Source organism: Paracoccus albus, from assembly GCF_027913035.1.
In the GTDB taxonomy this organism is placed as follows: Bacteria; Pseudomonadota; Alphaproteobacteria; order Rhodobacterales; family Rhodobacteraceae; genus Paracoccus; species Paracoccus albus.
The window spans coordinates 57,070-114,176 of the sequence record NZ_CP115775.1; the positions used below are offsets into that span (position 1 = coordinate 57,070).

At 59.2% G+C, this 57,107-nt stretch carries 51 protein-coding genes, 1 tRNA gene, 5 pseudogenes and 1 riboswitch (2 of these 58 only partly in view); of the genes and pseudogenes, 34 read left to right on the plus strand and 23 right to left on the minus strand.

Going from position 1 to position 57,107, the window contains the following annotated elements:
* From PAF20_RS00270 to PAF20_RS18900, 5 genes are all read left to right on the plus strand, one after another.
* Positions 1–812, plus strand: the 3' portion of a protein-coding gene (locus PAF20_RS00270; RefSeq protein WP_271071773.1) for an ABC transporter permease. It extends 154 nt beyond the left edge of the window; the window shows 812 of its 966 coding nt (coding positions 155–966); its start codon lies beyond the left edge, outside the window; the stop codon is at positions 810–812.
* Positions 796–1,596: a purine-nucleoside phosphorylase gene (locus PAF20_RS00275; RefSeq protein WP_271071774.1), complete on the plus strand. Its 801-nt coding sequence runs from the start codon at positions 796–798 to the stop codon at positions 1,594–1,596. The genes PAF20_RS00270 and PAF20_RS00275 overlap by 17 nt, the downstream gene beginning before the upstream one ends.
* A 251-nt stretch (positions 1,597–1,847) precedes the next feature.
* The gene (petA, locus tag PAF20_RS00280; RefSeq protein WP_271071775.1) at positions 1,848–2,408 is read left to right on the plus strand and encodes a ubiquinol-cytochrome c reductase iron-sulfur subunit; all 561 of its coding nucleotides are present in this window, start codon (positions 1,848–1,850) and stop codon (positions 2,406–2,408) included.
* Between the two features lie 10 nt (positions 2,409–2,418).
* Entirely contained in the window at positions 2,419–3,741 is a 1,323-nt protein-coding gene (gene petB / locus PAF20_RS00285; protein ID WP_271071776.1) for a cytochrome b, read from the plus strand.
* Positions 3,742–3,753: 12 nt separating this feature from the next.
* The gene (locus tag PAF20_RS18900; protein ID WP_434802928.1) at positions 3,754–5,346 is read left to right on the plus strand and encodes a cytochrome c1; all 1,593 of its coding nucleotides are present in this window, start codon (positions 3,754–3,756) and stop codon (positions 5,344–5,346) included.
* A 66-nt stretch (positions 5,347–5,412) separates the two neighbouring features.
* Here the strand turns inward: PAF20_RS18900 and PAF20_RS00295 are convergent, their stop codons facing one another.
* The 4 genes from PAF20_RS00295 to PAF20_RS00310 form a co-directional block, all read right to left on the minus strand.
* Positions 5,413–6,156: a DUF899 domain-containing protein gene (locus PAF20_RS00295; protein WP_271071777.1), complete on the minus strand. Its 744-nt coding sequence runs from the start codon at positions 6,154–6,156 to the stop codon at positions 5,413–5,415.
* A gap of 1 nt (position 6,157) precedes the next feature.
* Positions 6,158–6,610, minus strand: coding sequence for an SRPBCC family protein (locus PAF20_RS00300; RefSeq protein ID WP_271071778.1), 453 nt, complete (start codon positions 6,608–6,610; stop codon positions 6,158–6,160).
* Positions 6,607–6,936: an ArsR/SmtB family transcription factor gene (locus PAF20_RS00305; protein ID WP_271071779.1), complete on the minus strand. Its 330-nt coding sequence runs from the start codon at positions 6,934–6,936 to the stop codon at positions 6,607–6,609. Before PAF20_RS00305 ends, PAF20_RS00300 begins: the two co-directional genes overlap by 4 nt.
* Positions 6,937–7,072: 136 nt before the next feature.
* Positions 7,073–8,500 (minus strand): Glu/Leu/Phe/Val family dehydrogenase, encoded by a 1,428-nt coding sequence (locus PAF20_RS00310; protein WP_271071780.1) that lies wholly within the window; start codon positions 8,498–8,500, stop codon positions 7,073–7,075.
* Between the two features lie 232 nt (positions 8,501–8,732).
* Between PAF20_RS00310 and PAF20_RS00315 the strand changes: the two genes are divergently transcribed.
* From PAF20_RS00315 to PAF20_RS00325, 3 genes are all read left to right on the plus strand, one after another.
* Positions 8,733–9,290, plus strand: coding sequence for a TetR/AcrR family transcriptional regulator (locus tag PAF20_RS00315; RefSeq protein ID WP_434802929.1), 558 nt, complete (start codon positions 8,733–8,735; stop codon positions 9,288–9,290).
* 163 nt (positions 9,291–9,453) lie between these two features.
* Positions 9,454–9,798, plus strand: coding sequence for an I78 family peptidase inhibitor (locus PAF20_RS00320; protein WP_271071782.1), 345 nt, complete (start codon positions 9,454–9,456; stop codon positions 9,796–9,798).
* A gap of 98 nt (positions 9,799–9,896) precedes the next feature.
* A complete protein-coding gene (locus tag PAF20_RS00325; protein ID WP_271071783.1) occupies positions 9,897–10,241 on the plus strand; it encodes a DUF2794 domain-containing protein in 345 nt (114 codons plus the stop codon).
* Here the strand turns inward: PAF20_RS00325 and PAF20_RS00330 are convergent.
* From PAF20_RS00330 to PAF20_RS00340, 3 genes are read right to left on the minus strand one after another with little or no spacing between them, the layout of a single operon-like run.
* The gene (locus PAF20_RS00330) at positions 10,229–10,921 is read right to left on the minus strand and encodes a thiamine ABC transporter ATP-binding protein (protein ID WP_434802930.1); all 693 of its coding nucleotides are present in this window, start codon (positions 10,919–10,921) and stop codon (positions 10,229–10,231) included. The two genes, PAF20_RS00325 and PAF20_RS00330, sit on opposite strands and share 13 nt — an antisense overlap.
* Positions 10,908–12,485 (minus strand): thiamine/thiamine pyrophosphate ABC transporter permease ThiP, encoded by a 1,578-nt coding sequence (locus PAF20_RS00335; protein ID WP_271071784.1) that lies wholly within the window; start codon positions 12,483–12,485, stop codon positions 10,908–10,910. The genes PAF20_RS00330 and PAF20_RS00335 overlap by 14 nt, the downstream gene beginning before the upstream one ends.
* Positions 12,461–13,438: a thiamine ABC transporter substrate-binding protein gene (locus PAF20_RS00340; protein WP_271071785.1), complete on the minus strand. Its 978-nt coding sequence runs from the start codon at positions 13,436–13,438 to the stop codon at positions 12,461–12,463. Before PAF20_RS00340 ends, PAF20_RS00335 begins: the two co-directional genes overlap by 25 nt.
* Before the next feature lie 31 nt (positions 13,439–13,469).
* Positions 13,470–13,567: riboswitch (TPP riboswitch) on the minus strand.
* Between the two features lie 100 nt (positions 13,568–13,667).
* On the opposite strand from PAF20_RS00340, the gene aroC reads away from it, so the two are divergent.
* Entirely contained in the window at positions 13,668–14,768 is a 1,101-nt protein-coding gene (gene aroC / locus PAF20_RS00345) for a chorismate synthase (protein ID WP_271071786.1), read from the plus strand.
* Positions 14,769–15,045: 277 nt separating this feature from the next.
* On the opposite strand, the gene fzlA is transcribed toward aroC, so the two are convergent.
* Positions 15,046–15,765 carry an FtsZ-binding protein FzlA gene (gene fzlA, locus PAF20_RS00350; protein ID WP_271071787.1) on the minus strand — a complete coding sequence of 240 codons (720 nt, stop codon included), beginning with the start codon at positions 15,763–15,765 and terminating at the stop codon, positions 15,046–15,048.
* Between the two features lie 128 nt (positions 15,766–15,893).
* Here fzlA and argC point away from each other — a divergent pair, with 128 nt between their 5' ends.
* The 5 genes from argC to PAF20_RS00375 are packed head-to-tail and all read left to right on the plus strand — an operon-like array spanning position 15,894 to position 21,553.
* Positions 15,894–16,811 (plus strand): N-acetyl-gamma-glutamyl-phosphate reductase, encoded by a 918-nt coding sequence (argC, locus tag PAF20_RS00355; RefSeq protein ID WP_271071788.1) that lies wholly within the window; start codon positions 15,894–15,896, stop codon positions 16,809–16,811.
* Positions 16,808–18,337, plus strand: a complete 1,530-nt coding sequence (gpmI, locus tag PAF20_RS00360) for a 2,3-bisphosphoglycerate-independent phosphoglycerate mutase (protein ID WP_271071789.1) — start codon at positions 16,808–16,810, stop codon at positions 18,335–18,337. The genes argC and gpmI overlap by 4 nt, the downstream gene beginning before the upstream one ends.
* Entirely contained in the window at positions 18,334–19,527 is a 1,194-nt protein-coding gene (locus PAF20_RS00365) for a murein hydrolase activator EnvC family protein (protein ID WP_271071790.1), read from the plus strand. Before gpmI ends, PAF20_RS00365 begins: the two co-directional genes overlap by 4 nt.
* Positions 19,524–21,062 carry a S41 family peptidase gene (locus PAF20_RS00370; RefSeq protein WP_271071791.1) on the plus strand — a complete coding sequence of 513 codons (1,539 nt, stop codon included), beginning with the start codon at positions 19,524–19,526 and terminating at the stop codon, positions 21,060–21,062. Before PAF20_RS00365 ends, PAF20_RS00370 begins: the two co-directional genes overlap by 4 nt.
* Positions 21,059–21,553 (plus strand): RNA pyrophosphohydrolase, encoded by a 495-nt coding sequence (locus PAF20_RS00375; protein ID WP_271071792.1) that lies wholly within the window; start codon positions 21,059–21,061, stop codon positions 21,551–21,553. Before PAF20_RS00370 ends, PAF20_RS00375 begins: the two co-directional genes overlap by 4 nt.
* 33 nt (positions 21,554–21,586) lie before the next feature.
* Here the strand turns inward: PAF20_RS00375 and PAF20_RS00380 are convergent, their stop codons facing one another.
* Positions 21,587–22,417 carry an LOG family protein gene (locus PAF20_RS00380; RefSeq protein WP_271071793.1) on the minus strand — a complete coding sequence of 277 codons (831 nt, stop codon included), beginning with the start codon at positions 22,415–22,417 and terminating at the stop codon, positions 21,587–21,589.
* Positions 22,418–22,510: 93 nt separating this feature from the next.
* Between PAF20_RS00380 and dapD the strand changes: the two genes are divergently transcribed.
* Complete coding sequence (gene dapD / locus PAF20_RS00385) at positions 22,511–23,335, plus strand: 2,3,4,5-tetrahydropyridine-2,6-dicarboxylate N-succinyltransferase (RefSeq protein ID WP_271071794.1); 825 nt, start codon at positions 22,511–22,513, stop codon at positions 23,333–23,335.
* A gap of 69 nt (positions 23,336–23,404) precedes the next feature.
* On the opposite strand, the gene rsmD is transcribed toward dapD, so the two are convergent.
* Together rsmD and PAF20_RS00395 are read right to left on the minus strand one after the other, a co-directional pair.
* Entirely contained in the window at positions 23,405–23,965 is a 561-nt protein-coding gene (gene rsmD, locus PAF20_RS00390; protein WP_271071795.1) for a 16S rRNA (guanine(966)-N(2))-methyltransferase RsmD, read from the minus strand.
* Positions 23,962–25,164, minus strand: a complete 1,203-nt coding sequence (locus PAF20_RS00395; RefSeq protein WP_271071796.1) for an NAD(P)/FAD-dependent oxidoreductase — start codon at positions 25,162–25,164, stop codon at positions 23,962–23,964. Before PAF20_RS00395 ends, rsmD begins: the two co-directional genes overlap by 4 nt.
* Before the next feature lie 105 nt (positions 25,165–25,269).
* Here PAF20_RS00395 and PAF20_RS00400 point away from each other — a divergent pair.
* Positions 25,270–25,345: transfer RNA gene (locus PAF20_RS00400), tRNA-Ala, on the plus strand.
* 161 nt (positions 25,346–25,506) lie between these two features.
* Here PAF20_RS00400 and PAF20_RS00405 read toward each other — a convergent pair.
* The 4 genes from PAF20_RS00405 to PAF20_RS00420 all read right to left on the minus strand — a co-directional run bounded on the left by PAF20_RS00405 (position 25,507) and on the right by PAF20_RS00420 (position 30,572).
* Positions 25,507–26,106, minus strand: a complete 600-nt coding sequence (locus tag PAF20_RS00405; RefSeq protein ID WP_271071797.1) for a biliverdin-producing heme oxygenase — start codon at positions 26,104–26,106, stop codon at positions 25,507–25,509.
* A gap of 79 nt (positions 26,107–26,185) precedes the next feature.
* Positions 26,186–28,885, minus strand: coding sequence for a TonB-dependent receptor (locus tag PAF20_RS00410; RefSeq protein WP_271071798.1), 2,700 nt, complete (start codon positions 28,883–28,885; stop codon positions 26,186–26,188).
* A 133-nt stretch (positions 28,886–29,018) separates the two neighbouring features.
* The gene (locus tag PAF20_RS00415) at positions 29,019–29,972 is read right to left on the minus strand and encodes a FecR family protein (protein WP_271071799.1); all 954 of its coding nucleotides are present in this window, start codon (positions 29,970–29,972) and stop codon (positions 29,019–29,021) included.
* A 69-nt stretch (positions 29,973–30,041) separates the two neighbouring features.
* The gene (locus PAF20_RS00420) at positions 30,042–30,572 is read right to left on the minus strand and encodes an RNA polymerase sigma factor (RefSeq protein WP_271071800.1); all 531 of its coding nucleotides are present in this window, start codon (positions 30,570–30,572) and stop codon (positions 30,042–30,044) included.
* Between the two features lie 204 nt (positions 30,573–30,776).
* Between PAF20_RS00420 and PAF20_RS18905 the strand changes: the two are divergent.
* Both PAF20_RS18905 and PAF20_RS18910 read left to right on the plus strand, forming a co-directional pair.
* Positions 30,777–30,923 (plus strand): annotated as a pseudogene (locus tag PAF20_RS18905) (IS5/IS1182 family transposase); the annotation flags it as partial.
* A gap of 30 nt (positions 30,924–30,953) precedes the next feature.
* Positions 30,954–31,153: pseudogene (locus tag PAF20_RS18910) on the plus strand (IS5/IS1182 family transposase); the annotation flags it as partial.
* A gap of 194 nt (positions 31,154–31,347) precedes the next feature.
* On the opposite strand, the gene PAF20_RS00430 reads toward PAF20_RS18910, so the two are convergent.
* From PAF20_RS00430 to PAF20_RS00445, 4 genes and pseudogenes are all read right to left on the minus strand, one after another.
* Positions 31,348–32,232 carry a calcium-binding protein gene (locus PAF20_RS00430; RefSeq protein WP_271071801.1) on the minus strand — a complete coding sequence of 295 codons (885 nt, stop codon included), beginning with the start codon at positions 32,230–32,232 and terminating at the stop codon, positions 31,348–31,350.
* Between the two features lie 487 nt (positions 32,233–32,719).
* Positions 32,720–33,502 (minus strand): annotated as a pseudogene (locus PAF20_RS00435) (transposase).
* A 527-nt stretch (positions 33,503–34,029) separates the two neighbouring features.
* Positions 34,030–34,845: a flagellar hook capping FlgD N-terminal domain-containing protein gene (locus PAF20_RS00440; protein WP_353620614.1), complete on the minus strand. Its 816-nt coding sequence runs from the start codon at positions 34,843–34,845 to the stop codon at positions 34,030–34,032.
* Positions 34,739–36,625, minus strand: a complete 1,887-nt coding sequence (locus PAF20_RS00445; RefSeq protein WP_271071803.1) for a flagellar hook-length control protein FliK — start codon at positions 36,623–36,625, stop codon at positions 34,739–34,741. The genes PAF20_RS00440 and PAF20_RS00445 overlap by 107 nt, the downstream gene beginning before the upstream one ends.
* Positions 36,626–36,712: 87 nt before the next feature.
* On the opposite strand from PAF20_RS00445, the gene PAF20_RS00450 reads away from it, so the two are divergent.
* From PAF20_RS00450 to PAF20_RS00490, 10 genes and pseudogenes are all read left to right on the plus strand, one after another.
* A complete protein-coding gene (locus tag PAF20_RS00450; RefSeq protein WP_271071804.1) occupies positions 36,713–36,937 on the plus strand; it encodes a hypothetical protein in 225 nt (74 codons plus the stop codon).
* A complete protein-coding gene (locus PAF20_RS00455; protein WP_271071805.1) occupies positions 36,921–37,238 on the plus strand; it encodes a hypothetical protein in 318 nt (105 codons plus the stop codon). The genes PAF20_RS00450 and PAF20_RS00455 overlap by 17 nt, the downstream gene beginning before the upstream one ends.
* Before the next feature lie 19 nt (positions 37,239–37,257).
* Positions 37,258–38,640: a flagellin N-terminal helical domain-containing protein gene (locus tag PAF20_RS00460; protein ID WP_353620602.1), complete on the plus strand. Its 1,383-nt coding sequence runs from the start codon at positions 37,258–37,260 to the stop codon at positions 38,638–38,640.
* A 93-nt stretch (positions 38,641–38,733) separates the two neighbouring features.
* Entirely contained in the window at positions 38,734–39,102 is a 369-nt protein-coding gene (gene flaF / locus PAF20_RS00465) for a flagellar biosynthesis regulator FlaF (RefSeq protein ID WP_271071806.1), read from the plus strand.
* The gene (gene flbT / locus PAF20_RS00470; protein WP_271071807.1) at positions 39,102–39,503 is read left to right on the plus strand and encodes a flagellar biosynthesis repressor FlbT; all 402 of its coding nucleotides are present in this window, start codon (positions 39,102–39,104) and stop codon (positions 39,501–39,503) included. Before flaF ends, flbT begins: the two co-directional genes overlap by 1 nt.
* A gap of 179 nt (positions 39,504–39,682) precedes the next feature.
* A pseudogene (locus PAF20_RS18800) lies at positions 39,683–39,964 on the plus strand (DUF1217 domain-containing protein); the annotation flags it as partial.
* Between the two features lie 35 nt (positions 39,965–39,999).
* A complete protein-coding gene (locus PAF20_RS00475) occupies positions 40,000–40,290 on the plus strand; it encodes a DUF1217 domain-containing protein (RefSeq protein ID WP_271073219.1) in 291 nt (96 codons plus the stop codon).
* Between the two features lie 150 nt (positions 40,291–40,440).
* Complete coding sequence (carB, locus tag PAF20_RS00480) at positions 40,441–43,776, plus strand: carbamoyl-phosphate synthase large subunit (protein ID WP_271071808.1); 3,336 nt, start codon at positions 40,441–40,443, stop codon at positions 43,774–43,776.
* A 142-nt stretch (positions 43,777–43,918) separates the two neighbouring features.
* Positions 43,919–44,128 (plus strand): annotated as a pseudogene (gene tnpB / locus PAF20_RS00485) (IS66 family insertion sequence element accessory protein TnpB); the annotation flags it as partial.
* A 223-nt stretch (positions 44,129–44,351) separates the two neighbouring features.
* The gene (locus PAF20_RS00490; protein ID WP_271073220.1) at positions 44,352–44,627 is read left to right on the plus strand and encodes a transposase domain-containing protein; all 276 of its coding nucleotides are present in this window, start codon (positions 44,352–44,354) and stop codon (positions 44,625–44,627) included.
* Between the two features lie 71 nt (positions 44,628–44,698).
* On the opposite strand, the gene PAF20_RS00495 is transcribed toward PAF20_RS00490, so the two are convergent.
* The gene (locus PAF20_RS00495) at positions 44,699–45,184 is read right to left on the minus strand and encodes a hypothetical protein (RefSeq protein ID WP_271071809.1); all 486 of its coding nucleotides are present in this window, start codon (positions 45,182–45,184) and stop codon (positions 44,699–44,701) included.
* Between the two features lie 157 nt (positions 45,185–45,341).
* Here PAF20_RS00495 and metG point away from each other — a divergent pair, with 157 nt between their 5' ends.
* From metG to rocF, 3 genes are all read left to right on the plus strand, one after another.
* Entirely contained in the window at positions 45,342–47,048 is a 1,707-nt protein-coding gene (gene metG / locus PAF20_RS00500; protein WP_271071810.1) for a methionine--tRNA ligase, read from the plus strand.
* Positions 47,049–47,116: 68 nt separating this feature from the next.
* Complete coding sequence (locus PAF20_RS00505) at positions 47,117–47,923, plus strand: sulfite exporter TauE/SafE family protein (RefSeq protein ID WP_271071811.1); 807 nt, start codon at positions 47,117–47,119, stop codon at positions 47,921–47,923.
* Between the two features lie 67 nt (positions 47,924–47,990).
* Positions 47,991–48,911: an arginase gene (gene rocF, locus PAF20_RS00510; protein WP_271071812.1), complete on the plus strand. Its 921-nt coding sequence runs from the start codon at positions 47,991–47,993 to the stop codon at positions 48,909–48,911.
* On the opposite strand, the gene PAF20_RS00515 is transcribed toward rocF, so the two are convergent.
* Positions 48,908–50,074, minus strand: coding sequence for an MFS transporter (locus PAF20_RS00515; RefSeq protein WP_271071813.1), 1,167 nt, complete (start codon positions 50,072–50,074; stop codon positions 48,908–48,910). The two genes, rocF and PAF20_RS00515, sit on opposite strands and share 4 nt — an antisense overlap.
* A gap of 288 nt (positions 50,075–50,362) precedes the next feature.
* Between PAF20_RS00515 and PAF20_RS00520 the strand changes: the two genes are divergently transcribed.
* From PAF20_RS00520 to metH, 3 genes are all read left to right on the plus strand, one after another.
* A complete protein-coding gene (locus tag PAF20_RS00520; RefSeq protein WP_271071814.1) occupies positions 50,363–51,316 on the plus strand; it encodes a 5-bromo-4-chloroindolyl phosphate hydrolysis family protein in 954 nt (317 codons plus the stop codon).
* Positions 51,316–52,098, plus strand: a complete 783-nt coding sequence (gene truA / locus PAF20_RS00525; RefSeq protein ID WP_271071815.1) for a tRNA pseudouridine(38-40) synthase TruA — start codon at positions 51,316–51,318, stop codon at positions 52,096–52,098. Before PAF20_RS00520 ends, truA begins: the two co-directional genes overlap by 1 nt.
* A gap of 593 nt (positions 52,099–52,691) precedes the next feature.
* A complete protein-coding gene (gene metH / locus PAF20_RS00530; protein ID WP_271071816.1) occupies positions 52,692–56,426 on the plus strand; it encodes a methionine synthase in 3,735 nt (1,244 codons plus the stop codon).
* 66 nt (positions 56,427–56,492) lie between these two features.
* Here the strand turns inward: metH and PAF20_RS00535 are convergent, their stop codons facing one another.
* The gene (locus tag PAF20_RS00535; protein WP_271071817.1) at positions 56,493–56,789 is read right to left on the minus strand and encodes a hypothetical protein; all 297 of its coding nucleotides are present in this window, start codon (positions 56,787–56,789) and stop codon (positions 56,493–56,495) included.
* Between the two features lie 121 nt (positions 56,790–56,910).
* Positions 56,911–57,107, minus strand: partial view of a lysophospholipid acyltransferase family protein gene (locus tag PAF20_RS00540; RefSeq protein WP_271071818.1) — the 3' portion only. It continues 619 nt past the right edge of the window; the window shows 197 of its 816 coding nt (coding positions 620–816); the start codon falls outside the window, past its right edge; it ends in the stop codon at positions 56,911–56,913.

A 57,107-nucleotide genomic window follows, 5' to 3' on the forward strand; every position in this document is an offset into this window, starting at 1 on the left:
CGGCTGTGGCAGCGCTGACCGGCTCTGTCTGGCTGGGGCTGATAGCCGGTGTTGCCGGATCGATGGCGCTGTCGTTGATCCATGGCGTGACCTCGATCACGTTCCGGGGCAACCAGCTGATTTCTGGTGTCGCGATCAACTTTCTTGCTTCGGGCATGACGGTCCTGCTGGGGCAGAAGATCTTCGGACTTGGCGGACGAACGCCGAACCTGACCGGGGGCGGGCGCTTTTCCGAAATCAACCTGCCATTCGCTGGTGAGGTCCGCGATGTGCCGGTGATTGGTCCGATCTATTCAGACCTGATCTCTGGTCATACTTTCCTTGTCTATGTCGCCTTTCTATGTGTGCCGTTGACGTGGTGGCTGCTGTTCCGGACGCGTTTCGGGCTGCGCCTGCGTGCTGTTGGTGAAAACCCCGCCTCTGTCGATACGGCGGGCATTTCGGTCAAGCGGCTGCGTTACATCGCGATTATCATTTGCGGTGTGCTTTGCGGCTTGGCAGGTGCTTATCTGGCGACCGGCCTGTCGGCCGGCTTTGTGAAGGAAATGACGGCGGGTCGCGGGTTCATCGCGCTTGCCGCGCTGATCTTCGCAAAATGGCGGCCTTGGGGCGCGTTATTTGCCACCTTCCTGTTCGGCTTGCTGGAGGCGGTCGCGAACCGTTATCCGAATCTTGACCTTGGTCCGATAACAATCCCGTCCATGTTCATGAATGCACTGCCCTATATCCTTACCGTCATCATTCTGGCCGGCTTCGTCGGTCGCGCAATCCCGCCCCGCGCGGGTGGAGAACCCTATGTCAAAGAGCGTTGAGCTTGCCGCGCGTATAAAATCCAGTGCCGGGGATGAGGCGCCGGAATACGGGCTGATCCTTGGTTCCGGCCTTGGCCATCTGTCCGGCACGATCGAAGACGGCGTGGCGATTCCGTATGATGACCTGCCGGGCTTCCCCCACGCCGGCGTGTCCGGGCATGTGCCGAAGCTGGTGGTCGGTGACCTGGAAGGCACGCGGGTCGCGGTGTTCGGCGGTCGGTCGCATTACTACGAATCCGGCAAGGCCGATGCCATGCGCCTGCCGTTGGAGGTTCTGGCGGCACTGGGCACAGAAAAGCTGATCCTGACCAATGCGGCAGGAGCGGTGAACGAAAATCTGGCACCTGGCGGGCTGATGCTGTTGAACGATCACATCGCATTTGCCGGCACAAACCCCCTGATCGGAGAGGCGACGGATGCCCGGTTCGTGCCCATGACCGACGCTCATGACGTGGAAATGCGTGCGGCGCTGAAGGCTGCCGCTAAGGAAGAAGGGGTCGAGCTTCCGGAAGGCGTGTATGGCTGGTTCTCTGGCCCCAGCTTCGAAACTCCTGCGGAAATCAGGGCGGCGCGAGTCCTGGGCATGGACGCCGTTGGGATGTCGACGGTTCCGGAGATCATTCTGGGCCGGTTTCTTGGCCTGCGTTGCGCCGCGATTTCTGTCATCACCAATATGGGCGCTGGCATGTCGGAAGAATCAATCAGCCATGATCACACCAAGCAAATGGCCCCACTTGGCGCTGCAAAGCTGGAAAATGTGCTGCGCCGGTTCCTTCGGACCTAAGGCGAGATGCACCGCGCTGTCACAAATCTTCCGCTCGCTGTGATGCGGGGTTGCGACTGAATGTCGCGGCTTCTTGACTTCGCTCAGGGCGAAAACGCAACACATCCGGCCATTTGGCCGAAACTGTACGCGCTGTCCCGCTGGACTGGCAGGAAATTGATCGGTAGAGATGCCCTTGCCGAGGCTGCGATTCAAGCGGCCCAATAAAACATAGCCGGTCCGCCGTCGCGGGCCCGAACCGGAGAAAAGCCGTGACCCACGTCGATGAACACGAAGGCACGCGGAGGGACTTCCTCTACTACGCCACCGCCGGGGCAGGTGCCGTCGCGACCGGCGCCGCCGCCTGGACCCTTATCAACCAGATGAACCCCTCGGCCGATGTGCAGGCCCTGTCCTCGATCATGGTCGATGTCAGCGGGGTAGAGGTTGGTACGCAGCTTACAGTCAAATGGCTGGGCAAGCCCGTGTTCATCCGCCGCCGCACACCTGAAGAGATCGAAGCCGGTCGTGCCGTGGATCTGGGTGAGCTGATCGATCAGGGCGCGGAAAACGCAAACCGGCCCGGTGAGCCCGCAACGGACGAAAACCGCACCCTTGACGAGGCCGGCGAGTGGCTGGTCCAGATCGGCGTCTGCACCCATCTGGGCTGCGTCCCGATAGGCGATGGTGCCGGCGACTTTGGCGGCTGGTTCTGCCCGTGCCATGGTTCGCATTACGACACCGCCGGACGTATCCGCCGTGGCCCCGCGCCGCGCAACCTTGAAATCCCGCTGGCGTCCTTCGTTGACGACGCAACGCTGCAGCTCGGCTGAGGAGGCGCGCATGTCCGGAATTCCACACGATCACTACGAACCCAAGACCGGGGTAGAGCGCTGGCTCCATCGCCGCCTGCCCGTGATGGGCATCGTCTATGACACGCTCATGATCCCGACCCCTAAAAACCTGAACTGGTGGTGGATCTGGGGTATCGTTCTGGCCTTTTGTCTGGCGCTGCAAATCGTCACCGGTATCGTGCTGGCGATGCATTACACGCCGCATGTCGATCTGGCATTTGCCAGCGTCGAACATATCATGCGCAACGTGAATGGCGGCCATATGCTGCGCTATCTGCACGCAAACGGGGCCTCGCTGTTCTTCTTTGCCGTCTATGTTCACATCTTCCGCGGCCTCTTCTATGGCTCCTACAAGGCCCCGCGCGAGGTGACCTGGATCGTCGGGATGCTGATCTATCTGATGATGATGGGCACGGCGTTCATGGGCTATGTGCTGCCCTGGGGTCAGATGTCCTTCTGGGGCGCGACCGTGATTACCGGCCTGTTCGGCGCAATCCCCGGTATCGGACCCAGCATTCAGGAATGGCTGCTTGGCGGACCGGCGGTTGATAACGCCACACTGAACCGCTTCTTCTCGCTTCATTACCTGCTGCCGTTCATCATTGCAGCCTTGGTCGTGGTTCATATCTGGGCCTTCCACACGACTGGCAACAACAACCCGACCGGTATCGAAGTGCGCCGCACCTCGAAGGAAGAAGCCGAAAAGGACACGCTGCCCTTCTGGCCTTATTTCGTCATCAAAGACCTGTTCGCACTGGCTGTCATTCTGGTGGTGTTCTTCGCGGTTGTCGGCTTCATGCCGAACTACCTTGGCCACCCCGACAACTATATCGAGGCGAACCCGCTGGCGACGCCTGCGCATATCGTGCCGGAATGGTACTTCCTGCCGTTCTACGCGATCCTGCGGGCCTTCGATTCGGAAGTCTGGCTGGTTCAACTGGTCGAATGGCTGTCCTTCGGGATCATCGACGCGAAATTCTTCGGCGTGATCGCGATGTTTGGCGCAATTCTTGTCATGGCGCTTGTGCCGTGGCTGGATACCAGCCGCGTCCGCTCGGGCCGTTTCCGTCCGCTGTTCAAATGGTGGTACTGGCTGCTATGCATCGACTTCGTCGTGCTGATGTGGGCGGGCGCCATGCCGGCCGAGGGGATCTATCCCTATATCGCTCTGGCGGGTGCGGCTTACTGGTTCGCCTATTTCCTGGTCATCCTGCCTCTGCTTGGCCTGATCGAGAAACCTGACCCTATGCCAGCGACGATCGAAGAAGACTTCGCCGCGCATTATGGCCAAACTACCCATCCTGCCGAGTAAGGAGAGGCAAGCATGACCCTGAGAACAAAGACCCTCACGGCCGTTGCCGCGCTGACCCTTGGTGCCGCGGCATGGGCGCAGGACACCACTGTTACGGTCCCGCTGCCGGATGACATCACGCCTGCTCAGGCAGCTGATGCGGTGGCCGATGCTGCAGCGGAAGCAGCGGAAACCGTTAGCGAAACAGCGGGCGACGCGTCTGCCGATGCCGCCGATGCGGCTGCGGACGCGGCGGCTGACGCTGCAGAGGCGGTAACACCCGCGACGGAAGCACCCGCTGCGGAGGCGGCACCGGCTGCGGTAGTCGTCACTGAGGACGATGCAGCAGATGAACCTGCTGCTGAAGTGGTACCTGCGGAAGAGGTAGCCGCAGACGAAGCCCCGGCTGCTGCGGAAGAAACAGCGGATCAGCCGGAGGCGGCTGCCGAGGAAGAGCCAGCTGCCGAATCTGTGGACTCAGATCAGGCTGCGGAAGCCGAAGCGCCCGCCGAAGCCGCGGAACCTGCAGAAGCTGAGACAGAAGCGGCTGAAGCCGAGCCCGTCGCAGAACCCGCCGAATCCGAAGCGACGGAGCCTGCTGCAGAAGAAAGCGCGGAACCGGTGGCGGCAGCTGAGGGAACTGAACCAGCCGCCGAAAGCGAAGCAGAAACTGCCGACGAAACCAGCGTCGACGCTGAAACGACCGAAGAATCTGCGGCGGACGCGGAAGCAACGGAACAGCCTGCAGCCGAAGAGGCTGAAGAGCCTGCCGAAGCAGAGGCAGAGGCGGCAGAGGGCGAAGCAGCAACTGAAGAGGCCGCGACTGAGGAAGCCGCCGGTTCGGAAGAAGAGGCCGCTGCTGAGACCGAAGAGCACGCAGAGGAAGGCGAAGAAGAAGCCAGCCATGATGCGGTTCACATCGAAGACATTAACTTCAGCTTCGAAGGTCCGTTCGGCAAGTTCGACCAGTTCCAGCTTCAGCGCGGCCTTCAGGTCTATACCGAAGTCTGCTCTGCCTGCCACGGCCTGAAGCAGGTTCCCATCCGCACCCTTCACGACGAAGACGGTCCCGGACTTCCGGAAGATCAGGTCCGTGCATATGCCGCAAATTTGTTCATCATCGACGAAGAAACGGGCGAGGAACGCCCGCGTCTGCCGACCGATCACTTCCCCGAGGTTGAGCAAGTCACCGGGATGGGTCCCGATCTGTCCTTGATGGCCAAGGCACGCGCGGGCTTCCACGGTCCTTACGGCACGGGCATCAGCCAGCTGTTCCGGGGCATTGGTGGTCCGGAATATATCCACGCTGTCCTGACCGGCTATAACGGCGAAGAGATGGAGCAGGCCGGGACGATCCTGTACCACAATGAAGCTTTTGCGGGGAACTGGATCTCCATGCCGCAGCCGCTGTTCGAAGACCAGGTGACCTATGAGGACGGGACGCCCGCGACCGTGGACCAGATGGCGCGTGACGTGTCAGCCTTCCTGATGTGGACGGCAGAGCCGAAGATGATGGCGCGTAAGGAAAACGGTTTCGTGGCCGTCATTTTCCTGGTGATCCTCGCGGCGCTTCTGTACCTGACGAACAAGCGCCTGTGGTGGTCGGTCAAACACGGCGACAAGTGACCGAAGAAAAATGATAGAAGCGCGCCCTTGGGCGCGCTTTTTCTTGTCGTACCACTGGATGCGGGATCAGTCCTTGTTCTGACAACACGCGCCTGATGCCAATGCCTTCGGATATTCATCCTGACGGCGCCACCAATATTCGGGCTCGTTCCGTCCAAGCGGTGCGCGATCGAGCCAAGGGTACACGCTCCACATCGCATCCAGCCCTCGGGCATAAGCTGAGTAGCAATGGTAAACCTGCCCATCCTCGATCACGAAGCTGCTCATTCCGGGCATCTCCACCTCGCCCCCGACAGCTTCCGGGTTTTGGGCCCCTTCGGTTTCGAAGTTGTAGGTCATGCCATCGCGTTGTTGCTCCGCAGTAAATGACACGCCGAAATCGAAGTTGAAGTCGCTGCCGAGCGATGAGGCCCAGGGAAATTCCCACCCCATGCGATCACGATACGTCAGAAGCCGGTCAAGCGGCGCGCGTGATACCGCCCAGAACGAAACATCATGGTTCTGAAAATGCGCGACAGTTCCGTCGAACCCGTCCGCGATTGCCGAGCATGATGGGCAGCCTGCCTGATAATCCGGACCGTACATGAAGTGATAGATCAGCAGTTGAGAGCGGCCCTGAAACAGATCGGCAAGTGTTGCGGGCCCGGTTTCAGTCTGAAAGTCATAACTCTTGCCGACGGCCACCCAAGGCAGGGCCACACGCTTTTTCGCCAGCTCGTCCGAGCGGCGGGTGAGTTCCTTCTCCTCTGCCAGCAGGGCGCGCCGCGCTGCCAGCCAATCGTCGCGGGACGCGATTGGATGTGATGGCATCTCAGTTCTCCTTATCGAAGGATTGCAGGTTCTCTGCACATTCGTTCCAGCCTGCTGACATGTTCCGGTAGGCCGTGTCGTTGCGCGGCACTTTGAAGCCGGAATGGCTGATTTTCAGCACGGTGCCTGTGGCGGTGGGCGAAAGCTCAAAAGTGACAACTGTATCCAGCAGTGTGCCATAACCGGTGTTTTCGGCGTGGCCGCCTTTCCAAGAATAAACCAGTTTGCGGTTCAGCACCGATTCCAGCACCTTGCAATGGATCGTCCCGTCCCACTTGCCCGCTGCACCCGTCTGATATGTGAACTCGTTGCCTTCCACGGGTTCGAACCCCTTTGGCTTCAAGCCCATCCAGCGGCTGATAAGCTCACCCGTTGTGAGCACTTTCCACAGTTTTTCCGGGGAATGTGGAAGGTCTTCTGTCAGTTCGATTGATGCGCTCCGGTCGTCGTTCATTCGTCGATCTCCTTCAGCAGGTCTCGCAGGGCTGCAACGCGCGCGGGCCAGAAGGTCTCATACATCGCCAGCCAATCCACCAGCGGGGCAAGCCCTTGTGGGCGGGCGTGGTAAAGCGTGCGGCGGCCCTGCGGCGTGCCCTGTATCAGATCAGCCTCTCGCAGGACCTTCAGATGTTGTGAAACGGCGCCTTGCGTCACACCGCTGCCTTCGGTCAGTTCGGCAACGGTAATGCCATCGGTGCGAACGATCCGGTCAAACAGAACGCGGCGTCGCATGTCCGACATCGCGTGAAAGACGCTGTCGATTTGAGTGTCGTTGGTCATGGCTTATTATTAGCGACAACTAATGTATTAGTCAATACTAATGAATATTGCCAACGTAATTCGCGCTACGCCAAAGGCTTAATTTGAAAATCGGAGGTGAGAGATGGGGCGGCATCAGCGTGCCGCCCGCAGAAACTTACAGCCCCAGCGAACCGTAGACGTTGGTAATGCGTCGGATTGCGACGACATAGGCTGCAGTGCGCAGGTCATCGACGCGATCGTCGCCGAACCACACCTCCTGCATTTTCATATAGCTTTCCCGCATCGTATCATCGAGGCCAGAGCGGACCAGTTCCAGCTCATCCGCGCCGTGCAGATAGGCGGCTTTGAAGCCGTCCGACAGCGTCCATTTAACCTGCGAATCGGCGGAAAGGCGTTCGATCTCTGACACAAGAAGCCGGTTGCGGGCCTCTTCATGCCGCCGCTCCAACCGGCCGAGGCTGATTTGGCTGAGGTTCTTGACCCATTCGAAATAGGACACGGTCACACCGCCGGCGTTGGCATACATATCCGGGATAACGACGACGCCGCGTTCTTTCAGTATCCTGTCGCCTTCAGAGGTGGTCGGACCGTTCGCGGCTTCGATGATAAGCTTTGCCTTGATTTTGCCGGCGTTCTTTTCGGTGATCACACTTTCGACGGCGGCAGGGATCAGAATGTCGCAATCGTCTTCCAGCCCTTCCAGCCCGGCCGGGCGGAATGTCGCGCCGGGGAAGTTTTCGACGCCGCCGGTTTCGCGGATATGGGTCTTGAGGGCTTCTATATCCAAGCCGTCGGGATTGTGGACTGTGCCGTTATATTCGACGACCGTCACGATGGCGCAGCCGTCCTCTTCCTGCAGGAATTTCGCGGCGTGATAGCCCACATTGCCCAGACCCTGCACGACCACGCGCTTGCCCGAAAGTTCGCCCTCGATGCCAGTGCGCTTAAGTGCTTCAGGGTGGCGAAAGAATTCACGGATCGCGTATTGAACGCCGCGCCCTGTCGCCTCGACCCGGCCCAGAATGCCGCCGATGGTGACAGGTTTGCCGGTTACGCAAGCCTTGGCGTTGATGTCATCGGGATGCAGGCGCTTAAAGGCATCGGCCATCCATGCCATTTCACGCTCGCCCGTGCCCATATCCGGGGCAGGAACGTTCTGCGATGGAGAGATCAGTGAGCGTCGTGAAAGCTCATAGGTGAACCGGCGGGTGATCCGTTCCAGCTCATCTTCATCCCAATCACGCGGGTTGATCCGCAGACCACCTTTGGAGCCACCGAAGGGCACCTCGACCAAGGCGCATTTATAGGTCATCAGGGCGGCGAGCGCTTCCACCTCGTCCTGATTGACGGACATGGCATAGCGGATACCGCCCTTCACGGGTTCCATATGTTCTGAATGGACAGAGCGATAGCCGGTGAAGGTATGAATTGCGCCGCGCAGGCGGACACCAAATCGAACTGTATAGGTAGAGTTGCAGACCCGGATCTTCTCCTCCAGCCCCGGCGGTAGTTTCATGAGCGAAGCAGCATGGTTGAACATGCGATCGACTGAGTCGCGGAAGGAGGGATGGGCGTTCGACATGGATGGCCTCCGTTTTGCCTATTTCCAAGGCAGACTTTCGCCGCTGTGGCGGAAAATCGCAACGGAATTCGTCTGAACCGTTCCCGCCTTGTGGCCGGCCTTCACATCAGAATAAGTGAGAAGGTTAGTTCTGCCGCAATTTTTCTGGGCAAGTTTTATGGTTTCTGAAGTTCCTTTGATTACGAAGGGTCGAAAGTTCGACCAGGTGCTGGAAGGCGCCAGGCGCGTTTTCATGCGAGACGGTTATTCCGGCGCGAGTGTCGATGACATTGCCCGCGAGGCGGCGGTTTCAAAGGCCACGCTGTACAACTATTTTCCGGACAAGCGTCTGATGTTCGACGCCGTGTTCCGCGACGAACTGGATCGCTTGCGGATTGACGGGTCGCAGGTGGTCGGAATAGATCTGCCGATCGAACAGGTCCTTCGCTTTATCGGGCATCTGATCGCCAGTCAGTCCGTTTCTGAATTCAGCATTCGTGCGCTGCGTCTGGCCATCGCCGAGGCGTCGCGCTTTCCTGATCTTGCGGCGGAGTACTATCGGGTCGGGCCGGCAAGCCTGCGCAAAACGCTCGCTGCGCGGATCGTGCAATGGCAGGAAGACGGGGTGCTGAGCAAGGATATCGAGGATGTCGACCTCGCCGCAGATAGTTTTATCTGTCTGTGCTGCGCCGGGGTGCAATGCGCCGTTCTTCTGAAAGGCAGAACTGCGGTGGACGACGCGACGATCCGCCGTACCGTGGACAATGCCGTTGCGATGTTCCTGTCGCAGTTCGGCGCAAAGGCTGTGTAACAGTACCGTCGCAGGTGAACAGGAATTGAACGCCGAACCACTCTGGCGGGCTTAACAGCGTCGCCAACCGCGCTTATAGGTTGTGATGAGGCCCGCGCGCCAAGATCCCTCAGAAGGGTCGGGCAGCGGGACAGGTGAAACCTCATCGGGGACAGATGAAAAAATGAATACGACCCACAAAGTTCTTGTGCCGCTTATTCTGACGCTGGCGGTTGCCGGATGTGTACGAACAGCGCCCGCCAATGTAGAGCCGGTTCAGCCGCCGGGAATTGAGCCACTGCCGACGGCTGCCGATGATGGCCTGACCGAGCGTAAGCCGGATCTCTGCAAGGCATCGACCTATGCATCCTATGTCGGCCAGCCCGGCAGCATCATCCCGACGCTTGGCGTCACGCGTGAGTATCGTGTTGTCGAGTATCGCGGGATCGAGGCGCAGGAATATAACCCGAACCGGATTGTGTTCCGTCTGGACGACCTGGGCAATATCTCTGCCGTTGACTGCGGTTGAGGCAGGCTCAGTTGCGCGGCGGGGCCGGCACGGTCCCGTCCGCTTGGCGATATTATTTTTTGCATTGACATGGCCGCCCTTGCTGTCACCATTCCGTCATGCAGAACCCGATGCAGCCGTTCGTTCCGCAAGCAGACCGTGTCGCTTTTAACAGGGCGGAACTCGCTTCTATCCTTTCCGTATATGGCCGTATGGTCGCCGCTGGCGAGTGGCGCGACTATGCGATGGCGTTCCTGAGCGATGTCGCGGTTTTCTCAATCTTCCGGCATGCCGCCGAAACACCGATCTATCGCGTCGAGAAGCGGCCGAAGCTTCGCGGTGCGCAGGGCATGTATTCGGTGATTGCGATGGATGGCCGGATATTGAAACGCGGGCATGACCTTGCACAGGTCCTGCGCGTCTTCGACCGCAAGCTTATCCGCGCCGTCGATCAGCCAAGATAGGCCCGAAGGGCGGGCGGCGGGTTATCCAGCAGAGGGCCCGTTGCCACCGGGGCCTGGGCGAGGCCGTCCATCACCAGAACGGTTTCGGACGCGAACGCACGGGCATCGTCCGGATCGTGGGTGACCATCAGGACCGTTGCCTTTGTCCGGTCGGCGATGCGCCCGAGCAGTGCCAGCATATCTGCCTTCAGTGCCGGACCGAGCGCCGAAAACGCCTCATCAAGCAGCAGGATCGGGCGTGCACGCAAGGCTACACGGGCAAGCGCGACACGGCTTTGCTGACCGCCTGACAGTTGCGCAGGCATGCTGTCCGCTTTGTCTGTGAGTCCGACCTGAGAAAGGGCATCTTCGATTGCCGCTTGCTCATCGGGGGTAAGGCGCAGGTTCGGGCGAAGGCCAAGGCCGACATTCTGTGCGACGCTCAGGTGAGGGAAAAGGTTCTGATCCTGAAACAGGATGGAAACGGGTCTCGCGCCGGGGGTGAGCCGCGACAGATCCTGCTCGCCATATGTGATACGGCCCGCGCTCAGCGGCACAAAGCCCGCGACCATGCCAAGAAGCGTGGACTTGCCGGAACCTGACGGCCCGATCACCGCGATGCGTGCGCCGGGTGCGATTTCGAAATCGGCGGAAAGATGAAAGCTGCCGAGTATGGCCTCTGCCTGATCAAATTGCAGCACGAACGCGTCCCCCTCTGTCGAACAGCCAGAACAGGGCAAAGCTGATCCCCATCAGCAGGACCGCGCATGCGGCGGCATCATCCATGCGATAGCTGTTCATGAACTGGTAAAGTTTCAGCGGCAGCGTCGGGTTCCTGCTATCTGCAAACAGCGTGATCACCCCCAGATCGCCCATCGCCAGAGCAGCCGACAACCCGCCAGCGAAACCGATCGGACGGGCGAGGCGCGGCAGGATCAGCAATCGCAGCCTCGCGAACCCGTGCAATCCCAGCGAATCCGCCAGCCTGCCGTAATCGGCATGCAGGCTGTGTGTGGCCGGGATGAGGATGCGCAGTGCGAAGGGCAAGGCCATGACCGCGTTGATGGTGGTTGTCACCGGCAAAGCCAGTTCTGTCGGTGAGGCCGCGTTGCGCAGCATCAGAAAAAGCCCGGTGCCAAGCACAAGGGGTGAGGCGACGAGGGGCAACATACCCGCAAGCTCTGCCCATTTCTGGCCGCGCGCTATCGCCGTCGCCAAAGCAAGCGCCAGCGTCAATGCAAGCAGGGCCGAAATCAGCGCCATGATGACCGAACGACCGGCGGCCGCCCAAACCGGCGGCGGCAGCGACAACAGACCCGGCACGCCCTTCAGGATAACGGCCGCCATCGGGACCAGCAGGAATGCCGCCGCAGCAGCGATTGATATGTAATCAACGCCTTGCCGCCAACCGATAGGCGCGGGAATCGGGTTCGTGCGATCCAGCCCCGCGCCGAACTCTGCCGGACGAGAGATACGCGATGCAAGTGCTAACGCGACAACGCATAGCCCGACCTGAACAATGGCCAGGGTGGCTGCCTTGCCCATGTCGAAATCAAAGCGGAATGCCTGATAAATGGCCAACTCAACGGTAGTCGCGCCCGGACCGCCGCCAAGCGCAAGCGCGACCGCAAAACTTGTCAGACAGACAAGAAACACTGCCAGCCACGCGCCCGGCAGGACCTCGCGCAGCATCGGACGTTCCAGGTGGCGCGATATGTCGGCGGCACCAAACCCAAGTGAGAGCGCAAGCCGGAATCGCTCTGCCGGGATCGCCTGCCAGCCGTGAAGGATCATGCGTACCGAAAGCGGCAGGTTGAAGAACACATGCGCCAGGATGACACCCTGCCAGCCGTAAATGCTGATCGGGCTCAGGCCGAGCGACGCCAATGCGTCATTTACAAAGCCGCTGCGGCCGAAAACCGAAACCAGCCCCATCACCGCCACGATGACCGGCAGGATAAACGGTGCGCCGAGCAGGGTGATCAGCAGGGCGCGCCCGGTAAACCTGCGTCTTGCGAGCGCGCGGGCAACCGGGACCGCCAATACAGCGGACAGCGTGGCCGATACGACCGACTGCCAAAGCGTGAACCAGATTGCACGCATGTCCCACGGACCAAGCGCGGACAACCCGCCCGCATATGCCGCGACCACCCCCAGCGTCCCGAGGATCAGCACCAGCAGCAAAACCCCGGCGGCAGCGCCGAACGTGTAGGGCGGGATACGCGTGCCGGGTGAGCGTGTCAATTCGCGAAGACGCGCAGCCATTCATCAAGGGCTGGTTGGCGCAACGCCTCGGCCTCGTCTTCCGACAGGAAAATGGTTTTTTCAGGCCGGGGCAGGTCCGCGAAGTAATCCGGCAACTGATCATCCGGCAGCTTCGACGGATAGGACCAGTTGGCCTCGGCAATCATGCCCTGGAAGTCGGGCGACAGGATATAATCCATGAATTGCTGCGCCAGTTCTGGCTGATCCGTGCCCTTCACTTGCGCCGCAAGCTCTGCCAGAAGATAGTGGCCTTCGGGAAAGATCGCGGCATGTTTGGTCGTGTCCTCCTCGGCGCCGATGTGATAGGCGGGCGATGTGGTGAAGCTGAGAACCATATCGGCCTCGCCATCAGTGAACATCCCGTAGGCTTCGGACCACCCTTGCGTTACGGTCAGAACCTTGGGCTTCAACTTCTCCCACGCGGTCATGCTGTCGTCGCCAAAGACCTGTTTGATCCAAAGCAGCAGCGCCAGACCGGAAACGGAACTGCGTGGATCCTGTATGACGATCTTCAGATCGTCTTGGGCATCCAGCAGGGCTTGCAAGCTTTCGGGCGGGTTCTCCAGACGGGTTTCGTCATAGATGAATGCCGTTTCGGACCAGTTAAAGGGCAGGAATACGTCATCCTGCCACTCAATAGGCATGGTCAGCGCAGATGTATCTTCGTTATGCGGGGCAAAAAGGCCGCTTTCGCGTGCGCGCAGCGTCTGATCAATGCTCAGCCCGATCACGGCATCGGCTTCGGTGCCTTCGCCTTCCAGCAGGATGCGGGGCAGAACATCGCCGGTCACGAAAACCAGATCGCAGTTGCAGTTCGCCTCGAACCCCTCTTCGATCTTCGGGCCTGGACCCCATTCCGAGGCGAAGTATTCAGGGGCGTAGACTGTAAATTCCGGACCCGCAGCAAGGGCCGGGGCTGAGCTTGCCATAAGGGCAAGAAGGGCAATGCGCATCGCTATCCTCCATCATTCGAGTTTCGGAAAGAAAGGGCAGCGAAACCTTCCCTCCGCCGGTTTTAACCGGATCAGGTTCTGCGGGTCCGCATCATGCGTCTCAGCCCGAAGGCCCCCCGAGGCTGGCTCAGGATGGGCAATGCCGCGCCGGATCGCAAGCAGGAACTTCTGCAGTTGGCCTTGTCGTGATCGGGCGCGCCCGCTAACGAAGGGCGAAAGGAGATCCGTGATGAGCCTGAACAGCTTCGGCCATGTATTCCGCGTCACCACATGGGGTGAAAGCCACGGCCCGGCGCTTGGTGCCGTGGTGGATGGCTGCCCGCCGGGCGTGGCCCTGGACGAAGCGTGGATTCAGCCCTTCATGGATCGCCGTCGGCCCGGAACGTCCAAGAATACGACCCAGCGGCAAGAGGCTGATCAGGTTCGTATCATGTCGGGTGTGTTCGAGGGGCGCACGACCGGTACGCCGATTATGCTGATGATCGAGAATACCGATCAGCGGTCGAAGGATTACGGCGATATAGCCCGCGCCTTCCGGCCCGGACATGCCGACATAACATACCATCAGAAATATGGGCTGCGGGATTATCGCGGTGGCGGCCGATCCTCGGCCCGTGAAACGGCGGCGCGTGTGGCGGCTGGTGCTGTCGCGCAAGCGGTGTTGAAGCAACTTGCGCCGAAGGTTCAGGTGCTTGGCTATATGGTTCAGATGGGCGAGATGCATCTGGACAGGGCGAATTTCGACGAAAGGGTCATCCGCGAGAACCCGTTTTTCCTGCCGGATGCCACGGCTGCCACTGCGTGGGAGGATTATCTGACAGGTATCCGCAAGGCGCAGAACAGCGTTGGCGCTGCTGTAGAGGTTCTTGTCCGGGGCTGCCCGCCCGGGCTGGGCGCGCCTGTCTATGGTAAGCTTGATACCGATCTGGCGGCTGCGATGATGTCTATCAACGCGGTCAAAGGCGTTGAGATTGGCGAGGGCATGGCCGCCGCTGCCCTGACCGGTGTCGACAATGCCGATGAGATCCGCATGGGGCCTGACGGGCCGGAATTTCTTTCCAATCACGCTGGTGGACTCCTTGGCGGAATATCGACCGGACAGGATATCGTGGTGCGTTTTTCGGTGAAACCCACCTCCTCGATCCTGACACCGCGGCGCACGATCAATCAAAGCGGGGAAGAGATTGAATTGATTACCAAGGGTCGCCACGATCCTTGCGTCGGTATTCGCGCTGTTCCGGTGGCCGAAGCAATGGCGGCATGCATTGTGCTGGACCATCTTCTGCTAGACAGGGCACAGACCGGCGGTGTTCGCGGTCAGATCGGCTGAGCGGGGAAACACTGGGACACGTCCTTGTCGCTAATGAGCAGCACTAATGAACAATTGTGTTAACTTTAGCGCCTTGTTTTTGATCCCACCCTAGCAGATCGATGCCGTCGGGCGCGGTTACAGCATCAAAGCCGTGCTGATACGCGTGTGTCTGAGTCGCGGGGGCTTTGCCCCCGTACCCCCAAGGTATTTGGGCACCAAAGATGATCTGGTCATTGAAATGGCATCTTTGGTGAGAAAATACCTCGGGGTCCGGGGCAGAGCCCCGGCCAACGGATCAGAAATCCAGTTCTGCGTAGTGAGGGGCCGGATGAATGCCCGGGATGTGATCGGCGAGGACGCTGCGGAATGCCGGGCGGGATTTGATCGTCGCATACCATTGGCGGACCAGATCTGAGCGGTCCCAGTCCACATCCGAGATATAATCGAGACAGGAAAAATGCGCTGCTGCGGCGAAATCTGCGATGGTCAGGGTGGGCCCTGCCAGCCAGCGTCGCTCTTCCAGCAGGCCATGCATATAGTCGATATGCGCTTTGATGGCGCCAAGTCCCGCTTTGACGATCCGGCTGTCGGGATATCCGCTTTTCTGAACTTTTTTCCAAACGCGTTCTGTCAGAACAGGCCGTGTCACTTCAGCATTAAACTTGTCGTCGAACCATGAACACAGCCTGCGGGTCTCGTATCTGCCAGCGGGACTGTCCGGCATCAAAGGCGGGTTCGGCACCGTTTCATCAATATACTCACAGATCGCCTGACTTTCCGCCATCAGCATCCCGTCGTGGCGCAGTACGGGAATTTTACCTGCGGGATTTCTCCGGAACAGTTCCGGACCCTGCTCCCAATAGCGTTCTTCGACAAGTTCCGCCTCTATCCGCTTTTCGGCGAGAACCAGCCTGACTTTGCGTGAATAGGGCGACAGCGGCGTGTGATACAGCCGCGCGGGCTGGCCGGGTGCGGTTCTGGGTGCTGCGGGGCTGGGGGCGTAACGGTCGGTCATGTCGCCGGTGATACGCGATCGGGCGGGGACGTTTCAACTATGCGCGATCCTGCTTGGCAATCGCTTGCCTGCATTGCCCCCGGCACGGTGGGGCGTTATGTCATAGGCGCGGGCAAGAAAGGGCAAAGATGGCATACAAGGTCTTCATCGATGGTGAGGCCGGAACAACCGGCCTGCAGATCCGTGATCGGCTGGACGGGCGCGACGATATTGAACTGGTCCGCGTCGAGCACGAGTTGCGCAAGGACGCCGACGCGAGGCGCGCCTGTTTCGCGGACTCTGACATTGCGATCCTCTGTTTGCCTGATGACGCGGCGCGTGAAGCGGTCGCGCTGTCATCTGATCTGCCGGTGCGCCTGATTGATGCGTCGACCGCGCATCGTGTCGATCCTGACTGGGTTTATGGTTTTCCTGAGCTTGTTGCCGGGGCGCGTGAAAAGATTGCCGCCGCGAAATATGTCGCCAACCCCGGATGCTACGCGACGGGCACCATCGCAATGATCCGCCCGCTGATTGAAGCCGGGCTGATCGGACCGGAGGAGGGGCTGTCGATCAACGCCGTTTCCGGCTACACCGGCGGTGGCAATGCGTTGATCGCAGAGTACGATGCCGGGACGGCGGCGCCGCAATTCCTGTATGCGCTGAACCAGAACCACAAGCACATCCCAGAGATCATGGCACTGACCGGACTGGGCGTGCAGCCGGTCTTCGCGCCCTCGGTTGGGAGATTCGCGCAAGGCATGGCCGTTTCGCTGCCACTGCATCTGGGCGGCGCGCGCACGCTGTCATCGGTTCATGCGGCACTGGCGGATCATTATGGCGGGGCAGAATTTGTGCGTGTCCGCGAGGCGGAGGAGGTCGGTGCACGCATTGATGCGACGGCATTGAACGACACCAATATGCTGGAAATCTCTGTCCACGGTGATGATGCGGCGGGATGCGCGGTCGTTGTTGCGGTGCTGGACAATCTTGGCAAGGGCGCATCGGGTGCCGCGGTGCAGAACCTGAACATCATGCTGGGCATTGACGAGGGGGCGGGCCTATGAGCGGTAAGAAACCTGTCGTCCTGTGCATTCTGGATGGCTGGGGTCTCTCTGACCGGCCAGAGCAGAGCGCGCCCGATCAGGCGCAGACCCCGACCTTTGACCGGCTTATGGCGCAATGTCCCCATTCGACATTGGTAACTTTTGGCCCAGATGTCGGTCTGCCGCAGGGTCAGATGGGTAATTCCGAGGTTGGCCACACGAATATCGGCGCGGGTCGGGTTGTGGCGATGGATCTTGGCCAGATCGACCTGGCGATTGAAGATGGCAGTTATTTCGAAAATACCGGCCTGGGTGAGTTCGTTGAAAAGCTGAAGGTAAGCGGCGGGACCGCGCATCTGATGGGTGTTGTGTCTGACGGCGGGGTGCATGGCCATATCCAGCATGTCATTGCGTCGGCCCGTGCTGTGGCTGAAAAAGGTGTGCCTGTGGTGATTCATGCGATCACGGACGGGCGTGATGTGCCACCCAAGTCAGCGATGGGCTTTGTGACGGAATTGCAGGGCAGCCTTCCTGAAGGTGTTCGGATCGGAACGCTGATCGGGCGATATTTTGCGATGGATCGCGACAATCGCTGGGACCGCGTCGGTCGTGCATATGCCGCGATGGTCGCCGGGCAGGCGGAGTTTTCGGCGCCGGATGCTGCGATGGCCGTCGAAGGTGCCTATGAGCGTGACGAAACCGACGAGTTCATTCAGCCCACCGTGATTGCCGATTACGCGGGTGCGCAGGATGGCGACGGCTTCTTCTGCCTTAACTTCCGTGCGGATCGGGCGCGCGAAATCCTGTCGGCAGTCGGCGCGCCGGAGTTCGAGGCGTTCGACACTGGCGTTCGTCCGAAGTGGGCGGCATTGCTGGGCATGGTCGATTACTCTGAAGCTCATGACACGTTCATGACCTCTGCCTATCCCAAGCGTCAGGTCGTCAACACGCTTGGCGCATGGGTCGCGGCGAAAGGATTGCGACAGTTCCGGCTGGCAGAGACAGAGAAATATCCGCATGTCACTTTCTTCCTGAATGGTGGAAAGGAAACGCCGGAACAGGGTGAGGATCGGCATATGCCCTCAAGCCCGAAGGTTGCCACTTATGATCTGCAGCCGGAAATGGCGGCGGACGAAGTGGGTGATTGGTTCGTCAAGGCGATTGAGGATGGGTATGACCTTATCGTGGTCAATTTCGCCAATCCGGATATGGTCGGCCATACGGGCAGCCTGTCCGCCGCCGTGTTGGCCTGCGAAGCGGTAGACCGCAATCTTGGGCGTGGGCTGACAGCGTTGGATAAGGCGGGGGGTGCCGCGGTCATCATCGCGGATCATGGCAATTGTGAGACGATGATCGATCCCGAAACCGGCGGGCCGCATACCGCGCATACGATCAATCCCGTGCCTGTGATCGTCTGTGGCGACGCTTCTGCGAAATCGCTGAGGCAGCATGGCAGGCTTGCTGATGTTGCGCCGACGGTGCTGGACCTGATGGGGCTGGATTTGCCGCCTGAAATGACAGGCCAAAGCCTGATCGAGCGGGCATGAAAGCTTTTGGCGCGATCCTGACGGCGGCGTTTTGCCTGTCCCTTGCTTCCGCAGCAATTGCCGAGAATAACGCCGGTGATGATGCGGCGCGCGCTGCCTTTCAGCTTCGCGAGGCGACAGGCAGGCTGGAAGAGGCGATGACCAAGGACGATCAGGTCAGTGCGTTGACCGATATGATCCATGCCTACGAAAGCGGGCTGTCCTCATTGCGTGCTGGGCTGCGGCAGGCCGGTATTCGGGAACAGGAGATTCGCACCGAGTGGGAAGGCCGGCGTGCGGAACTGTCAGATATCGTCGGTGTAATGATCTCTATGCAGCAATCGCCGGAAACGCTGATGCTGCTGCATCCTTCCGGGGCAGAGGCGACGGCGCGGTCGGGGATGATCCTGTCCAGCGTCACGCCCGGACTTCGTGAAGAGGCTGACAAGCTGAAGCAGGGGCTGGACGAAATCAGCGAGGTCCGCGAGTTGCAGGAAGAGGCGGCGAATACGCTGGCCGAGGGCCTGGGCCGTGTGCAGGAAGCCCGGCGGCTGCTGGCAAGCGCGGTGCAGGACCGCTCTACCATGCCGGTGCGTTTCAGTGACAACCCGGAGGAGTTGCAGGCCCTTGAACGTTCCGCCGCGACGCTTGATGCGTTCGCCGAAGGCATTGCCGGAATGGAATCCGATGTCGGACCGCCCCTTGCTGATTTTGAAGGCGCGCAGGGCTCCCTTCCCATGCCTGTGCTCGGTTCAGTCTTGCGCCGCTATAACGAACCCGACGCCGCCGGGATCGAACGTCCCGGGCTGGTCATCGCGACCGCGCCTGCGTCGCTGGTATCGACCCCATGGCCTGCCACAATCCGCTATCGGGGGCCGTTGCTGGATTACGGGAATGTGACCATTCTTGAGCCATCGAAGGATTATCTTCTGATACTCGCCGGAATGGCGCAGGTCTTTGGCGAGGTCGGCGATGTGCTGGCGGCGGGCGAACCCGTCGGGCTGATGGGGGGCACCGAACCCTCGGCGGAAGAATTCGGAATTGATTTCGTTGTCAATGCAGCCACCGGCAGGGATGCGGATCGCAGTGAAACACTGTATCTGGAACTCAGGCGGGGCAAAGAAACACTGGATCCTGCGGACTGGTTCGTGCTCAACCACATTGTCGAGGGCACCGACGAGCAGGAAGAGGAACAGGCGGAGACCCAATGAAGCACTATCTGATTGCAGGCATCGGCGGAACACTGGCCGGAATCTTATTGACCACCTCGCTGGCGGGCCCACTCTCGGCGCAGAGTGCCGGGGCGAATGACTCGATCTATGAGCAGCTCGATCTGTTCGGCAATGTGTTCGAGCAGGTGCGCGGCCAATATGTCGAAGAGACAGAGCCCAAGCAGCTGATCGAAGCGGCGATCAACGGCATGTTGCAATCGCTTGATCCGCACTCTTCATTCCTGCCTGCCGATGACTATGAAGACATGCAGACGCAGACCCGCGGCAGCTTCGGCGGTTTGGGGATCGAGGTCGGGCAGGAAGATGGTTTGGTCAAGGTCATCGCGCCGATGGATGACACCCCCGCCGATGAGGCAGGCGTTGAGGCCGGCGATTTCATCACCCATGTCGATGGTGAGCCGTTGATGGGCCTGACGCTTGATCAGGCAGTCGATATGATGCGCGGTGAAATCGGGTCAGAAGTCACCATCACCGTCCTGCGAGAGGGTGAGCAGGAGCCTTTCGATATCAAGATCGTGCGCGACACCATCAAGCTGACTGCGGTAAAGGGGCGGACCGAAGGCCATGCCGTCGTGCTGCGCGTGGCGACCTTTAACGATGAAACCATGTCGTCGCTGGAAGCCGATCTGGCAAAGGCGGTCGAGGAGCTTGGCGGAATCGATAATGTGACAGGGTTTGTCATCGACCTGCGCAACAATCCCGGTGGTCTGCTGGATCAGGCGATTTATGTCTCGGATGCGTTCCTCGATAAGGGCGAGATCGTCTCGACACGCGGGCGTAACTCTGAAGACAGCGAGCGTTGGAATGCAACGCAGGGCGATCTTGCCGAGGGCAAGCCGATTGTCGTGCTGATCAATCGCGGCTCTGCCTCGGCATCAGAGATTGTGACGGGCGCGTTGCAGGATCACCGCCGCGCCATCGTCGTGGGCGAGAAATCCTTTGGTAAGGGTTCTGTCCAGACGGTGCTGCCGGTCACTTCGGACAGTGCGATGCGGCTGACGACGGCGCGGTATTACACCCCGTCCGGGCGTTCTATTCAGGCGCTTGGCATCAACCCCGACATCATCGTTGCCCAGCCCGCGCCTAAACCCGAGGAAGAAGGCGAAGAGGACGGACCGCGCACCGAATCCAGCTTCTCGGCATCAGAGGCTGATCTGCGCGGTGCCCTGAACAATGACAGCTATTCCGACGAGGAAAAGCGCCAGCTTGAAGAGGAAGCCGCAGAGGTCGAAGCAACAGCGAAATTGCGGGAAGAGGATTATCAGCTGGCCTATGCGATCGACATCCTGAAGGGGCTCGCCGCTGTCGATTTCGAGGCAGGCGATGTCACTGCTGCGGCGACGCCCGCAGTCACTGGCGAAGATTCCGGCACTGACCACGCGGAGACACCCGAAGCCGAGGAGGGTCAGCCAGCGACCGATGCGCCGGAAATGCAGGATGACGGCGGTGAAGAGGGCGACGGCTCTGCTGCCGCGCCGGCGAATGAGGACGAAACAGAGGCACCCGCAGAATGAGTGCTGACAAAGATCGGCTCGGCCCCGGCGGGCTGCCCTATCGCCCCGGTGCCGGAGTTGTGCTGATTAACGCGGATCGCCTGATCTGGGCAGGAGAGCGGATCGACTGCCCCGGCGCATGGCAAATGCCACAGGGTGGCATCGACAAGGGCGAGGAACCGCTTGAGGCCGCAATCCGTGAGCTTGAAGAAGAAACCGGCCTGCCCAAGGATGCCGCAGAGATTGTCGAGCTGACACCGGACTGGGTTTATTACGACTTGCCGGATCATCTTGTCGGTAAGATGTGGAAGGGGAAGTTCGGTGGGCAGCGCCAGATCTGGGCGCTCGCGCGGTTCACCGGTCAGGATTCGCAGGTGAATATCGCAACAGAGCATCCGGAGTTTTCAAGCTGGGCTTGGATGCAGGCGGATGATCTGATCGAGAAGATCGTGCCCTTCAAGCGCGACCTTTACCGGCAGGTTTTGGGCACATTCCGCGACCATCTTGCGTAAGGGTTTGCCCCGACCGGGCGCCGGGGCAGCCGTTTAATCACAGGCGTTCGGATCGAAATTGTCGATGATCTCGACGGCTTCGTCAGCCGTCTCGACATAACGGAACAGGTTCAGATCCTCGGCGCTGATCGTGCCCGCATCGGCCAGAGCTTCCCAGTTTATCATCTTGTCCCAGAACTCTTGCCCGAACAGCAGGATCGGCACTGGCTTCATCCGGCCGGTCTGGATCAGCGTCAGGGTTTCAAACAGTTCGTCCAATGTGCCGAACCCGCCCGGGAAAACGGTGATCGCCCTTGCGCGAAGCAGGAAATGCATCTTGCGGATGGCGAAATAGTGGAAGTTGAAGGACAGGTCGGGTGTCACGAACTCATTCGGTGCCTGCTCATGCGGCAGCACGATGCCCAAGCCGATAGATTGACCGCCCGCGTCATGTGCGCCTCTGTTGCCTGCCTCCATCACGCCGGGGCCGCCGCCCGTGCAGATCACGAACTCGCGGCCATAGCTTTCAAGGCTGCGTTCGGTCATCAGTTTCGCGAATTGATAGGCTTCCTGATAATACTTCGAAAGGCCCGCCAGCGTCTCTGTCCGTGCCTGATCCACATGTTCGGGCGCGGGAATGCGCGCGCCGCCGAACATCACCACCGTCGATTCGATCCCGCGTTCGTCAAGGATCATCTGAGGTTTCAGCAGTTCCAGTTGCAGGCGCACGGCCCGAAGTTCCTCGCGGAGCAGGAAATCATTATCCGCGAATGCCAGCTTGTAGGCCGGAGCGCGCGTTTGTGGCGTGTCCGGGGTCTTTTCGGCCGATTTGGCGTCCTCGCGGCTGTGTGGAAATGGATGTGCGCGTGCTTCTTCTTCGGTCATATCGGCCTCTGATTGGGTCGGGCGCATTGCGCCAACTCACCCCCCCGCTTATAGCCCTTGGACAAGAGTTTCTACCCTGATGGAGAATAGCCCATGTCGAACGACGCGTTGGAACAAGCCATTGAAGCTGCCTGGGAGGCCCGCGATACCATCACGCCCGCGACGACCGGCGAAACCCGTGAGGCGATCGAGGATACGCTGAACGCGCTCGACAGCGGCAGGCTGCGCGTTGCCGAGAAGCGCGGCGATGACTGGCACGTCAATCAATGGGCGAAAAAGGCTGTGCTGCTGGGTTTCCGTATCAAGGACATGGAAATGCAGGAAGGCGGCCCGCAGAATGGTGGCTGGTGGGACAAGGTCGACAGCAAGTTTGCCGGATGGGGTGACAACCAGTGGCGTGCCGCCGGTTTCCGTGCGGTGCCAAACTGTGTGGTGCGCAAATCTGCGTACATCGCAAAGGGCGTGGTGCTGATGCCCAGCTTTGTGAATCTCGGTGCCTATGTCGATGAGGGCACGATGGTCGATACATGGGCGACAGTCGGTTCCTGCGCCCAGATCGGCAAGAATGTGCACCTGTCTGGCGGCGTCGGTATCGGCGGCGTGCTGGAGCCGATGCAGGCCGGTCCGACCATTATCGAGGACAATTGCTTCATCGGTGCCCGCTCGGAGGTGGTTGAGGGTGTGATCGTCCGTGAAGGCTCGGTCATCGGCATGGGCGTTTTTCTTGGCCAATCGACAAAGATTGTCGACCGTGAGACCGGCAATGTAACCTATGGCGAAATTCCGTCCGGCTCAGTCGTTGTATCTGGTTCTTTGCCGTCCAAGAATGGCGTGAACCTGTATTGCGCGGTGATCGTCAAACGGGTGGACGAAAAGACGCGGTCCAAAACCTCGATCAACGATCTTCTGCGCGATTAATAGTGCCGATCCGGTAGGTTTCCAGCGTGAATCGTTTGCCGGGAATGAGTTGCTTGCGCCGCGCCACTCTCAGGCGCGGTGCTGAAGGATCGTCACCACGGTATCGCCATAGCGCCGCTGATCCAGCAGATCGAAACCGGCGGGCAGGGCAGGGGGCGCGCTTTCTTCCCAGACGACCACCGCCTGTTCCGTCAGCCATCCGCCATCCAATGCCGATTGCAGGGCTGCCTCGCCCAGCGACTTGCCATAGGGCGGGTCCATGAAAATCAGATCATAGCCCGGCCCGCGATTTGGCCCCAGCCGCGTCGCATCCCGGCGCCAGACGTCGGTTGTGCTCATCGCCCGCGCCTTCTCGATATTCGTTCGCAGAAGCGCCCGCGCCGCTGCGCCGTCATCAACAAAGGCCACACGCGCCGCGCCACGCGACAGAGCCTCCAGCCCAAGCGCGCCAGTTCCCGCGAACAGGTCCAGAACCCTTGCGCCGTCTATTCCGATGCCCAGGCTGTTGATCAGCAGGTTGAACATCGTTTCCCGCACGCGGTCGGTCGTTGGCCGAAGATGCGCCGCCGGATCGCCGGCGCCGATATCGGCCAGCTTCAGCCCGCGCAGCTTGCCGCCGATGATCCTCACATCAGTTCCTTTACGGCAATGGCCGGGTCGGCGACCAGCTTCGGATCAGGGGTGCGGCCACTCTCGATCAGCCGTTTGCCGACCATATAGGCGCGTGCATCATTCAATGCGTCGACGGCGATGAGCGCGTCGTTTGCATAGTACCAGACGGAACCCGAATGGCTGCTGTCGCCAGGCCGGAATACGATCTGGTCATAGCCCGCGCTAAGTCCGGCAATCTGCAACTTGGCATCATATTGATCCGACCAGAACCAGGGCTTTGGCGCATATGCCTTCTGCGCGCCCAGCATATTCTCCGCCACCAGTTCCGCCATATCTATTGCGTTACCGACGCTTTCCAGCCGGATACGCTGCCCATGCCAGGGGAAAGACGCGCAATCCCCCGCAGCCCAGATAGCGGGATCCGACGTTTGCCCCTGTTCATCGCAGGCGATCCCATTTTCGATCTGTAGCCCGGCCTCAGCGGCGAGCGACGTTTCCGGTGCGATGCCGATGCCAAGAACCACAAGATCGGCGGGAAGGCTGCGCCCGTCGCTCAGCGCAACGGTTTCAACATGTCCCTGCCCACGCAATGCCTGAAGACCGGTGCCTTCAAGGATGGTGACACCGTTCGCATGGTGCACGTCGCGTATCATTGACGCGGTTTCAGCCGCCGCGACCCGCCCGAGGATGCGCGGCGCGGCCTCCACCACAGTGACATTCAGGCCCAGTTTCCGCGCAACCGCTGCGGCTTCCAGCCCGATATATCCACCCCCGATCACGACGAGATTGCGACCGGACCGAAGCTCACCCTTCAGCGCTTCAATATCCGCAATGCTCCGCACGCAATGAACGCCACCCAGATCCCCGCCGAGCGCATCAGGCAGCCTGCGCGGCGTCGCGCCCAGCGTCAGAGCCAGTCGGTCATAGGTGACCGGACCCTGCGTGGTTTCGATACGTTTCGCGTCCCGGTCAATGCGCAGCGCCTTGCATCCTGTCAGCAGGCGGATGTTCTGCTCCTCCCACCAGGCATCTGCCCGAAGCGTCAGTCGTTCAATCGGCATTTCACCAAGCAGATAGGCTTTGGAAAGCGGCGGGCGCTGATATGGCGGCGCGCTCTCGTCCCCGATCACCGTAATCGAGGCCTCCGCGCTCAACGCCCTCAGCTTTGCCGACAGCGACGCCGCAGCCTGTCCTGCACCCAATATAACGAAATCCATCGACGCCCCCTTTCAGCGACGTCATGACGCGCGCCCGCCGCCGACGCAACCCCACCTGTCGCTGCTTGACATTGCGGAATGGCGATCCCTAATACCAATTCTGATGGGGCCGTAGCTCAGTTGGTAGAGCGCGTCGTTCGCAATGACGAGGCCAGGGGTTCGATTCCCCTCGGCTCCACCAATCAGTATATTGGTCGGCACGTTGCTCCTACTTCCTGATTGTGGAGGCATGGGAAACCACGTTGAGCGAAGGAGATGTTCGGGGCGCAGATGCCAGGCGGACGTTAACGAATTCGCGCATTTGATGACCGCCCGGAGCAGCGCCTGTTTCTGCGGTGGACGCTAGAGGTGGGAACCTATCAGGGCTCTGACATGTGCGAATGCACGACGCGCGCTTTCGATGGTGCGGCGATCCTCATCGGGCGTCTGCTCTACGGCATTGAGCGAAGCTGTAAAGGCACGCCAATGTGCTGCGCGCCCGATAGCAGGTGGAGCAAGATGCGTGGCTCCGGCGTCATCTGTCAGGCCATGTGCCCACACCAGCTTTGCCAGGAAGGCCGCACCAAGGTTGGACCCCTCGCTGACATAAAGCCAGCCAAGTGCCTCGGGGATGCCAATGTCGTATAGATCCGCTCCGCTTCGGCCGATGGGTGGATCAATCCCCAGATACGCTGCGTCACTTTGAACAGCGGCAAGGCGACTTCGCTGAGAGAGGTCGGGAAAAATCTTCTGCAGATCCTCGCGACGATACAGCGGTTCGACGTCGAGGATCAGTTGGTGCTGGAAGTGGACAAAACGATGGTAGTTCTGCGGACTGTCGAGGGCGCCGCTTTTCATGATTGCTTCATCCACGCCCTCATGGGCTGTGCGCGTCGATATGCGTAGCGTAGCGGCACGATCTGCAATGTTTTCGGGCGGCTTTAGGTAGACTATCTGGGTCATCGCGATGGCCTGATTGAAGAGAGTTATTCGCAGGTGAAAGCTCGGGCGGCAGGCCAGTTGGCTGCCGCCCGAGTTAGTTTCAGAACTTCATCGTCAGACCGGCGCGGAATGTCCGGCCAGGCGCAGGCATGTAGCTTTGCGCCAGCGGGTCGAGATAGTAGCGGTCGGTAATGTTGGAAACCGAGGCGTTGAATACCGCGTTGTCGCGGATTTCATAGCTCATGAAGGCGTCGAAGATCGATACGGCCTTGTATTCCAACTGATCCGAGGTGCGACCTTTGTGCCAAGGTTGATCCAGCTTCTCAGTCGGCCCGGAACTATAGCTCATCCGACCACCAAGGGTCAGCCGCTCATCCAGCAGACGGGTGCCGAGCGTCAGATTCACTGCCGTTTTCGGCGGGTTCTGGGTGTTGGCGTAGGAACCCATGAAGCTGCCGGCGGTGCACTCCGGGGTATCCTCGGTCCTGCGCCAAGGTCTTGCCGTGGCACGAAGATGCTGCGCATATTCGGCGTCGCAGGTTTCGATATCCAGATAATGCGTAACCGATACATCTGCGAAGAAGCGACCATTATCGAGTTTCGACTGCAATTCCAGCCCTCGGGTCGAGAAGCTGTCGGCATTCGTCATCAACATTCTGCCGAAGTTGTACCCGTCGTAGTAGCGGGTGATATAGTCTTCGACCTCGGTATCGAAGTATGCCAGCTTGAAGGCGCCGCTGACGCCCTTGCCGAACAGGTCATCATGACTGGTGCTGGCGCCCAACTCGAACGACTTGGCGCGTTCCGCTTTCAGCCCCTTGGTTGGCATGTTTTGCAAGGTGCCCATCGTTGTGTCGAACAGGGCCGGTGTTCGGATCGCCTCTTTGTAGGTCGCATAAACAAAGGTCTCAGGCCCGAAATTGTATTTGACGCCAATCGACGGGGCCAGGCCGCCACTGCGATTGCTCATCTTCTCGCCGGACCAGGTTACGTAGCCGAAACGTTCAAACGCTGTCTCGTTACGATCCTGCGTGCGACCCTTCGTGTATTGCAGCCCACCCCAGACGGACAGCCGGTCATTCGGGCGATATTCCAGCTTGCCGCCGACATTCGCCTCCCACCGATAGGCGTCGCGCATGATGTCCAGCTTCGAGCGGTCATCATCGGTGATGACGACCCAATCCTGGGGTTCCAGGTTCTCGTGCTGGAACCCTGCGCCGAGGTCCAGCGTAAACTCGCCAATAGAGGTGACGAATTCGGAACGGTTTGTGATATCCAGACCGATGCGCGTATTCTGGAAAGGTGCCCAGTCGTATTGACCATCGAAGTCCAGCGACGCAGGCCCCTTGACAAGGCTGATCTGCTCGCTTTTGGTGTCCGTCACCCAGAGCTTGGCCGAAAGATCGATCAGGTCGTTTCCAGCCGGATCATAGTCATAGCGCAGCGTGGCGGAGTTCATCTCGACCGAGCTGAGCGGATATTGCATGACCCCAGCCTTGCCCAAACGGAATATCGTCGAGGGCATGACATCGCCATAATTTCCGTCGAAATAGCGATAGCTCAGTTCGATATTGTGATCGGGCGCCGGCTGATAGCTGCCCTTCAGAAGAACGGATTGCGTCTCTGACGAGCTGTTAAGCACTTCTTCGCCGTCATTGAAAACCATCGCGACAGAGTTTTCCTCATAGGGGTCGCCCTTATAGTCGGTTGTGAAGATGCGATACTTGTCGCGTCCTTTGGTTCCGGTGATATAGTTGCCCTGTGCACGGCGGGCATATGCGCCGACCAGATCCCAGTTGTCGCCAGCAAATGCCAAGGCAATGCTGCCGGATTTGCTATCGGAATTGAAAATATTTCCGCGATCAGTACTTGGTACCGCCCGCAACACAGTGTCACTCTTAATCCGACGATCACCCCGATACGGGGGGGCGACACCGTTGTTCTGTAACTCGCCCCGCAGGCGCACACCCCAATTCTTGCCGGGCAGAAGGATATCATCGGCGCGCAATGTGGTCATATTGACGCTGCCGCCAATCGCCCCGGCAGTGCCCGGATCATTCGCCGCACCCTTGGTGATAGCGACTTCGCTGATCATATCGGGGTCAACATATGTGCGATTTTGCGTGCCGGCGTAGCCGCGGGACACGTTCAGCGACTGCTGTGAACCATCGACTGTAACGGCCACGCGGCTTTGCCCCTGGATTCCGCGGATATTGACATCCAGGCCGCCACCATTTCGTCCGTCACCGACCTGCACGCCAGGCTGCCCGCGCAGCACATCTGCCGCAGAGCTTCGACCCACGCGCTCAAGCTGCTCTTCCGAGATATGGAGGGTTGAACGCGGCGCGGAATAGACCGCCGCTGCGCCCTCGGACTGTGCGCTGAGAACAATTGTGTCCAGCAGGATCGAGTCGTCGGAAACCGGCGAAAACGTTGCCTGAGACGGCAGCCGGTAAACCGTTACGATGCTGTCGACGATTGAATACGCAAGCCCGGTCCCTGCCAGTATCTGCTGAATGGCCGCCTCGACGCTCATTGCTCCGTTCGTGCCGCCCGTTGTCTTGTTCGCGACGATGCCGGGAATATAGCTTATCTGCAGCCCCGTCTGCTGTCCAAGCCGGGCAAGCGCTGCGGAAAGCGGTCCCGCCGGAATGTCGATGGTCACTGACTGGTTCGCCTGAGCATGCGCCGGGCTGGCGGTCACGATTGCGCCGGTCAGGCAGGTCGTGGCCATCATCGAGGCGATTGCGGTTTTCCGTCCCAACATGGAGAAAATACGTATTTGTCCGGTCACGCTCATAGCGTCCTCGGCTCCTTCCTTCGTCTGTTTTCTGGTCTGGCTACAGCTGGGTTGCCGATGGCTACACGTTGTAAGACGAAGTCGGGGGCCGGATTTTCTGCCACCGTTCAGACTTTTTTTACTTTTTTTGTGTTCAGATATCCGAAATGACCAGCATCAGCGGTGAAATGCGCCGAACATTGCTGCCAAAAGGTGCGACTACTGCCCGTAGGGCCGCTTCGGGCTGGCTAAGATTATACACTCCGCTGACCCGCCGGTTGCGCAGCGAAGGATCAGCGATCACCACGCGGGCATCGTGCCAGCGTGCGATTCGTGCGACCACGGTCGCAACGGTTTCATTCTCGACCTGGACCATCCCGTTGCGCCATGATGCAATTGTGCTGGCTTCACGTTTCCCGCGAATGGTCGGGGTCTCGCCTTCCGTGAACGCTATCCAGTCGCCGGCAATCAACCGTTCGGGAACCGGCATGTCGTTTGACATGGTCTCAACAATGCCACGCTCTACCGAAACGGAAACGCTATCCGCGTCTATGCTTAGATCGAACGAGGTGCCAAGCACCTGAACAGAGACCGCGCCGGCCATTACCGTGAACGGCTTTGCGGGATCGGGCGCGACATCGAAATAGGCCATACCTTTCAGCAGGTCGACCTGTCGGGTGGAATCGTCGATCCGCACACGGATTGCGCTGTCCGGGCCAAGGGCAACGGCACTGCCATCTGAAAGTTGCAGATTTCGTATCTCGCCCTTCGTGGTCAGGTGGTCGGCCGTTGCGCGCAGCATGAGCGGCGGCAAGAAAAGGGTTCCGCAGGCCGCCGCAAGCGTCGCCGCTGTACCGCCCAGAAACAGAGATCGACGCGACAGGCGACGCTTTGCAACTGTCGGAGGCTGCCGCGCGCGCACGATCTGGCGCGACATGAAGTCGATGCCTGCAGCGCGGGTCCAGACCTGTTGATACATCGTTCCTCGCCCGCGCCAGCTATCCGCACAGATGTGAAGCGCCGGATTTCCCGGATCATCGCGAAGACGCGTCAGAAGCTCGAACGCCTCCCGATACATCTGATCCACCTGCGCTTTATCGCTGGTCACGAAACTTTTCCCCGACATCCAACCCGGAAATCTGATGCCAACTGTAGGCCACGGACTTCCGATCCCCCCTCATTTCTCCGCCTCGTCAGATGACATGAAAGAATCCTCATCGTCCAGAGCCTCGCGCAACGCCTCATAAGCACGCTGGACCAATGTCCATGTGCGCGATACGGAAAGGCCGATCGCCTCTGCCGTCTGGCTCATGGTCATCCCTTCGAGCTGGTAAAGCTCAAACGCGCGCCGGGTCTTCATCGGCAAATCCAGCAAAGCCTTCTCGACCGTTCTCAGCTTCTGATGGTAAAGCAGATCCGCATCCTGTCCCGGCTGCGGGTCGGCGATCGCTTCTACCACCTCATGCGGGGCCTCGACGATATGACCGTATTGCGCGCTGCGGCCGCTGTCGATGGAAAGATTTCTTGCAATTTGATGCAGGTAGGCGCCTGGATTTACCAGATCAGTTTTGACTTCGGCCTTTATCAGGCGAAGAAAGACATCCTGCGTAAGGTCGGCAGATTCCTCGACACCGTGCCCGCGCCGAATAAACGCGCGCCTGATTTCGCCGGCATAGCGTTGAAACAGGTTGTTGAGTTCCCAGTTCATCATATACCGAGGAAGCGTTATCTTCACGGGTCGGCGGAACAGCCTCTGCCTTTCGCGAAATTTTTCGTAGCCCCTAACGGAACGCTATCTTATTGTCGAGACACGTTTTTTCTTTCGCCATTAACAGCCTGCTGAAATAATCGGCCCTCTACGGCGATGTGAGAACATGATTCACCCTTGGCACGTTAACGGCGGTGGTGATTTATGCGCGGAACGGGCGAGGTGATCTGGTCGCTGTTTAGCGATGTCGATTTGGAAGAGCGCATCGCGCCGCGGCACCCTCTGCGCAAGATCATACAGGTGGTCAATGATGCGATGGCCAGCCTCGATGCGGCGTTCGGGCAGTTATTCGAACCGATGGCATTCCTGCCCTCACTCGGGGGCGAGACGCGTTCGAATACCACCATGCCTCGCCCACAGACCCGGACGCGCGGCTGCACAGGAAATCCCCCGGCACCGGGGCGATGCTGTGTTTCACCGGGCATTCGCTGATAGAAAACCGTTGCGGCCTGATTATACAGGGCGACGGTCAGGCCGGGCGAAAGGCGGCTCTGGACATGATCCACCGTCAGTCCCCGGGATGAGGTCTACGTCCTGTCGGTCAGACACCGAATGCGCCAGCAGGCAGCGCGTTCGCGTGACGCAGCCGTGATGCAGGGACAGCGTTCCGGATCAGGGACTATTTCAGCGGGCTGTTAGATACAGCGCAGCGATTGACATGACGAATGCGCCCGTTTCAGGGCGCATTCTGGCGGAAAAATTACCAATCCGAAATTCAGATAAGGATGTCGTTCTCGTGAAGATCCGAAATCGACATTCCGACAATGGTGATAGATGAGTCATCCGCGGTGTTTATCACCACATTCCCTCCACCATGGGTAATGGTTCCATTGTCAATCAGGTCCGAGAGTTGGCCTTCCAAGCCCAAAGCCGAGATGTCGATGACATCACCTTCTTCAGGGCCAGCATCGAAACCATAAACTTCATCATGTCCATGACCCATGAGGAAGCCGAAGGTATCCTCTTCACTGCCATTCTGACTATACAGGAGATCATCCCCGGCGCCGCCCCAGAGCATGTTCATGCCATTGCCCGCATAAACCTCGTCATTGCCTTCGCCACCGTAGAGCACGTCGTCCCCATCGCCGCCATCAAGGAAGTCGTCTCCATGATAGCCGTAGACGAGGTCATCCCCACCCTGAGCATACAGGCTGTCATTTCCCGTGCCGCCACCCATGAGGTCGTTGTCCACTCCGCCTTCTAGCCAGTCCGACCCGGTGCCACCCCAGAGGGTATCGTTGCCCGCTTCTCCCAGTAGCGAATCGTCATCGGCACCGCCGCCAAGCAGATCGCTGCCCTCTTCGCCTTTGAGCATGTCAACGCCATCGCCACCCCAAAGGGTGTCGTTGCCCTCATCGCCTTCCAGATGATCGTTCCCGTCTCCGCCAGCCAAGGCGTCATCTCCGGATCCGCCCCAGAGGCTGTCATTCCCGGTGTCGCCAAAACCAGCCCAAATCCTGTCATCGCCGGCATTGCCATAAAGCTCATCTGCACCGTTGTAGCCAAAGAGCGTGTCGTTTCCGGTCAATCCGTTTATGATATCAAAAAACTCTGTGCCGAATATTTCGTCAGCACCGGGGGTCCCATTCAGAATAGCCATTTCTTAATACCTCATGTTGACCTTGATCGTTCCATTGAGGATAACACCGGATATCTGGGATTGTTCCCATGAGGCATTGCTCCACATCCATTGACTTCGCGTGTTTGTTATCATCCATACTCCGTAAGCAGACTTGAACGATGACAACTTTCTCTGGCTGAGCGATGAGCGAATAGATCGTCTTGGGCCACACTTCACCAGGACTCATTGCCACCCTGAATCTACGAGCGGCACTTCTGAGGAGAATAGTTTCTATCAATCGCAATGGCTTGCGGTAGCGAAACGCACCTACTGAATAGGTAATCCTCATCGTTATAAAGGGGCGCTTTCGCAGAATTCCATGCGTTCAGTTTCATGGCGGGCGCGACACCGCCGTTGCCTATGCTGAGGCTTTCGTTGTTGTGGTAGCGTCAAGACTCTTTGGCAGATTTGTTCACGCGACGACGGCTCCTTTGGTTTGATCCGCGAATAGCGGGGTCATATTCATTTATTTCCGCGTCGACCATTGGGTGCCGGCAATGTGCATCAGCCTGGCTGCGGCCAGGTTGATGCAGGATTTTCCATCGGGGAAGGCGCCGACAACACGGGTGCGAGGCCGGATTTCCTTCATGATCCGCTCCAGCGGGTTGTTGTTCCGCAGCTTGATCCAGTGGCTGTCTGCAGTTCGCGCCTGTCCGCGCAGCGGCAAAGCTTCTGGGGGACGGTTTGAGGCAAGAACGGGCGGAGCCCGTAAGTGTGATCGCCTTCGAACTTCCGGTTCCGCCAGGCGTCAATCTTGGCATAGATCGTTCGCCTGTTCTCTCGGACCAGTGGCGTTCACAGGCTCACTGTTCAGGTTGCTCACCGTGCCGGGCTAACCCGCGTGCCCCGCAAAGCCTCGGTGATATCCTCGACCCGACGCACCGACACGCCAGCCAGATACATCGCGTTCAGCGCCTCCTCGATCGAGCTTTCGCGGCGCTGATACCGCTCGATGATCATTCGCCATGTCACTCGGACCAATGGCGTGACATGGCTCGGTCTCAAACCTCTGCCGCCGCAGCTTCGGAACCTTCAGGCTGACCTTGCCAGCCTTCGTGTCCAGCAAACGCTGGCAGTTGCCTGCGCGGGTGTCTTTCCGGCCCTCGCTGCGTTCATAACGGCCCGCGCCGCAGAGCAGGTCGGCTTCCGCGTCAAGCATCGCGTTCAGCGCCTCTTCGACCGTCCCGCGCGCCATCTCACCAAGGTGGTCGCGGATCCGCACTTCGTCGATCCGGATCACTTGCCCCATCACTTTGGGCTTCCCGTTCTCGTCAATCCTCAACTCCTCTCAGCAAGTCTGAAAGAAACCGGCATAACCGTCAAATGTGCGAAAGAATTCCTAAGTTACCAAGCAACACCGTGGCGCGCGTTTCTCGAAGCGATAAATATGCCAGCCCATAGGTTCATTTTCGCACTCACCGGATAGAAGCAAGGGACGTGATTGCTGCCAATATATCGATGAGAGGCAGTTCCTTTGCCAACTATACGCTTGGCGTGCTCGTGCAGGTGGGACTGAGCGTGAAAGCCTGAAGATATCTTGCCGATGAAACGGCATTACCTGCGGCGGCAGAGTTAAAGCAATATCTCATTCTAACGGCCAGGCGGGCCGCATATTGGGCGTGTCGATCGAATTCATACGCCTTAAGTGATATCAGCCGGACCTTCTGTTTGCGCAGAGACTGTCGGCAGGTTCTGCGTCTCTTCCTCCATTGATGTCCCAAAACGGAACGCGCACTTTGCCTCTGATCTGTATGTAAAATCGCGGCGACATCATGTTTACATACCACGAATGGCCAATGCTTCGACATCATCCGGTTTGGCCTTCGCGCCGCCTGAGAGAGTCAAATGAACTTCACCGTCTTGGCGCGCGACCTCCACGACGTCGGTATATGTCGGCACTTTCTCCGACGATATCATTTCGCCATGTCGAAAACGTTCGATCATGAAGCTATAAATGCCGACAGGTAAGGCCGCGCCTTTTGCGTCCAACGCTTGCCAATAAACGAGCCCTTGCTGATCCTCAACACGCTCTGACCTCACCCTGTCACCCTCAGCGTTCAGAGCTACCAAGAATACCTGATCGGCATTTGTGCTGTGGGGAATATCCATCATCAATGGATCGGCACCGACATAAACCGGCTGCGTTGTACGCACCTGCTTTCCGATCCAATCGGAATAGGCCGCCAAAGCATTCGCGCCGCCGGATTCCGTTAAATTCTTAAGAAGGTTATTGGTGTGAACCTGCTGCTCCACGCCGGAAAAAGTGGCGAGCTGAACCGCAAAATCTGACCCTTCCATCGGGTTGAGCGGGTCCTGATTTTTGATCTGTGCGGTCAGCATTTTCAGGAATGTCTGAAAATCACCGCCTACAATCAGTGCCTTTCCCGTCGGTTCTTTCAGCGGTTTTGTGGGCGCTGCCGCTTCGGCCTTGAAGGTCGTGGAAACTGCGCTGTTTACCATTGTGTCGTTCCTCTGGAGTTGTGGCTCACAAGCGGATGCTGATATGGCCGTCAGCTCGGGCGCTGGTATTCCCGTCGGGCTGTGGTTCGGCGTCCCCCGCTTCGACGTTGTGATCCGGTACCGCCTGCCCATTGCTGCGTTGGTCTTTCGCAAGCGTTCGCTGTTGATCTGTATTGTTTTCTTTGCTGTCGAAGGCCAATGTCATCTCGCCCGCCTTTAAGTCAGCAAGTTCCGCCGATAAAATATCAGCATTGCGACGCAAGAGGGCTAGCGTATCCGCGCGCTCAGCGGCAATCAAAACCGTCAGATGGCCGTCGGTACTGCGTACGCTGAAGCGGACCTTTCCCAATTCCTCCGGCGACAGAACCATTTCGGTTATCCCCTTCTCAGTCCGATTTAGCACAATCGATCCGGCCAACTGGCGCGCTATGTCGAGAGTTTTCGCAGCTGAGTTTATTTCCGGCGGGCCATGCGCCGGTTTTGGAGGGGGCGTCGAGGCGGATATTGGTGCCGCATCAGATCCAATAACCTTGGTATCCTGACCCTCTCCTTCTCTCTGAAGATGTCCGGTTAAATACTCTGCGTGCGCAAGCGTCCCGATATTTTTACCGGCTTTATTTATCGGCCAGGCAGAAGAATGCTCGATGTCGGGCGCGAGTGAAGCGATGAACTCCAAAGAGCTGCTCGCTTCCGGATGCGATAGGTCAGGAAGTAGAAAGTCGTTATATTCGCGCGTTTGAAGTATGGAACATCGGACGCCGATTGAAGATGAACGCGACTTCGCATCTATTGCAGCATTTTTCTGTTGCGAAACATTGTTCAAAATCCGGCCGGAAACGTATGACGCAGGATGGGGGCCGAAAAACAAGACTTTGAAAGCATTATCTTCTGGCGCATTCGAAGTTACATCGAACAGAGTTATATATTCGTCTGAAACTGCGGGCCCCGCTGGAAACGCCGGCTCCGGCGTCGGTTCTACCGAAGCATGATGCGTTCCGATTCGTGTAGCTTCACTTTCGTTGATGCAAGCCCTATGAGCACTCAACATACCTGATTGTGGAAGAGGTATCTGCGTCGCGATTGCAGAGATAGAAAGCTTGTCGTATCGCGCTGATCCAGCATATTTCGCGACTTCGTCGGTTGCCGCGAGCTTGGTATTGTCGACTGCATCTTTAGCGACTATCGGTCTGGGTTGTGACTCTATTGTAACGCTATTGCCAGTTTTCCCCCGGAATAGCGTCGGGCGTTGCTGCCAATAAGGGACCAGGTGCGGTACCGTCTCATTGTCTTGCCAGCAAATGCCAATACTGTCGCTTTTGGTTTGTGCGGCTCTGTGATCTTTTGGCGCCGCAATCCGATGGCTAGGCTGCACAACCAAACCGGATCGGCGCGTTCCGTTCTCTGTCGATGCAATGGCCGGGTGCCATGCTGTTCGAACTGGTTGTGGAACGCCTGAGGACCTCCCCACAGTAGCAGAAGGAGGAGCATGAAGAGCAATAGGCTCGCTAACATCCAATACTTTAGGCGACTTTTCCAGGTCGACCTCACTTGCGCCTATGTGTGACGAAGCCGTTGCGGTTGGTTCACTGAAGTTTGGTTCCTCACTGGACCGGCCGTGGTCGCAATGTGAGAAAAAAGATAACCTCTCAACCCGCCAAGATTTGTCATGCTGGCATGGCATATGGCCTGCGTTTGGCTTGCAGGTTGTATCATCGTCTTCTGCTAACTGTTGCGAAAACAAAGCGTCCGGAAGGTCGTTACTTTGGGGCCGAACGACGGGCCGAACTTCGGCTGCGATCGTATTATCAAAAAGCCACGCGAATGCCCCTTTCGAATGCGCGCTTGCGTCATTCTTGTTTTTCGATGATGACTGCTGGCCCTCGGGCAATGATCCAATGATTCGTAGTTCCATGGCTTATATCTACATAAAACGAGTTACTGAATATTTACGGTGCGCCGCGTATGTAAAGTATCATCGAAAAATAATGGTGGTGTAAGAATGGAAAAATTAAATAGTATGAGATTAAATGTTGCAATTCCATCTCAACGGTTGCAATCGGCTTTTTTGGAACAGGTGACTCAGCATATTTTGCCTCGAAGTGATTGTGGATATTTCTCTGGCGGCGCTGGCGAACAACATTTCACCTCCTTCCTTAACAGAGCCTATGCGGAGGCTTGGTCTTCTGCGGTTGATCTGGGGGTTAAGATTGGCAAAGATGATTAAGGTGCAATCTCTATTTGACGAAGCTGCGATGGCGTTGCGTGAAGGAAGGTGCGAAGATGCGGTCGATTATCTTATTGAGATTGAAAACAAAATCTTACTAGGATCTGTTGCCGTCGATGCAGGCTTTACTTCTTCCCTGGAAAGGCTTTCGGGACTTGCCGATGCGGTAGCGGCAGGCATCTCTGACGCGCGGACGATATTGGAGACAGCAGCGGGGGATATTCACCAATTGCGGACCTACGATGGATCCGGAAAAGAAAGGCAAGTTAACTCAGCGCCGAAGTCGCTCGGAAAATATTGAATAAAATGAGGCTGAAGGAGTGCTGGACTATCTGCGAAGTTTTCTCGTTTATAGATTTGGCTCTCAAATTGGGCTGGCGCTGAAAGCGTTCGGGGAAGTCCTGCGGTCAGAATGGCCGGAACTGGAAACGGCAAATGCCATTCTGACGGAGGACAATATGTCCAGCATTCTGACAAACAACGGCGCCATGGTCGCGCTGCAGACTCTCAAAGGTATCAATCAAAGCCTTGCAAAGACGCAGGATCAGATTTCGACTGGCAAGGTTATTAACTCTGCAAAGGACAACGCGGCGATCTGGGCAATCTCGAAGACGATGGAATCGGATGTTGCTTCGTTCAAGGCGATTGACCAGACTCTAGCCTTGGGTGAATCGACTGTGGCAACAGCACGGGCGGCAAGCCAATCGATTTCTGACCTGCTGAACAAGATCAAGGTGAAGGTCATTTCTGCGCAAGAGGCCGGAACCTCTGCCGAAGACCGAGCCAAGATTCAGAAAGACATCGACGCCATGAAAGAGCAGATCAAATCTGCTGTAAGCTCGGCGCAGTTCAGTGGCAAGAACCTGATCAACGGTACGACGACCAGCCCGATGAAGGTGATGTCTTCGCTTGACCGCAGCCTTGATGGACAGGTCACCGTTGGCACGATTGACGTTCAGACCTTTGATCTGCGGGTGGGTGATGGTTCCGCCGGTACGACCGTCAGTGGTCCCTCTGGTACCGTAACGGCGACCGATGGCGGCGGTGCTGCAAATATACCTGGCTCGCTAAGTTTTCAGGGTGGGGGCACTGCGTTGGCGGCCACCGACGTTTCCGCCGATACCACGGACGGAACGGCTCTGCTGGCCGGTGACAGGATCTCGCTGGATGTAGGTGGTACGTCATTTTCGTATACCGTTCAGGTCGGGGATGACATAAGCGCCGTCGTTAGCGGTCTGAACGCGGCCAAGACGGCGGCAAGCGCAGGGGGCACTCTGGCAGCGAGTGGTGGTCAGCTGACCTTTGATGCCGGCACCGGCAACGGGGACATGACGGTGGCGATGACCACGACGCGCGAAGTGGCCGCATCTGGCGCGGGCGGCGGCCTTGCTGCACTGCAGGGGCTTGATGTTACCGCAGAGGGCGGTGCCGCAAGTGCGCTGAATGAGATCGAAGGTTTGATCAAGGTGGCAGTTGACGCCGCAGCGAGCTTTGGTTCCGCCCAGGGTCGTTTCGAAACGCAGCGTGATTTCATCGGCAAACTGACGGACGCGATGCGCTCGGGTATCGGTGCGCTTGTCGATGCAAACATGGAAGAAGCATCGGCTCGTCTGCAAGCACTCCAGGTTCAGCAGCAACTGGCAACCCAATCACTGTCGATTGCGAACCAGGCGCCTCAGGCACTGCTGTCGCTATTCCGGTAGACGACGGTAAGGGGCGCAAGTCTGCGCCCCTTCTTTCGCTTGTTTGACATCGGCGACGATCCTTTAAGATACGGTGAATGAGGAGCAGAACTGTTGAATGCACAAGTTGCGCGTGGCTACGATTCTTTACTCGGTCAAGTGGCGACGCCACGAGAGATTGAGGCGCGTCTTTTTTTTCGGCTGAACTCAAGGCTTGCACGGGCACGCAGGGATCCCGATGCAAACAGTAAAGAGCTTGTCGAAGCTCTGCACGAGAACGAACGTCTTTGGACGCTGCTGGCGGTGGATCTTGCGTCCGATGAAAATAGCCTGCCGGCAGAGCTGAGGGCGTCGCTGCTTTCACTTTCAGGTTTTGTTATCAATCACAGTGCTCAAATTCGTCGTGGTGATGCATCTGTTGACGCGCTTCTGGACGTGAACCTGAGCATGATGCGTGGCCTTGGCGGCGAAGGAGGCTCTTGATGGCGGGGTTGTCGCTCAAGCTTGCACCGGGGGAGCGGATACTCATCAATGGTGCTGTGATAGAAAACGGTGACCGCCGCACAAGGATATCCATCCGCACACCCGCAGCAAATATCCTGCGGCTGAGGGACGCGATACACCCGGATCAAACGAATACGCCAGTGCGCCGCGCTTGCTACGAAGCCCAGCTTGTTCTGTCAGGGGATCGAGCGCAAGAAGAGGGTGCGCAGATACTTCTTCGTGAGGTGGAGCGGTTGACACAGGTCTTCGACGACAGCGATAGCCGCAACCTGCTGTCGGCCGCGACCACCTGCTGCATTGAAGGTAATTTCTACGGTGCGTTGCGTGCCCTCCGCAACCTTTTGCCGCGAGAGGCACGTCTGATGGCGGCTCGGACATGACCTTTCATGTGATGACTGGCACAGGTGGGTTGGCCGGTTGGGCGCTTCTGAAACGAACCGAGGCGCGGCAGACTGCCCTTGTCGCCCAAGACGGTGCCGTCAGACAGGCTGCAAGTAACTTTCGCCGGAAGATCGGCGGAATAGCCAGTGCGGATGCCCTCGTCTCGGACTTTCGTATGATGGATGTTGCGCTGCGGGCGTTCGGGCTGGAGCGTGATATTCCGCATAAGGCCTTCATCCGCAAGGTTCTTGAAAGCGACCTTGCTGACCCTCGCAGTCTTGCGAACCGCTTGACTGACAAAACCTATCGCAGGATGGCTGAGAATTTTGGTTTCGGCAGTCAGCGCGGCCAGCAGGCGCGACCCGATGATTTCGCCGATCGCATCGTGGCGTTGTATATCTCCAACATATTTGAGAATCGGGTGGGCGAAAGCGACAACAATCTGCGCCTGGCGCTCCACGCGCGGCGAGAGCTTGCTGCCTTGGCCGCCCGACCATCACAAGCGATACCAAATGGTATGAGGTGCTGGGAAATACGCCGCTGCGCAAAGTGTTTTCGACTGCCTTTGGGTTCGGCGCCGCCTATGGGCAATTGCCGATTGATCGTCAGCATGAGGAGTTCAGGCAAGCCGCCTGGCAGATGTTCGGCAGCGAAAATATGGGCCAGTTCACCGATCCGGATAAAGTCGAGACCCTGATCACAAGGTTCATCGCCCGGGATGCGATGAACCAGAGCACCGTCGCAAATCGCTATTCGACGGCCCTCGCTATTTTGACCGGTCGGTGAAAATGCCCGGCAAGGACGCGCATATGGTATGGCGGAGCCATCCATGGGGCTTCGGAAGAGAACCGGCAGCGGTGCCAACCCCTTGCGTCCCGGTCTCCTTTCACTATAACCCCGTTCGATTTGCCGAAAGAAAGCGCCCGGGGTCCCGACATGCCGAAGAGAACCGACATCAAGTCCATCCTCATCATCGGCGCAGGACCCATCGTGATCGGGCAGGCGTGCGAGTTCGACTATTCCGGTGCGCAGGCCTGCAAGGCGCTGCGCGAAGAGGGGTATCGGGTCGTTCTCGTCAACTCCAATCCGGCAACGATCATGACCGATCCGGAAATGGCCGATGCGACCTATATAGAGCCGATTACCCCCGGCATGGTCGAAAAGATCATTGCGGCCGAACGTCCCGATGCGCTGCTGCCGACGATGGGGGGGCAGACGGCGCTCAATACCGCGCTCGCACTGGCGGATGCGGGGGTGCTCAACAAATATGGGGTAGAACTGATTGGCGCACAGCGCGGCGCCATCGAAATGGCCGAGGATCGCAAGCTTTTCCGTGAGGCGATGGACCGGATCGGGTTGGAAAACCCCAAAGCAACCATCGTCACAGCGCCAAAAGACTCGCGTGGGAAGTACGATCTTGAGGCTGGCGTTCAGATCGCCCTGGATGCTCTGGAAGATATCGGCCTTCCCGCCATCATCCGCCCCGCCTTCACGCTTGGCGGCACGGGCGGTGGTGTGGCCTATAACCGTGAAGACTATGTTCACTTTTGCCGCTCGGGCATGGATGCCTCGCCCGTTGGGCAGATTCTGGTCGATGAATCGCTGCTCGGTTGGAAGGAATATGAGATGGAGGTCGTGCGTGACCATGCCGACAACGCGATCATCGTGTGTTCCATCGAAAACGTCGACCCTATGGGTGTCCATACCGGCGATTCGATCACCGTCGCGCCCGCGCTGACCCTGACCGACCGGGAATATCAGCGGATGCGGAACGGCTCGATTGCGGTTCTGCGCGAGATCGGGGTCGAAACCGGCGGCTCGAACGTGCAATGGGCCATCAATCCCGATGACGGCCGCATGGTGGTGATCGAGATGAACCCGCGCGTCAGCCGCTCTTCGGCGCTTGCTTCCAAGGCGACCGGCTTCCCGATTGCAAAAATCGCTGCGAAACTGGCGGTGGGCTATACGCTGGATGAACTGGACAACGACATCACCAAGGTCACCCCGGCGTCGTTCGAGCCGTCGATTGACTATGTTGTCACCAAGATCCCGCGCTTCGCCTTCGAAAAATTCCCCGGCTCCAAGCCCGAGCTCACCACGGCGATGAAGTCCGTGGGCGAGGTCATGGCCATCGGCCGGACCTTCCACGAATCGCTTCAAAAGGCGCTTGCCTCGATGGAGAATGGCCTGACCGGCCTTGACGATATCGAGATTCCCGGCGCCTTGGATGAGGGCAAGCCTGCCATTGTTCGCGCCTTGTCGAACCAGACCCCTGACCGCATTAGGGTCATTGCGCAGGCCATGCGCCACGGGCTGAGCGATGACGAAATCCATGCCGTCACCGCCTTTGAGCCCTGGTTCCTTGCCCGCATCCGCGAAATCGTCGAAACCGAAAACCGTATTCGCGATAACGGGCTGCCCGATGCAGAAGGTCTGCGTGCGCTGAAGATGATGGGCTTCTCGGACGCCCGCCTTGCCGCGCTGACCGGGCGCGAGGAATCCGACATCCGCCGGACCCGCCACGATAACGGCATCAACCCGGTCTTCAAGCGCATCGATACCTGCGCCGCCGAGTTTGAGGCGCAGACCCCCTATATGTATTCTACCTATGAATCCCCCGCGATGGGCGAGGTGGAGAATGAGGCACGGCCGTCAGACCGCAAGAAGGTCGTTATCCTCGGCGGCGGTCCGAACCGGATCGGGCAGGGGATCGAGTTCGACTATTGCTGCTGCCACGCCTGTTTCGCGCTGACCGATGCCGGCTATGAAACCATCATGGTCAACTGCAACCCCGAGACGGTCAGCACTGACTACGACACCTCGGACCGGCTTTATTTCGAACCGCTGACGCTGGAACATGTGCTGGAAATCCTGTCGGTCGAGCAGGAAAACGGCACGCTGCACGGCGTCATCGTCCAGTTCGGCGGCCAGACCCCGCTGAAGCTGGCCAATGACCTGGAAGCCGCCGGCATCCCGATCCTCGGCACCTCGCCCGACGCCATCGACCTGGCAGAGGATCGCGAGCGGTTTCAGCAAATGCTTCAGGAACTGGGCCTCAAACAACCCGTCAACGGCATAGCCCATAGCGATGAGGAGGCCCGCGACATCGCGGCGCGCGTCGGCTTTCCGCTGGTGATCCGCCCTTCCTACGTCCTCGGCGGCCGCGCGATGGAAATCGTGCGCGATATGGACCACCTCAACCGTTACATCACCCATGCGGTCGATGTGTCGGGCAAGAACCCGGTCCTGCTCGACAGCTACCTTTCCGGCGCGATAGAGGTTGATGTCGACGCCCTTTCCGACGGCGAAACCGTCCATGTCGCCGGCATCATGGAACATATCGAAGAAGCTGGCGTCCATTCCGGCGATTCCGCCTGCTCGCTGCCGCCGCACACGCTGGATGCCGCGACCATCGATGAATTGAAACGTCAGACCGTCGCCATGGCGCAGAAACTCGGCGTTGTCGGGCTGATGAACGTTCAGTTCGCGATCAAGAACGGCGAAATCTTCGTCCTCGAAGTCAACCCTCGCGCAAGCCGCACCGTCCCCTTCGTCGCCAAGGCCACGGACAGCGCCATCGCCTCTATCGCCGCGCGTCTCATGGCGGGGGAACCGATGTCGAACTTCCCCGCGCGCGAACCCTATCCGGACGGCGTCGGCCCAGAGGACGATCTGCCCTTCGCCGACCCGCTGACGCTCGCCGACCCGATCACGCCGTGGTTCTCGGTCAAGGAGGCCGTCCTTCCCTTCGCCCGCTTCCCCGGCGTCGACACGCTGCTCGGCCCCGAGATGCGCTCTACTGGTGAAGTCATGGGCTGGGATCGCAACTTCCCTCGCGCCTTCCTGAAGGCTCAACTTGGCGCGGGCGTCCAGCTTCCGCATAGCGGCGCAGTTTTCCTGTCAATCAAGGATGCCGACAAGACAGAGGCGATGGCACAGGCCGCCCGCGACCTGACCGCCATGGGCTTCACCATCATCGCGACAACCGGCACCGCGGATTTCCTTGCACAGAACGGGGTGGAGTCCGAACGTGTGAACAAAGTCTATGAGGGCCGCCCGAACATCGTCGACCGCTTGAAAAACGACGAGATCGCCATGGTCCTGAACACGACCGAGGGCGCCCAAGCCATCGCCGACAGCCGCGAAATCCGCGCCGTCGCGCTGTATGACAAGATCCCGTATTACACGACGGCTGCGGGGAGCATCGCGGCCGTGGCCGCGATCAAGTCGCGTGGGGAAGGGGAAGTCGGGGTGAGAAGTCTGCAGGCTTGACGGTGACATTCTCGCTTTGTTTTTTCCCCAGTCGGCACGTCCATGGATGTTAGTGCTTATCGCGGTTCTGCGCTGCAGCCTGTCTGCCAGATAGTAAACCCCGACAACCGTCGCGACCAACATTCAAAAAAAGAGAAAAGACTGCCTGTTCAGCAAGCGATTGGAGAGGGGCCGGTTTGTCTGGCCGGCCGCGAAGGACGGCAAAGTCAGCCTCAGTTCATCGATGCTGGCATTGCTTCTGGAAGGCATTGACTGGCGCATACCGCGAAAGACGTCGCGCCCTCTCACGACCGGAGATTTGTCACAAAATTCAGCATCATCAGCTGCCCTTGCGAGGGGTACGGCGGTATAAATCCAGCCAAGCTGGCGACACCTCGAACCTTGCCTTCCGATCCCGATGAACTCCGTGCGGTGGCGGAGCATTTGCGCGGTCTGGCCAAGGTTTCCAGCCCTGAAGGTCGAGAAGCTGGGACATCAACCCGCGGGTCATCGCAAGGTAGGGTTCGGCTTCAAATCGGAGAGCCTCGATCAACTGGCATTTGACCTGTCGGTAGACCGCGAGATCGTCGCGGCTGCTGCGCGGGCCTTATCTCGATAACGGCCAGCTGGAGCTGGACAACAATATCTGTGAACGATCAATCAGGCTGCTGAGTGTCGGGCGGAGGAAATATCTGCTCATGAGGGCCGAAAGCGGCGGCAAGGCCGCAGCGATTGCCTGCACCCTCATCGAAATCGCCCGCATGAACGCAGCGGATTCCGAGGTCTGGCTCACCTGGGTGCTCACCAAAATCGCCGATCACAAGATCAGCCGCCTCGACGATCGCGCAGCCTGGAATTGGCTGCCGGGTTGAAAGTCAACGGAAATCACGCCGCAAGGACACGATGTAAACAATGCGGCGCTAATAAAATAAGTAAACTGGCTCTAGTTTGCCGGTGCGTCTGCCGCAGCCTCAGCTTTGGTTGCGGATGATGTCTGCGAATCTTTGATCCTTCGCGCTTTGCCCTGCTCATCCTCACTCGATTGGGTCGCGGGCGCGGCTTTAACTGATTCATCTTCAGCTTCGGGACTGTTCGCAGTGCTCTGGACAGATATGCTCGGGTTCTTCGAAGATGTATCAACTAATGCCGGGCCGGGTGCCGGCTCTGTAGCAGTTTCAGCAACGTCCGGGCCCGCATCCAACCGGCTTACACGGTCGGAAAGAAGCTCTCCAGTTTCGATGTCATAGACCGATTCGAGCACGAATTCTCTCCGAACCGCGCGCAACTTAAGCTGCCCATCTATCTCTGTGAATTCGATATTCTTGTAGCCCTGGGCCGCAAGTTGCGAATGGATGCGACTTTCCGAGACCTGTGCCGGAGCGGGCGCGGCAAGGAGCAGAAAAGGCAATACGGATAGCGCTGCGCGCATTCAGCAATCCGTTGGTAGCGACCATTCAATTATGCCGCAAACGAAGGCAGTGGTCTATTGTCTACTTATACAACCCATCAAAATTCTCGTTACCGCGCAGGCCTTTCCAAGGCTGCAACCAAAGGTTAAATACCCGCAAAAGTACCGGGAAAGCTTAATGGCACGCCACCTCATCACATCCGCCCTGCCGTATATCAACGGGATCAAACATCTGGGCAATCTTGTCGGCTCTCAGCTGCCCGCCGACCTGTTCGCCCGATATCTGCGCGGGCGCGGTCATGAGGTGATGTTTATCTGTGCCACCGACGAACATGGCACCCCGGCAGAGCTTGCCGCCGCCAAGACCGGTGAACCTGTGGCCGAATATTGCCGCCGGATGCATGCCGAGCAGTCGAAGCTGGCCGATGGGTTCGGGTTGTCCTTCGATCACTATGGCCGCTCTTCCAGCGAGCAGAACCGAAAACTGACGCAACATTTCGCCGGCCGCCTCGACGAAGAGGGCCTTATCCGCGAGGTGAACGAGAAGCAGGTCTATTCCATCGACGACGGCCGCTTCCTGCCCGATCGCTATATCGAGGGCACCTGCCCAAATTGCGGCTATGAAAAAGCACGCGGCGACCAGTGCGAAAACTGCACCAAGCAGCTTGACCCAACCGATCTGATTGATCCGCGCAGCGCGATTTCGGGCAGCACCAATCTGGAAGTGCGCGAGACTAAGCACCTGTTCCTTCGCCAGTCCGCTATGCGTGACAAGATCGCGGAATGGATCGACAGCAAGGCGGATTGGCCCGTTCTGACGACCTCGATCGCGAAGAAATGGCTGTTCGACGGTGACGGGCTTCAGGATCGCGGCATCACGCGTGACCTCGACTGGGGCGTGCCGGTGCAAAAGGGCGACGCGCCCTGGCCGGGGATGGAGGGCAAGGTTTTTTACGTCTGGTTCGACGCGCCCATCGAATATATCGGCGCAACGGCAGAATGGGCCGATGCGAATGGCGGCGATTGGGAACGCTGGTGGCGGACCGACAAGGGTGCGGATGATGTGACCTACACCCAGTTCATGGGCAAGGATAACGTGCCTTTCCACACGCTTGGGTTTCCGACAACGATCATGGGCTCGGACGAGCCGTGGAAGCTGGTCGACTATATCAAGTCGTTCAACTACCTGACCTATGATGGCGGACAGTTCAGCACCTCTCAGGGGCGTGGCGTGTTCATGGATGACGCGCTTGAGTTGCTGCCTGCCGACTACTGGCGTTGGTGGCTTCTGTCCCACGCGCCCGAATCCGGCGACAGCGAGTTCACCTGGGAGAATTTCCAGCAATCGGTGAACAAGGACCTTGCCGATGTGCTTGGCAATTTTGCCAGCCGGATCACGAAATTCTGCCGCTCTAAATTCGGAGAGGCCGTCCCCGAAGGCGGCGAGTGGGGCGAGGCAGAGCGTGAGTTGGCGCAAGCGCTGACCACCCGCATCCGCGCCTATGAAAGCCTTATGGACAAGATGGAGATCCGCAAAGCTGCCGGTGAACTCCGCGCGATCTGGGTGCTGGGGAACGAATATCTTCAGGCGGCCGCGCCCTGGGCGACTTTCAAGGAAGACCCGGAAAAGGCTGCAATGCAGGTTCGCCTTGGCCTGAACCTGATTGCGCTTTACGCCAACCTTTCCGCCCCCTTCATCCCATTCACCACAGCCACCCTGCGTGAGGCCATGAAAAGCGGCACGGACTGGCCCGACGATGTCGACGCAGCGCTGAATGCCCTGCCGCCCGGCCATGCTTTCACGGTACCCGATAACCTGTTCGCCAAAATCACGGACGATCAGCGCGACGATTGGGCAGAGCGCTTTAAGGGAGCGCGCGCCTGATCGAGACAAAGCAGATGAACGACTGATCTGGACATCGGCAAGAGCGCCGCGTCTAGTCGGACCTGTCCTTGCGGCGGAATTTTCTGCCGCGCCGCAATCTGCCTTGGCCGGTCATGCCCTTTGAGCCCAAAATTCTGATCTTCTGTGCCGTCGCGGCCCTTGCGGCGTGGGTGCAGACACTGACCGGCTTCGCGCTCGGGTTGATCCTTATGGGGGTGACGGGCGCGCTTGGGCTTATGCCCGTTCCACAGGCGGCCGCGATTACCTCTCTGCTGGTGATGGTCAACGCGGTGCTGGTGCTGTCTCGGGGCTGGCGTGATGTGGATCGCCCGGCGCTGAGGCTGATCCTTGCGGGCGCTTTTCCGGCACTCGTGTTGGGCTATTTTCTGCTGCACTGGCTGGCGGGGACGGCGTTGGGCCTGTTGCAGCTCCTGTTGGGTCTGGTGATCGCCGGCTCTGCGGCGCAACTGGCAGCGCGGCCCGCCCTGCGCAAAACACGCTCTCGGCCCTCCACATTTTGTCTGGCAGGTCTGGCGGGGGGCACGATGGGCGGGCTTTTTGCCACGACCGGACCACCCGTTATCTGGCACCTCTATCGCCAGCCCATGAATCTGGCATCCGTGCGGGTAACACTGGTCGCGACCTTCCTGCTGACCCAGATCCTTCGCACCGGCCTCGTGATCGCTGGCGGCGGGATCACGCGGTCGCTGCTGATCGGCGCTGTCGTCGCTGCGCCTGCGGTTGTATTCGGCACATGGCTCGCCCGTCGCTTTCCGCCACCGGTTCAGACCGCGACGATCCGCAAGGTCGCGCTTGGCCTGTTGTTCATGTCGGGTTTGTCGCTGATCCTCTCGGCGCTTGGCAGACTGGTTTAGGCTGGCAGGCACTGGCATGAAGCGGCTGGCTCAGCTATTTAACTCACGAAACTGACAGGGGAATCCCATGACACATTGCATCCTGATCGGCGCACCGGTGGACGAGGGGCAGCGCGTTCCCGGCTGCATGATGGGGCCATCTGCCTATCGTGTCGCAGGGCTGGGCAAGGTGCTGGAATCGCTTGGCCACACGGTAGAGGATCGCGGCGATGTGCAGCGCGGCCCCCTGGGTGAGGAAACACACGAAAACAGCGCAATCCATCACTTGCCAGAGGTTGTTGCATGGACCAAGGCGCTGTCTGCTTCGGCGCAGGTTGCCATGCCCGATGGTGTGCCGATCTTCATGGGCGGCGATCATTCGCTGGCACTGGGCACGGTTGCAGGCGTCGCTGCCCATGCAAAGGCGGCAGAGCGTCCGCTGTTCGTGATCTGGCTGGACGCGCACAGCGATTTTCATACGCCCGAGACCACGACTTCCGGCAATCTGCATGGCACCCCGATGGCCTATGCCTCGGGCCGTGACGGTTTTGCACCTTTCCCGCCTTTCCCCGCCCCCGTCCCGGCAGAAAATATCTGCATGTTCGGCATCCGCAGCGTCGACCCGGCGGAGCACGCCATGCTGCAGGAAACCGAGATCACCGTGAACGATATGCGCGTGCTGGATGAGCGAGGCATTGTTGCGCCCCTTCGCGAGTTCCTTGAGCGCGTTCGCGCCGCCAACGGTTTGCTGCATGTTTCACTGGACGTCGATTTCCTCGACCCCGCCATCGCACCTGCCGTCGGCACGACGGTACCGGGCGGCACGACCTTCCGCGAGGCGCATCTCGTCTGCGAGATCCTGCATGAATCCGGGCTCGTGACGTCGTTGGATCTGGTAGAGTTGAATCCGTTTCTGGATGATCGCGGCCGCACGGCAAAGCTGATGGTCGACCTGGTTGGTTCCATGATGGGCCAGAAAGTGTTCGACCGCCGCACGCGCAGCTTCTAGCGCCAGACCGTTCGCAGCGACCGGATACCAAAGGCCGGCCCAAGCGCCAGCAGCAGAAGCGTCAGGCGCCACCCAATCTCTCCCGCAACGACGGGTGTAAGCTGCACCGTGAAAATGGTCAGCGTGAAGCCAAGTGCCGTCTGCAGCGCCATGAGGCTGCCCGCCAGATCGGGCGGCGCATTATCGGCGATCAGGGCGGAAAACTGCGCACTGTCCGGGATGATCGTCGCGCCCCAGAACAGCAGCAGCGCAAACATCAACCAGACAGGCCCGCCGAAGGCCGCCGCACTGGCGACGCCAGCCAGCCCCGACAACCACATCGTGCCAGCCGCAATACGCGCCTTGCCAAACCGATCCGCCAGTTCCCCCGCCGGAACGCAGAAACACGCGCCAAGCGCGATTGCCGCAAATGCCGTCAGCGCAGAGAGGTTTTCGGTTGGTTTTGGCGGCAATCTCTGCGCATAGCTTGTCGCCGCCGCCACGCCGATCCATGTCCACAGGGCATAAAGCTCCCACATATGACCAAGATAGCCGCCCGTCGCCGCGCGGATCGGCCGGTCCGTCCAGATCAGCCGGATCGCCCGAAAATCAAAGCTAAGCGCACGCGCATGATACGGGCCAAGCTGCAGCCGCAAAGCCAGAACCGAGGCGAGAACAGAGGCGGTACCGGCAAAGACAATCACCACACGCCAGTTCAGCCCACCCAGCAATGTCACCAGATGCGGCATAGCGGAACCAAGCGTCAGCGCACCGACCAGCAGGCCGACCAGGTAGCCGCGATCTGTGCGCCCCCAGCCGATCATGATTTTCATCCCGACCGGATAAATCCCCGCAAACCCGACCCCCGCCAGAAAGCGAAGCAACACCGAAACCGGCGTGCCCGGCATGAACACCAGCAGGCCAAACGTCAGCAACCCGTTCATCAGTGCCGCCGCAGCCAGCACCTTGCGCGGGTCCAGACGATCCGCGATCCCGGTCACTGCAACGCCAAGTGCACCCACGACGAACCCAGCCTGCACCGCTGATGACAACAGCGCATGAAGGCTGCCCGGAATACCGCGGTCTCTGGCTATATCAAAGATTGCGGCACCTGTCGCGAACCATGGCGACATGCCCAGAATGACTGTCAGGCAAAGCATAAGTGTCTCAGATTTTTTTGACATGCCTGCCTCCTCCCCTTGCGCCGCTTACTCTGCCTCGTCCGGCATGTATCTTTGCGACGTAAGGCGTTAACGTTACTTGTCGTGACTTGTCACGCTAAAAGGAAACTCATTCAAGCAGCCTTGGTAATCAAACCTGCTGTTGCAATCCCGGAACCCCCGGCCCATCTGATCATTGACCCGAAAACGGAGTGAACGATGTCCCGCAAGGCCACACAAAGGCTGTCATTCTACCTGCTGTTCCTGCTGACGCTTTACGCGTCGCTGGCCGGCGCAGCGTAGGAGGTCGAGATGGCCAAACGCTTTGGCGGACGCTTTTCCCCCGGCGCGCAGGACATGCCGCAACCCAAGGGAGAGCCGGTTCACCCGCTGGAATCGCGGGTCAAATGGATCACGATTGCCGCGATCCCTTTTTTGATCACTGCCTTCTGGCAAGAGCCTTTGGGGTTGGTCACGAACCTCGCTGGTTTCGGTGTCGTGGCGCTCGGCTCTTTGCTGACACGCGAAGGCCTGCAGGCAGAGGCCGCCTATAATGCCCGGCGGGTCGCCCGGCGACCGGCCTGGCCACGCAAGCTGTTCGGTGGTGTCTTAACCGGGCTTGGGCTTGCCGTTGGTGCCTACGCCCCGGATGCAGCCGCAGGCGCCGCGCTGATCGGTGTCGCGGGCCTTGGACTGCATTACCTTTCCTTCGGCCCGGACCCGATGCGTGACAAGGGAATGGAGGGCGTCGATCAGTTCCAGCAGGACCGCGTCGCCCGCTTCGTGGCAGAGGGCGAGGATTATCTTGCCGGAATGCTCGACGCGATCCGTCGCACTGGCGACAGGCGGCTTGAAGCGCGCGTTCAGGTCTTCGCCGAGACCGCGCGCGAACTGTTCCGCCGGGTCGAGGAAGACCCCGGCGATCTCGCCGCCGCGCGTCGCTATCTCGGCGTCTACCTGATGGGCGCGCGCGACGCGACGGTGAAATTTTCCGATCTTTATGCTCATACCAGAGACCAGAAAGCGCGTGAGGATTACGAGGCCCTTCTGACCGATCTCGAAGGCAATTTCGCCGCGCGGACACGATCCCTGATCGAAGGCGGACGTACGGATTTCGACATCGAGATGCAGGTTCTCCGCGACCGTCTTGCGCGCGAGGGCGTGCGCCCAGCAGAGACCGAGCGTGCCGCCCTGGAAGATCGGCGCGGCGTGGAATTGACTGATCTTATTCGTGAAACCGTGAAGTCGGGGCGGAAGACCGACTGATGCCGCGCTATGCGTTTCGGGTGGAATATGACGGCGCACCGTTCTCTGGCTGGCAGGCTCAGGCCGGGCAACCAAGCGTTCAGGGCGCGATAGAGGCGGCTTTGGGCAGGCTCGATCCGGGCTTTGCCCAAGGCGCGCGGATCGCGGCGGCGGGGCGCACGGACGCCGGTGTCCATGCCTCTGGGCAGGTCTTCCACGCCGACCTGGTGAAGGAGTGGCAGGTATTTCGCCTGGGCGAGGCGCTGAACTGGCACCTCAAACCCGATCCCGTTGCGGTGACGGCTGTTGTCCCGGTTGAGGACGATTTTCACGCCCGGTTTTCGGCGTTGGAGCGGCGATATACGTTTCGGCTGGTGGCACGGCGGGCGCCGATCGTGGCGGATCGCGGTTGGGTTTGGCAGGTGCTGAAACCGCTTGATGTAGAAGCGATGCGGGTGGCGGGACAGCATCTAGTAGGGCGGCATGACTTTACCACCTTTCGCAGCACGATGTGTCAATCCGCCTCTCCGGTGAAAACGCTGGATGAGATACGGATTGAGGCACTCGACTACCCCGCCGGGCAGGAGGTGCGCTTTCACCTGCGCGCCAGAAGTTTCCTTCATAATCAGGTGCGTAGCATCGTTGGCACGCTGGAACGCGTCGGCGCCGGCGCGTGGGAGCCGAGCCGCGTCAAGGCGGCGTTGAAGGCGCGCGACCGGGCGGCTTGCGGGCCGGTTTGTCCGCCCCAGGGGCTTTCGCTGACGGGGGTGGGCTATGACCCCGACCCGTTTGGCAGCGCATGATATCGCACCCGTAGCGCGACTATGACGCGGATATAATCCTGCGACTTGATGGGCGAGGTGTCAGGCGTCACGGCGAAAAGCGATTGATTCTGACCCTGATGCGTCTTCTTTCCTGCCCACGCTGCGGAGAAAATACTTCGATCTGCTTCGGCTTGAAGCATAAGATCATTCAACACGCGGCCGACAAACATTGCGTTTTCTATCACGGCTTTTACATCGTCTGGCCGTCGAAATAATGTCGACATCCTCCGCAGGGTTCTGTCGAGCGATCGCGTCCACATATTGCTGCGGGTGCCGCCTAAGCGCGCCATTTCGATCTTCGCGCGCTTGATGAAGGCAATACCTGAAACGGGCGTTCCCTCCTATCCGCTAACCCTCCTGTGCCGGTTGCTGATTGGGCACAGGCCACTTTTGCATCGAAAGCGGTCCATTACAGGAGAAATCATGTTTCTATACTTCGAAAATCAAATCAGCGGTCCTATCCGACGGTCGTGGAGTATGAACGGCACTCATTTTAAAAATGCACATCATGAATTTGCCGGCCAACCCGTCAACTGCTAGAAGCGCGTATTCTAATCCTGACAGGTGACCTCGTGGCCGAACTTCCCCGCTCTGATGTATTTGCCCAGCTTCGCAAGCTTGCACAGGGTCGCATCCTGATCCTTGACGGGGCGATGGGGACGCAGATTCAGGATCTGGGCCTGTCCGAGGATGATTATACCGGCCACGGCGCGGGCTGTGCCTGCCACATCCATTCGGATCACCCGCAGAAGGGCAATAACGACCTTCTGAACCTGACCCGCCCCGACGCGATCGAAGAAATCCACTACCGCTACGCGATGGCGGGCGCGGATATTGTGGAGACGAACACCTTTTCTTCGACCACTATCGCGCAGGCGGATTACGGGTTGGAGGACAAGGTCTATGATCTGAACGTTTCCGGCGCGAGGCTGGCGCGTGCCGCGCTTGACCGGGCCACGGCTGAAGACGGGCGCCCGCGTTTCGTAGCCGGAGCGCTTGGCCCGACGAACCGCACGGCCTCTATCAGTCCGGATGTGAATAACCCCGGCTTCCGGGCAGTTACGTTCGATGAACTTGCGACCGCCTATGCCGAACAGATCCGTGGATTGATGGATGGTGGCGCGGATCTGATCCTGATCGAGACGATCTTTGACACGCTGAACGCCAAGGCCGCTGTTTTCGCCTGCGAAGAGGTGTTCAAGGAAAAGAACCTGCGCCTGCCGGTGATGATATCCGGTACGATCACCGATCTGTCGGGCCGCACGCTTTCGGGTCAGACACCCACGGCCTTCTGGCATTCCATCCGCCACGCCCAGCCCCTGACCGTGGGTCTGAACTGCGCCTTGGGAGCCGAGGCGATGCGCCCGCATCTGGCGGAAATTTCGGACGTGGCGGACACGCTTGTCTGCGCCTATCCCAATGCCGGTCTGCCGAATGAGATGGGGGCCTACGACGAAACGCCCGATCAGATGGCCGCGCAGGTGGCCGATTTCGCGCGGGAAGGGCTGGTCAATATCGTCGGCGGCTGCTGCGGCTCGACGCCGGAGCACATCCGCGCCATCGCCCGCGCCGTGGCCGATATGCCGCCGCGCGAGATCCCCGAGATCGCCCCCGCCCCGCGCCTTTCGGGGCTGGAGCCGTTTACCAAGACCGACGATATCCCATTCGTGAATGTGGGGGAGCGGACGAACGTCACCGGCTCTGCCCGGTTCCGCAAGCTGATCACGAATGGCGACCTGGCCGCTGCTTTGGATGTGGCCCGTGATCAGGTCGAAAACGGTGCCCAGATTATCGACATCAATATGGATGAAGGCCTGATCGACAGCGAAAAGGCGATGGTCGATTACCTGAATCTCATCGCGTCCGAGCCGGACATTGCCCGCGTGCCGATCATGGTCGATTCATCGAAATGGGAGGTGATCGAGGCCGGGCTGAAATGCATTCAGGGCAAGCCGGTCGTGAACTCGATTTCCCTGAAAGAGGGCGAGGAGGCATTCCTGCAACACGCCCGCCTGTGCCGCGCCTATGGTGCGGCGGTGGTCGTCATGGCTTTCGACGAAACCGGGCAGGCGGATACCGAAAACCGCAAGGTCGAAATCTGCACCCGCGCTTATGAGCTGCTGACGCAGGAGGTCGGTTTTCCGCCCGAGGACATCATCTTCGATCCGAATATCTTCGCCGTGGCGACCGGGATCGAGGAACACGACAACTACGGCGTCGATTTCATCAATGCCACGCGCCGCATCACTCAGACCCTGCCACATGTGCATATCTCGGGCGGGGTCTCGAACCTGTCTTTCAGCTTCCGCGGCAATGAACCGGTGCGCGAAGCGATGCATGCGGTCTTCCTGTACCACGCCATTCAGGCGGGCATGGATATGGGTATCGTCAACGCGGGGCAGCTGGCCGTTTATGACCAGATCGACGCCGACCTGCGCGAGGCCTGCGAAGATGTGGTGCTGAACCGCCGCAGCGATTCGACCGAACGGATGCTGGAGATCGCCGAGAAATATCGCGGCGAGGGCGGGGCCAAGACGCGCGAAAAGGATATGTCCTGGCGCGAATGGCCCGTCGAGAAGCGGCTGGAACATGCGCTCGTGAACGGCATCACCGAATTCATCGAAGGCGATACCGAGGAAGCCCGCGCACAAGCCGAGCGCCCGCTGCATGTCATCGAAGGCCCGCTTATGGCCGGGATGAATGTCGTGGGCGACCTGTTCGGGGCCGGCAAGATGTTCCTGCCGCAGGTGGTGAAATCGGCCCGCGTGATGAAACAGGCCGTGGCTTATCTGCTGCCCTATATGGAGGCCGAAAAGGCCGCGTCGGGCGAGGCGAATACCAATGGCAAGATCCTGATGGCGACGGTCAAGGGCGATGTGCATGACATCGGCAAGAACATCGTCGGCGTCGTGCTCGCCTGTAATAATTACGAGATCATCGATCTGGGCGTCATGGTCCCCGCGACCAAGATTCTGGAGGTCGCGAAGGCGGAAAAGGTCGATGTGATCGGGCTGTCGGGGCTGATCACGCCCTCGCTGGACGAAATGGTCCATGTCGCGTCCGAGATGGAGCGCGAAGGTTTCGACATTCCCCTGTTGATCGGTGGCGCGACCACCAGCCGCGTGCATACGGCGGTGAAGATCAACCCGCGCTATCACAAGGGGCAGACGGTCTATGTCACCGATGCCAGCCGCGCGGTCGGGGTCGTGTCCTCTTTGCTGTCGGATCAGAAGCCCGCCTATGTGGCGAATATCCGTAGCGAATATGAAGACGTGGCCGAGAAATATAATCGCGGCGACCGCAACAAGCGCCGCCTGCCGTTGCAGGAAGCGCGTGACAATGCCGTGAAGGTCGATTTCGACAACTGGCAGGCAACCGCGCCGAAGTTTTTCGGGCCCCGCGTGATCGAGGATTTCGATCTGGCGGAAATCGCCCGCTATATCGACTGGACGCCTTTCTTCCAGACATGGGAAATGAAGGGCGTTTATCCGCGCATTCTCGATGATGAAAAGCAGGGCGAGGCGGCGCGGGCGCTGTTTGCCGATGCGAAGAAGATGCTGGCAGAGATCATCGAAAAGAAATGGTTTACGCCGCGTGCCGTGATCGGCTTCTGGCCCGCGAACCGGGTCGGCGATGACATTCGCCTGTTCACGGATGAAGGCCGCAGCGAAACACTTGCCACATTCCACACCCTGCGCCAGCAGCTTGAAAAGCGGGAAGGCCGTCCGAATGTAGCACTGGCGGATTTCGTGGCGCCCGAAGGTCAGCCGGATTATGTCGGCGGTTTCGTGGTCACTTCTGGCCCGCAGGATCACGAATTTTCCGCGCGGTTCAAGGATGCCGGTGACGATTATTCGGCGATCATGGTGCAGGCCCTTTCTGATCGGTTCGCGGAAGCCCTTGCTGAACTGATCCATCAAAGGGTTCGCCGCGACCATTGGGGCTATGCCGCCACTGAAGATCTGTCGAACGAAGATCTGATTGCAGAAGGTTATGACGGCATTCGTCCGGCGCCCGGCTATCCGGCGCAGCCCGATCATACCGAGAAAGTCACACTGTTCGAGCTTTTGAAGGCAACAGAGGCGACGGGCGTTGAGCTGACGGAGTCGATGGCAATGTGGCCGGGGTCGTCGGTGTCCGGGATCTATATCGGCCATCCCGGCGCTTATTACTTTGGTGTCGCCAAAGTTGAGGCGGATCAGGTTGCGGATTATGCCAAGCGCAAGGGAATCGAACTTGCCGAGGCCGAACGCTGGCTTGCACCAATCCTGAACTATGTGCCGTCATCCGCTGTGGCGGCCGAATAAGTCAGAACGAATCGAAGTGCCGCAAAGAAATGCGGCACTTCGTGAGGTGTCACGCAGAAGCGACGCTCAGAGAGGTGCTTCGGTGGCCATTACGGTTGTCGTCGGGGCATAGTTCGGCGTACCGCCCTGCATGATCCGATGGCCTTCCTGACGGCACAAGCTGTCAGCAGCCTCTACAGATACGCTGTCGGGCCGGCCGATTGAACGGTCCCAGGTCACCTGCTCATGCGTGTAGATCTGGCATGTCACCGGACCTGCTGGCGACTGCGCGAGAACCGGGGTGGATTCAAACTGTTCCGGCGTGATCGCACATGCAGAAAGTGCCACAACCGCCGCACCGATCAGGGTCATTTTTTTAAACATCAAACTCGTCCCTCCAGACGTAGAAACCTTGAGCGCTTCCCGTTAATTATTCGAACACATCCTAGTGCCTATTGCGATATGACGAAATAGTTATGTCTCGTCAACATTATAGGCAGAAAGATCAGGTTTTGCCTCGAAAGCCTGCTTCTGTCATCAGTGCGTCACTTCGGGTTTCTATTGTGTCCTGCAATCTGCGAATGAAACTATCGCGCGTTTCGCCAGGTTCTGCCTTCATCGTAGGCAGAAATTCGATGACAGCACGGCCTGATGCGACAGGTATCCCGCGTTTGGGCCAGAACAGCCCGCAATTCACGGCGA

Bases quoted from the DNA above. Each gene is read 5' to 3' on its own strand.
- PAF20_RS00495 (WP_271071809.1), bottom strand. From the start codon at position 45,184: ATGCGCGCAGCGCTATCCGTATTGCCTTTTCTGCTCCTTGCCGCGCCC.
- PAF20_RS00310 (WP_271071780.1), bottom strand. From the start codon at position 8,500: ATGTCGAACGCCCATCCCTCCTTCCGCGACTCAGTCGATCGCATGTTC.
- PAF20_RS00520 (WP_271071814.1), top strand. From the start codon at position 50,363: ATGGCCAAACGCTTTGGCGGACGCTTTTCCCCCGGCGCGCAGGACATG.
- PAF20_RS00365 (WP_271071790.1), top strand. From the start codon at position 18,334: ATGAAAGCTTTTGGCGCGATCCTGACGGCGGCGTTTTGCCTGTCCCTT.
- gpmI (WP_271071789.1), top strand. From the start codon at position 16,808: ATGAGCGGTAAGAAACCTGTCGTCCTGTGCATTCTGGATGGCTGGGGT.
- PAF20_RS00450 (WP_271071804.1), top strand. From the start codon at position 36,713: ATGGAAAAATTAAATAGTATGAGATTAAATGTTGCAATTCCATCTCAA.
- PAF20_RS00420 (WP_271071800.1), bottom strand. From the start codon at position 30,572: ATGAACTGGGAACTCAACAACCTGTTTCAACGCTATGCCGGCGAAATC.
- PAF20_RS00375 (WP_271071792.1), top strand. From the start codon at position 21,059: ATGAGTGCTGACAAAGATCGGCTCGGCCCCGGCGGGCTGCCCTATCGC.
- PAF20_RS00300 (WP_271071778.1), bottom strand. From the start codon at position 6,610: ATGAACGACGACCGGAGCGCATCAATCGAACTGACAGAAGACCTTCCA.
- PAF20_RS00305 (WP_271071779.1), bottom strand. From the start codon at position 6,936: ATGACCAACGACACTCAAATCGACAGCGTCTTTCACGCGATGTCGGAC.
- dapD (WP_271071794.1), top strand. From the start codon at position 22,511: ATGTCGAACGACGCGTTGGAACAAGCCATTGAAGCTGCCTGGGAGGCC.
- PAF20_RS00315 (WP_434802929.1), top strand. From the start codon at position 8,733: ATGCGAGACGGTTATTCCGGCGCGAGTGTCGATGACATTGCCCGCGAG.
- aroC (WP_271071786.1), top strand. From the start codon at position 13,668: ATGAGCCTGAACAGCTTCGGCCATGTATTCCGCGTCACCACATGGGGT.
- metG (WP_271071810.1), top strand. From the start codon at position 45,342: ATGGCACGCCACCTCATCACATCCGCCCTGCCGTATATCAACGGGATC.
- PAF20_RS00325 (WP_271071783.1), top strand. From the start codon at position 9,897: ATGCAGAACCCGATGCAGCCGTTCGTTCCGCAAGCAGACCGTGTCGCT.
- PAF20_RS00370 (WP_271071791.1), top strand. From the start codon at position 19,524: ATGAAGCACTATCTGATTGCAGGCATCGGCGGAACACTGGCCGGAATC.
- PAF20_RS00340 (WP_271071785.1), bottom strand. From the start codon at position 13,438: ATGCGCATTGCCCTTCTTGCCCTTATGGCAAGCTCAGCCCCGGCCCTT.
- PAF20_RS00295 (WP_271071777.1), bottom strand. From the start codon at position 6,156: ATGCCATCACATCCAATCGCGTCCCGCGACGATTGGCTGGCAGCGCGG.
- rocF (WP_271071812.1), top strand. From the start codon at position 47,991: ATGACACATTGCATCCTGATCGGCGCACCGGTGGACGAGGGGCAGCGC.
- PAF20_RS18900 (WP_434802928.1), top strand. From the start codon at position 3,754: ATGACCCTGAGAACAAAGACCCTCACGGCCGTTGCCGCGCTGACCCTT.
- petB (WP_271071776.1), top strand. From the start codon at position 2,419: ATGTCCGGAATTCCACACGATCACTACGAACCCAAGACCGGGGTAGAG.
- PAF20_RS00430 (WP_271071801.1), bottom strand. From the start codon at position 32,232: ATGGCTATTCTGAATGGGACCCCCGGTGCTGACGAAATATTCGGCACA.
- PAF20_RS00335 (WP_271071784.1), bottom strand. From the start codon at position 12,485: ATGGCTGCGCGTCTTCGCGAATTGACACGCTCACCCGGCACGCGTATC.
- argC (WP_271071788.1), top strand. From the start codon at position 15,894: ATGGCATACAAGGTCTTCATCGATGGTGAGGCCGGAACAACCGGCCTG.
- PAF20_RS00440 (WP_353620614.1), bottom strand. From the start codon at position 34,845: ATGGGCAGGCGGTACCGGATCACAACGTCGAAGCGGGGGACGCCGAAC.
- carB (WP_271071808.1), top strand. From the start codon at position 40,441: ATGCCGAAGAGAACCGACATCAAGTCCATCCTCATCATCGGCGCAGGA.
- PAF20_RS00535 (WP_271071817.1), bottom strand. From the start codon at position 56,789: ATGTTTAAAAAAATGACCCTGATCGGTGCGGCGGTTGTGGCACTTTCT.
- truA (WP_271071815.1), top strand. From the start codon at position 51,316: ATGCCGCGCTATGCGTTTCGGGTGGAATATGACGGCGCACCGTTCTCT.
- PAF20_RS00405 (WP_271071797.1), bottom strand. From the start codon at position 26,106: ATGACCCAGATAGTCTACCTAAAGCCGCCCGAAAACATTGCAGATCGT.
- PAF20_RS00410 (WP_271071798.1), bottom strand. From the start codon at position 28,885: ATGAGCGTGACCGGACAAATACGTATTTTCTCCATGTTGGGACGGAAA.
- flbT (WP_271071807.1), top strand. From the start codon at position 39,102: ATGGCGGGGTTGTCGCTCAAGCTTGCACCGGGGGAGCGGATACTCATC.
- PAF20_RS00445 (WP_271071803.1), bottom strand. From the start codon at position 36,625: ATGGAACTACGAATCATTGGATCATTGCCCGAGGGCCAGCAGTCATCA.
- PAF20_RS00275 (WP_271071774.1), top strand. From the start codon at position 796: ATGTCAAAGAGCGTTGAGCTTGCCGCGCGTATAAAATCCAGTGCCGGG.
- fzlA (WP_271071787.1), bottom strand. From the start codon at position 15,765: ATGACCGACCGTTACGCCCCCAGCCCCGCAGCACCCAGAACCGCACCC.
- PAF20_RS00395 (WP_271071796.1), bottom strand. From the start codon at position 25,164: ATGGATTTCGTTATATTGGGTGCAGGACAGGCTGCGGCGTCGCTGTCG.
- PAF20_RS00320 (WP_271071782.1), top strand. From the start codon at position 9,454: ATGAATACGACCCACAAAGTTCTTGTGCCGCTTATTCTGACGCTGGCG.
- PAF20_RS00515 (WP_271071813.1), bottom strand. From the start codon at position 50,074: ATGTCAAAAAAATCTGAGACACTTATGCTTTGCCTGACAGTCATTCTG.
- PAF20_RS00380 (WP_271071793.1), bottom strand. From the start codon at position 22,417: ATGACCGAAGAAGAAGCACGCGCACATCCATTTCCACACAGCCGCGAG.